The following is a 57,274-nucleotide window of genomic DNA, read 5'->3' on the forward strand; positions in this document are numbered from 1 at the left end:
CAGACTTCAATGAACGTAATGAAATCACGCTCAACTTACGCAAGCCGAGTTTCACGACGGCGAAAAATATTGCCCGTGAAATCAACAACGCCTTTGGCCCTAAGGTCGCGGTGGCTGTTAACAAAGCAAGAGTGAATATGCGTGCTCCAATGGATACTCAGCAACGGGTCGTAATGATGTCGATGTTGGAAGAAATGAGTGTCACCGAAGGTAGAAAACCAGCGCGAATCGTATTTAACTCCCGTACTGGCACGGTGGTGATCGGCAAGAATGTTAAGGTCAGCGAGGCCGCGGTTAGTCACGGTAATCTGACGGTGAGCATTTCAGAATCGCAACAAGTCAGCCAGCCGAATGCATTTGCGAAAGGCGAGACCACAGTCACCGATCAAACCCGCATTGATGTTGAAGAAGAGCAAGCTAAGATGGTGATTTGGCCTCCGGGTACAGAGCTCAATACGATCGTCAATGCCGTGAACAGCTTAGGGGCAACGCCTACAGATTTAATCTCAATTTTGCAGGCTCTGAATGAAGCTGGTGCGCTTAATGCGGAATTGGTAGTGATTTAAGGAGACAAGCATGAATGTCGATAATGTGAATGATCACGCACAGTTTAATTCAATGCTTTATCACGACAACAGTGCGCTGGCGACGATCAAAAACAGCCATGATCAGCAAGGTGCGCTGGAAGCAGTAGCGGGCCAGTTTGAGGCCATGTTTTTGCAGATGGTGCTGCGTCAGATGCGCAGTAGCAGTGATGTAATGGCGGCAGAAGACAGCCCATTTTCCAGCCAGCAGCAAGGTGTTTTCCGCGATATGTATGATGGCCAATTGGCTATCGAATTGGCCAAAAAGCAGAATTCAGGCATTGCCGATATGTTGGTTCAACAGCTCTCGCCATCAATGAGAGAAGTTGCGTTTGAATCAACTCGGCACGTCGCCCCTGCCAATGATGTACAACCTACGTCAGTCCAACTTGAGGGAAAGTTGGAAGAAGCCTCACACTCCGCTGCTAGTAAAACCTTAACATCTGAGACTTCAGTTAATCCTGCAGCACCTGAGGTCGCCTTAGTAAGACAAGCACTCGGTGGGGCCGGTTTGACAACCGCGTTTTCTCAGCCGTTGATTAGGAAAATGGAGCTGTAAATGAACCTTGTTAATATCGCCCTTTCAGGGATGAATTCAAGTCGCGTCGCCTTAGATGTCACTGCCCAAAATGTCGCGAACGTTAACACGCCCGGCTATAGTCGTCAGCAGGCGATGATGGCGTCAGTTGGCGGCAGTAAGTACGATCACTTAAGCGCGGGAATGGGTGTGGAAGTCACCAGTATTCGCCGTGTGACGGACCAATTCTTAGTTAAGCAAGTGTGGTCAACTAACAGCCTACAATCGTATGCCTCCGGATATATGGGGGCAATAAGCCAGTTAGAAAACACGCTAGGGGCCGATGGGTTCAATCTTTCAGCAGGTTTGGACACCTTGTATGCCGCGCTGAATGACGCGACGGTTAAGCCTGAATCGATACCTTATCGACAGCAAATCATCAATGAATCAGAAGCATTGGCTCGCCGCTTCAACACCTTGACGGAGTCTTTGCACAACCAGCACAAAGACATGAATGATCAGCGCAATGCCGCGATCTCACATGCCAATGGTGTGATGAGTAATATTGCTCAGGTAAACAAACAGATTGTTGAAATGCAGGGAACGGGCGGTAACCCCGCTCAACTGATGGATACCCGCGATGCGTTGATTGGAGAGCTATCGAAGTTAGTGGAAGTGAAAACGACCGATCAAGCAGACGGTAGTATTCAGGTGACACTGACGTCGGGTCAGCCACTGGTGATGGGCGGTGATTTCAGTCAACTTAAAGCCATTCCGGATCCGACCGATGCGTATATGGCGAGTCTGCATGTTGAGTTCGGCAAACAGACTTTTGCCGTTTCAGGATCAGTCGGTGGCAATGTGGGGGCGATTTCTGATTATCAGACGGAAGTATTGAAGCCTTATAAGAATGCCATAGACGACATGGCAAAAGCGCTGGCAGATGAATTTAACAGTGTGCTTGCTTCAGGGATCGATTTGCAGGGTAATCCAGGGACTGCTTTGTTTAGTTATGATCCTGCCAATCCAGCGGCCAGTTTGGATATCACCGATATCACGCCAGAGCAGTTAGCCTTGTCGAGCGACGGCGCACCAGGTAATGCGGATGTGTTGCAAGGTCTTATCGCCCTTGGCAATAAACCTGTCACAGTCTCTGGTTTTGGTTCACTAAGCCTTAATGATGCGTTTACTGCGATGGTCGGAGAATTGGCGATAAAAACACGCCAGGCGGATTCTGACTACCAAGCTAAGTCTGCTATGAATCAACAAGCAATAGCAGCGCGCGATAATGTGAGTGCCGTCAATAGTGATGAAGAAGCGGCGAATTTGATGACGTTTGCCAATGCCCATAACGCCAATATGAAAGTGATCAGTACCGCGAACCAGTTGTTCGACTCTGTGTTGCAGCTGTTTTGATAAGGAGTGAAACATGAGAATCAGTGATACTCAATTTAGCCAAATGATGCTGCAAAGTTTGCAAACCAATAATGCTGGCCTTGGTCACGTATTGCAGCAGATGGCGACAGGCGATCGTCTGACCAAACTTTCTGATGATCCGATGGCTTCGATTAAGTTGCTTAACTTGGATCGAGAAGGCAGCGCGATTGATCAATACCAGAACAATATTGCGAACGTAAAAACCACGTTATCTAGCCAAGAAGTGTATTTGGACTCCATTAGCGAAAGCCTTAAAAACATGCGTGATTTGGTACTTTGGGGCTCAAATGGATCGCTCACGGACGTGGATCGCGATGGCATGATAACCGAACTCAAGAGCCTGAGAGACTCTATCGCATCGTCTTTCAACGCACAGGACGAAGAAGGCCATTACCTGTTTTCTGGTACATTGACGAATACCGCCGCAGTGAATAGCGCCAGTGGCAGTTATGTCGTTGAAGGGAATAGCGACAAACGCGTTGTCACGGTAGCTAAAGGTGTGACGATGGAATCGAACATGACCGCGCAGGAAATTTTAAATTTAGGCGGCGGTCAAAACGTGTTAAACCAAATAGACGTACTTATTGCAGAATTTGATAATCCGAGTCCAAATTTTTATACCGAAGTAGACAATAGCTTAGTAGCTATCGATGATACGTTGGCAAACGTATTGGGTTCGATGACAGAAATTGGTGGTCGCCACAACAACCTTGATTTGATGGGCAGCGCGCACGGTGAAAATAAGCTGTTTGTTGACAAAGTAACCAGCGACCTTTCTGCATTAGATTATGGAGAGGCATCGGTACGTTTGAGCAACTTCATGGCTGCGCTAGAAGCAACTCAAGCTAGCTACGTCAAAATTAATGATCTCAACCTTTTTGACCGTATTTAAGTCTAGGAAAATTGACTATGGTAATGAGCACAGTAGAGGTTAGACCGCACAGTATTCGTCTGACAGGACAGGAACAAACCTCTATCATGCCTACACGCTCTGCGGACTCCAGCAGAGTGGTGACGCCACGCTCGACGGCGGTTCAAGCTGATTCTGTTCAAACCTATTCTGTATCAGGCGTGATGTTGGCTCAAGGTCAGCAACACGCTACATCGGTACAAATCGCAGCGAAATCACTGCAAACAGTAGGCAAAGAGCTGACAGATATAAAACGCGGGTTAACGCAAGCTCTTGGTAAAGGGGCTAATAACGTTCCTGGCTTACAGGAGAAGCTATCTCGTGCAAAACAGACGATTGGTCAAGTTGTTGAACAAGCACGCTTTGATGGCAAAAAAGTCATCGACAATGAGTTGAACCTCAAGTTTGATAAAGCGGATATCCGCCGTTTTTCGATCCCTGGGCTAAACGTACAGAGACTGAATGAGAAAGCGGAGCAAATACGTTTGGACTTCCCTCAAGGGCAATCAGTGATGATTCAGTTTGACGGCCAGTCTGATGGGCAACGCACGGTAAAAATGCTCGACAGAAGCTTGATAGCGATGGGCATGCGTGCCAGTTTGGCTGAAGATGGCAATATCCTGTTTGAAGCACGCGAAGGCGCTTATCAGCAGATGCAAGAGAAAGTGTTCGTCACGGGCGAGGGGCACCGTTTTCCGGCTGGGCAAGCCAATGCGCTTAATTTAAAAGCGGAGCCGGATGGAATTGCCGAGCTTCGCTTTGATTTGGGATCTCGCGAAGGGATAAAACAGAGTATTGCGAAAGTGAATCATCACCTCAGACAAGTGCAAACCAGTCTGGAAAAGGTGAAAGAATTCCATGGTCAGTTGAATACTCAAATGCGCGTGATTGAAAGTAACACGAACGTACTTTCTGTGACGGAAGTAAATAGCAAATTGGACGCGTTCCAGTCAGCTTCAAATCAGTTTACCTCGGCATTTCAAGCTTTGAATGCACAAGCCAATGTCCGACGACACACCGTTGTAGCTCTTCTTAAATAGCTTGCGCTGCTTAAATAGTTGCACTGTTTAATTAAATAGCTACTTTGCTCAAATAGAATACAAGGCTTCTTAATATGAAGCCTTTTTTACGTTCACTTCCTTTAAGATACGGGTTCCCTATATCTCTCCCCGATAGAAATGCTATTTCCATTGTTTCGTATCAACGAACGAGGGGAAAAATAGTTTTCTAACTCTGGCAGTGTATTCAAACCAAAAAGAAAAAATACAGAAAACAGATAAAGGCCAATAACGTCGCAGAAAGCGTGGGATAGATGATATAAGAATCCCGATTATTGGTGCGCTGGAAGCAGAGAAACGTCAGCAGAATATTGTAAAGCAGCAGCAATAGGCTGATGATAGTGCCACTATTGAGCGTTAGGTGGGAAAGCTGAAGTAGAAAAAAGGCCAGCAGCAGATAATCAAAGATAATCAGCCACAGAAATGCTTTTTTGAGTATGTCTTTGTTTGGTGTGTCGCTGAATTGTTGTTCCATAAGCAGCTCAAACAGAATCAATAAATGGGTACTTTTAAGATGGGTCTCCTCCTTGAGGAAAGAGACCCATATGTTGAGTTATAGGTCTTGCAGAGCTTGCTTAGAAGAGCTTTGTTCAACCGGAAGGTTTATTAATTTCTGACGAATAACAGGCTGATTGAACTCGGCCTTTTCTTTCGCTTTCTGTAGTTCGCTATCTGCGCCGTTACCAAAAAAGGTTTGTAGGACTTGTGTGGCGGGAGTAGTGAGTACAAACAGTTCAATACGGCGGTTCTCGCTTGAGTCTGGCTCGTCTACGTTCAACAGTGCACGGTCAGACATGCCAGTGACTTGCAGAACGCGTTCGTCTGGCATGCCGCCTTCAATGAGCGTTTGACGCGCAACGTTCGCTCGCGACGTTGACAAATCCCAGTTTGACCGATTTGACGTACTGCGGCTAAACGGAGTTGAGTCTGTATGTCCGCTAATGATGATTGGGTTAGCAATGCGCTCAAAAATGGGGGCAAGTTCTAACAAGAGATCTTCGAAAAACGGAGTCAGGCGCGAACCACCACGGCTAAACATATGTTGCTTGTAGTCATCTTGTAAAACGATACGCAGACCTTGAGGTGTCACCGTAACATGAACATTACCCTGAGCACTGCTCTGCCCCATGACTTGGTCAATGATTTTTGCGAGCATAGCGAGCTGTTCTTGCGTATCGAAATTACCTGGGATCAAAGAATCCATTTCTGGACCATCGCCGTCACCCCTGAAAAATGAAGTGACGATATGATTGGAATCATGGCGACTTGGCACCGAGGAATCCTGTGCCAAGTCGATAGGGGAGATACTTTGCGATATGTCAAAAGGGTTCCCTAAATTTTGGTCGAACATGCTCATGCTATTCAAGTGAGCGACAATCGCTTTACGCTCTTCTTTGTCGGCAACTTGTAGCATCCACATCACTAGAAACAGTGCCATAAGTGCAATCATAAAATCGGCAAACGCGACTTTCCATGCTCCGCCATGAACTTCATCATGTGCACGGCTTTTCGAACGTTTTACCACTACATGTTCGTGCTTTTGCATTAACCCTCCTGGTCAGCCAGCCATTTCTCCATTTCGTTAAACGTTGGCTTTATGTCTAGCTGAATGTGTTTACGGCCAGCATCAATCGCGAGAAGTGTTGGTTTTTTAGCAATATAAGCAACCAGTGTTGCTCGAACGCATTCAAAAGCCGACATATCGCGTTTAACACGCTGTGCCATGGCGTTACTCAATGGATCCAACAAACAGTAACACCCGAAAATTCCAATGAATGTTCCTACTAGGGCAGAGGCGACATGGTAGCCAATCAATGCAATTGAACCATCAATGGCTTGCATAGTGATGATAATACCGCCGACCGCCGCTAAGATACCGAAGCCTGGTAACGCTTCTGCCGTTCGTTGCATTGAACGCGCTGGCAAAAGTAGATTAGTTTGAATGGCTTCGATCTCTTCTTCTAACATTCCCTCTAACTCATGAGGCGACATTTGTCCCATTGCCATTAAACGCAAATTGTCCGTTATGAAAGAAACGAGGCGAAAATCAGCGGAAACTAGCGGATATTTGGCAAAAATTGGACTTTGCTCTGGATTTTCGATGTGGCTATCAAGAGATTTGAAGCCAGAGCTGCGAACGGTTTCTAATAACACTTGCAGTAATGCCATCAGCTCCATGTAGTACTCAGTTTCATTTTTGGGCGCAGACATCACCATACGGAATTGACGTCGCATTTCCTTCAATACCTGTGGTGGGTTACCGACAATGGTGGCACCAAGCGCTGCGCCTACAATGATGAGAATTTCCGCTGGTTGCCAAATAGCAAGCATGCTACCGCCTGCCCACATATATCCGCCAAAAACACTCATAAGGATGACGAGTGCGCCAAGCAATTTTTGCATTGTTAACTCCTAAGAAGTCATAAAAAGGTTGAGTTGTTCTAACGCTTGCTTGTGAAGCTGACAAATACGGGGAGGTGTCAGGTCTAAAACAAGTGCAATTTCATGTAAATTGAGCTCGTGTTGGTAAAACAGTGTCAGCAGAAGTTGATCACGTTTGGAGAGCTTGTTGAGAGCCGTGCCTAAACTTCGGCGTATGTGCTCGTGTTCCATCCCGTCGTAATGGCTACTTAGGCTGCTGTCCATTCCTCCTTCAAGCAGTTGGTCCAAACTCTGAAGTTCACCGGCTAGCGCGGCATTTTGTCGCGCGTAGTAATCTTGCTCGTCGGTTCCCAGCGCTTTAATGATTTCAGCGTCGGTAGGTTGTCGCCCGAGTTGACGAGTGAGGTCACGGGTCACATCATTAAGTTCGTGTGCTTGCTGGCGGGTTTTACGTGAACGCCAATCCAAACGTCTTAGTTCGTCGAGAATAGCGCCGCGAACTCTGCATACCGCAAACGCAGGGAAGTTCGGGTCTTCTACGTTACCGTAACGTCGGCCGGCTTCAATAAGCGCAATCAGGCCAATTTGTTGCATGTCTTCAATACTGCAATGGGAAGTAGCGTGTGCTCTGAGCTGATTGACGACCCGTTTAACCATAAGCTGATGACGCTGCAACAGTTTGCTCTCGTCGATGTTTACCGATGGAACGTCAAACTCTTCTGTTGCTGAGTAGCTGTCCTGTAAGTTCATCTCCAGCATAGCTGTATTCCTTACTGCACAACGTATTTGGTGAGTAGCACATCCTCGATATCGTGCACGAGGTTGGTTTTTTCAAAGGCTTTAAGTAAGGTTTCCTTTACTTCACCTTGCAAAACGTCGATTGCACCAGTTTGCTGTAGCTCGTCAAACGTTTTGTCACTAAAGAGCTTTAGCATTTCGTTTTGTATCATTGGCATGTAGCTATCGATTTGTTGGATACGTTCCAGGCGACGAGTTTCGATAGCCAGTTCTAACATCACAAAATGCGTTTGTTTCTTACCTTTGACGGTTAACACGAGTTTATCTAAAGGGTGGAAGCTCGGACCTTTATATTCTTCTTCTGGTTGATTCTCGGAGAGAAACGCTAGGGGAGAGCTTGTTAAACTCAGCCCTTCGCCAGATTTTGTCAGCCACCAAATACCGCCAGCCAGTGTCCCTGCCGACACGAGGGCGCTGGTGATGATCATAGCGAAAAACATGGAGATCATTTGTGGTTTGGTCATTACCTTTTCCTCGATGATTAACTAGGCTTGTGTGTTGAGCCAGTGTTCTGAATAGTCTGTTGTTGATTGTGTTTGTCGTGCGGCAAATTCGCGGTTTGCGAAAATGATGACGTCTTCATCCGCCTGCTGGGGAGATTGATGCCGTTGCCCTTGATCCGAGCCAACATTCACATCTACATGCACGAAGTTTTGTTGTTGCAGTTCCGCACGTAAGCGTTCCGATACTTGCATGAGCGCTTCTCGGGTTGCAGTGGCACTGGCGTTGATTTGGACGCTCAAGCGGTCACCTTCTACTCGTACCATGAGGTCCAGTTTCCCCAGTTCTGGAGGGTCAAGGCGAATCTTGGCTTCTTGCAAGTTTTGTTGTGCTTGAAGGGTCACGCGATCATGCAGAACTTGCATCATTTGCTCTCCCCATTTTCCAGCCTGAGTGTCGATTCGAACTGAAGCCCATTCTGAGCTTTGAGCTTGGCTAGGTGCTGGCAGATTAGGTGCGGGCGACTGAGTAACCGTTGCTGGGGTGATATTGAGCTGAAAGGCTCCATTCGCGCTTTGGGTCGTGCCTTGGGGTAACGTTTGCTGAATCACCGCTGAGATATCGGACTGACTCTGCTTAGAACCCGTGTAGCTCGCCAGTTCTTGCGGTGACCTATTTAGCTGCGTAGTTAACGACGCAGTGAGTTGGTGCTCTGACGTTGAAACCGAAACAGGTGATCGGTTCGTGAACTCCAACATATGCTTGTTCATTGCTTGGGCTTGTAGAGTCAACAAGTTCGCTGGCTGCTCCGTATTGTCGAGCAACGAGAGAGCGCCCTCTAGAGAGACATCTTGTTGGGCATCCAGATCAGACGCTGATGGTGTTTGAGCAGTCCCATTGGTGGAGAGTTCCGGCAATTGAAAGATAAGCGCAGAAGTCGCTTGTTGCTGCGCAGCCTCGGAAGCTGCGTTATCAAGCGATGGCGTTGCTGAGTCTACTCGTGCACCTGCAATTTTTGTTTCAGTTTTGCCCAGTTTACTGGTTGAGTCGGCTGCGTTAGCGTGAGTCGCAAGCGTAATCATTCTGACGTCTCCATGGTCATAGCAAATTGGTAAGCCACGGCGCGTTCTTGCTGTGCGCTGACTAACTCCATTTCTTGCTTTAACTCGCTGGTTGCCTTTGCTAGCGCTTTTAATGCGTTATCGTGTACTTGCCTTGCGCGTTGGATTTCCGGTGCGAGTTTTGGATCATTAAGAAACGGCTTATGGCTGACAAGCAGCTCCCGGAGCTGCAAGTCATGGCGTTCTAGCGCCTGCCAATCGGCCATTTTGGTTGCGATTAGGATCAACTGAGACAGATGACGAAATCGCTCAGGAGAAACTTTATGCATTCTGTCCAAAATTCACCCAACCTTCTCGAATGTTGCCCATGACGCGTTCTACATTGGTCAAGCGGTCTGCATCGTTCTGAGTACTGGCGTAGTAAAGCTCTACCTGGCAGAAGTCGTACAGTTGCTGTAGATTGGTCGCAATTTCACCGCCATTCTCATCATCCAAAGCACTGCTCAGGCCGATTAAAATGTTCATGCATTTGTTAATGCTGGCACCTTTTTCAGCCAGACGACCAGCTGCCAAATGGCCACGAATGCGTTCGATTTCATCGAGCAGGCCATCAATCAGCATGACCACTAATTGATGAGGGTTGGCAGAGGCTGCCTGGGCATCGAGGTCGACTTGTTGATACGAGTCATAGCCGGAATCCATGAGCATAAGAGTTTCTCCTAAAAAGCGTTAACCAAACATCGACATGGTTTGGTTCATTTGAGTCATGAGGGAATTCATGTGTGTGAACTGCTTGAGATAGCGGTTGTAAGACATCTCATATTTGCGTTCTAACTTGGCTTGCTTGTCGTCTAAGCGATCAAGGCCTGCTTGCAAAGCGTCCTTGCGTGAACTAAACAAGCCGGAAGAAAATTTAAGGAATGGTTCAGCCATTGAATCGAGCGTGCTGAGGAGCGCACCTTCACCGTTAAACATGGCTTCCAGTGCTGCGCCATTGGTTTGTTGAGCCTCATCGAATTTCTCGCTATCAATGCTCATTTTACCTTCGCGACTGATAGTGATACCGACATCGCTAAGACGCATTCCATTGAATTCATTACGGACGATGCTGGTCAATTGGCTTTCAATCGAACGCAGGGTGGGATCACTGGCCAGTACGCCACGTTTTTCGTCTTCACCGCCGATCTTAGTGTATGTGTCTAAAGTCGCGATCAGCGAGTTGTATGCCTCGACAAACTGATTGACTTGCTCTTTGGTTGCCTCAGCGTCGGCACCCACGTTTAAGCTAAGTGGTGCTTCACCTGCTGTTTGGGCTTTGGATACAGTAATGTCGACACCGTAAATGAAGCCTTGGAAGGTATTGCTGGAGTTGGTGAGCTGCAGACCACTGCCTTCTTCACCAAGCCATATCACTGCGTCTTTTGGTGCACTAATCTCATTTAAATTGGTAAATGCATCTTCAAACCACGCTTGACCAGTACCAGATGCGCTTACGCTGATGCGGTTGGCAACGCCAGTTTCTGAGCTGGAGAGCATGAAATGGGTTTGACCATTGGAACGTACTAGTGTCGCGTTGACGCCCGGATTAGCGCTGTCGTTATTGATCGCGCTGACCAAGTCGGCCATAGTCGCGATACCATCGCCATCTGTATCAACCGTAGCGAGATCCAAAGACATTGTTTCACCGTTGATGGTGAGATCCAATGTCCCAACGGTTGGGATTTCAGTCGTTGAATCTAAGTCTACTGGCATATCTGCGGAGACTTGATGTGCGGATGCGATTTGTTCGACAAAAATTTGGTAGCTGCCAGCCAGTGCAGTCGCATCAGCGTTGGCCGTAAAATAGCCATCCTGTGACACGGTCGCGCTGTTTTTGATGATGCTGCTGGTCGTGCTGTTCATTTCATTCATGGCAGTACGGAACTCGCGTAATGCGCTTTCTACTTTGCTCAGTGCCGTCAGCTGTGACTGATAGCGATCAGCTTGCATTTGGTCGCGCTGCTGAAAAGGCTGAACATCGAATGTGGCCAGCTGGGTTGCCATGCTAATTGGATCTAACGAACTCATGAGGTCGTTCCCTCTGTTAAAGTGTGTTATGCATCATCAAGTCGAATATGTTTTCACTATCGCAAGATGTGTGCCCAAAATGAAAAGTCACCAATATCAATAAGTTAGATTGACTTTTCATGGCGAGGAGGAAGTGGAAGTTCCACCTTGGGAGTTTCCCCTTTTCCTCTATGAGAAACCTGTATTTCTCAAATAAATAGGGCGACCAGATCGGCAAAAAAATTAAGTCGGCGTGGAGGAGTCCATCTATTGTTGTGACTGACATTGTTCGAACGCATCGTTAAAAGTGGAGCGCGATAATTGCGTTTTTGATTATGGAAGTAGGGGGGAGTATTTCTCTACGAGCAAAAAAAAACCTCCCGAGGGAGGCTTTTACAAGGATGAATAGAAATGTAGTGCTTACTTCGCGAAAAGATTAGCGAAGCAGTGACATTGCCATGCCAGGAAGTTGGTTTGTTTGAGACAGAACCGTAGTGCCTGCTTGCATCAACATTTGGTTCTTCGTCATGTTTGAAGACTCTACTGCGAAGTCTGCATCAGTGATACGGCCTTTCGCTGCCGATGTGTTCTCAACCATGTTGCCTAAGTTAGCGATAGTGTGCTCTAGACGGTTGATGTTTGCACCGAAGTTTGAACGTACTGTACCGATATCAGCCAAAAGACCTGCATCACCATTCGCACCTTTCAGTGTTGTAAGTGCCGTTTGTGCACCTGCTTCAGTAGAGATGTCGCCAAGTGCGAAAGCACCCGCTGCGCCGATTGCTGTATTTAGCGTGGTGATATCGCCAGAAACATCGATTTCTAGCAGGTCACCTTCGTTAGTGCCGATTTGGATGTTTACCGGACCTGCTGCGAAACCTGTAGTATTAAACAGTTTCTGACCACCGAAGTTAGTAGAAGACATGATGTTAACCAGTTCTTCATTAAGTTGCTGGTATTCTGCGTTCATTGCCGTTTTATCTGCTGCAGATGCAGTACCGTTTGACGCCTGAGTTGCTAGGTCGTTCATGCGGTATACGATGTTTGTCATTTCATCCATCGCACCTTCAGCAGTTTGCATCATAGAGATACCGTCTTGTGCGTTACGCATTGCAACGCTCATGCCGCGAGTTTGAGACTCTAGACGAGTTGAAATTTGTAGACCAGCAGCATCATCAGCAGCTGAGTTGATGCGGTAACCCGTGCTCAAACGCTCCATTGCTGTGTTTAGTAGGTTACTAGTGTTGTTAAGAGTGTTCTGAGTAACAAGTGAAGCGTAGTTAGTATGCATTGATAAAGCCATCGTAGTCTCCTTGGTTTCTAACTGTCTATCAGGCCTTGGGATATTCCCTAGTCACTAATAAGAGGCGGACGGTTGTTGGAGATAATTAATCTAAAAAATAGAAAAAATGGCATTTGGGGTAATTTTGATGTTTTTTAGTGATGCCCATTCCAGAAAGTGCCCATTTTGATGAGGGAAAATAAGAGTAAGCACACCGCAGCATCAAAAAACGGGTTCTTCTCACCATAGTATTTTAGGGATAAGGAACCCGCTGATTGGTACATGTACTAACGCAGTCTTGGAAGACTTAATCGAAACTTTCAGTCTCCTCGAATAATTTGAAGGATAGTGAGGTTGGAATATCACTGAAATAGCCAAAATAAAAGCTCGCGCCAAGCAACATATAGCGATTGAGCTCATTTTGACTGGCCACACGCCCCGCTACCCAAGGGAAACGATGGCGACGCAAAAAGCGTGCAATTGGAAGAAAAGCTTGTTTGTCTTGTTTACTTTCTAGCGTGACTGCCAACTTGATCATGTCAGGCGAAAATTGAGCGATATGCTCATAGTGTTTTTGTTTGGAGGTGATTTCAAACCACAGCCCGTAGGCGTTGTCTTGCAGCAATGTTACCAGTGGCGTGATCCGTTGCTTATCGCATAACGCCTCATCGCCCTGTAAAGATGGGATTACGTGCATAAACGCGTGTGCGTGGTGAGTAATGATTTGTTGTAAAAAATGCTCCCCTGCTGGCCACAACAAGGTATTTAGGTCGATAGGCACAACGACGTTGCTGATGAAATTGGGGTGAAATGTTTCTAATTGAAAGTGAGTCTGACGCAGAGCTAAGTAAAGACTATAGAGATCCAAGCACATTCTCATATGCTTGGAGAGTTCAAACTGATATACGCTCTGTTCGCAACGAGCACCGAAACGAAGTGTCAGGTGTTGGAACTTTACGTCACTGGTTCTGGCATCGCGGATCGCCTGGCATACATGGCGAATGTCATTTTGGCAAAATGCGTCAAAAATCAGTTGATCATCATCTGTAACGACGTGTTGCTCAATCAGATCGCGCAAATACTGGAACATAGCTTGCGTTGTAATGAGATTAGCCAAGGTTTCCTACCACGTTGATTTGTTTATTTTCTGGAATTTCATTGTATGACAAAACCGCCAACCCTTGGGTGAAGGTTCGAGCATAACGAGCGATCAACGGCCTTAACTGAGGCATCACTAACAGAATGGGTGCCAATCCTTGCTGTTTCAGCTGCTGTCTAATCAAGGGTAAGTTTTGCTGGAACTGGCTCAAAATATTGGGCTCAATCGGAAAACTGTCGAGCATAACGGGTCCGCTGCTCTGAGCCTGTTGCAGTGAAGACAGAAGCATTTGTTCCAATTCGTTTGACAGCGCGTAGACGTTGAGCTCATTTTTCTGGCCAGCAATCAGGTTGACCAAAGTACGACGTAACGTACAACGAACGTCAGCTGCGAGCAGAATCGGATCCTTGGTGTTTTCTGACGATTCCAGCATGGTATTGGCTATGGAGCGAATGTCTTTTAACGGCACTTGATCAAGCAGAAGTTGTCGGTACACCTTAAGTTGCTGTGAAGGGTTAAGGGCGGCACTTAGCGCCTCTGCCAATTTCGGTGCCTGTTGAGTTAATCTCTGATTCATGGCCTCCACATCGTCGTGGGTAAAAAGCTCTGCCAGGCTGGTTTTCATAATTTTGCTGATGTGCGTTGCGATAACGGTACCGTCATCAACCACTTGATATCCCATATTGAGAGCTTTGGCTTTATCTTGGTGTTCGATCCAAACTGCAGGTAGCTGATAGGCAGGATCGCTGCCCAGAATGCCATCCACTTCTCCGTAAGTTTCACCCACAGCAATGGCCATCAAGCGCTCCGGCTCGATAAACCCTTGCTCAATGACTTCGCCATTAAGTGAAATCGTATATTGATTGGGTTTGAGGCTAAGATTGTCCCTAATACGGACTTCCGGTAATAAGAAGCCCACTTGCTCTGATAAGTTTCTGCGCACACCGCGAATACGCTGGGTCAACGGAGCCCCTTGCTCCTTGTTGACCAGATGAACTAAACGGTAGCCAAGAGCCAGCGATAAAGTATGTACGTGAGGAATGTCGTCCCAGGTTAAAGGCGTATCTTCCTCTTGCATCGCTTTAGAAATCGCTTCTACCTGTTCAATTTGACCATCCTGAACGGGTTGTTTAGCTTGTTTCCATCCTGCAAACGCTAACACCGCAGCGAAGCTAAAGAAGGCAAGGTGTGGCATGCCAGGCACAATACCGATGATCACCATGATACCTGAAACCGTGTACAAGGTTGCAGGGGTGGCCAGCAGCTGTTTGTGCATGGTTTGCGTCATATCGTTATCGCTGTCATTGATGCGAGTCACGATAATTGCCGCCGCAGTAGCCAGAAGCAGAGAAGGGATCTGCGCGACCAAACCATCACCGATAGTGAGTAGGGCATACGTCTTAAATGCGTCAGATGCCGCCAGACCGTGTTCAAACACACCAATGCTAATACCACCAATGATGTTGATGAACAGGATAAGAAGACCAGCAACCGCATCACCGCGGACAAATTTCGACGCACCATCCATGGAACCGTGAAAATCGGCTTCGTTTGCGACTTCTCGACGGCGAAGGCGCGCGGCTTCTTGGTCTATCAGGCCTGCGTTAAGATCTGCATCGATGGCCATCTGTTTACCGGGTAGGGCATCAAGAGTGAATCGCGCTGAAACCTCAGATATACGTTCGCCACCTTTGGTGATCACCACAAAGTTAATGATCATCAAGATCACGAACACCACCATACCGACAACATAGTTACCGCCAATCACCACTTCACCAAAGGCTTGGATGACTTTACCCGCCGCGTCACTACCGTTATGGCCTTCGAGCAATACGATACGTGTCGAAGCCACATTCAACGTCAAACGTAATAAGGTCGCGACCAGCAATATGGTTGGGAAAATGGAAAAGTCGAGCGGCCTTTTGGCTGTGGTACTTACCAGTAACACCAAAATGGCTAGAACGATATTGAAGGTAAACAAAGCATCCAGTAGCAAGGGTGGCAAAGGCAAAATAACCATTGCCAGTACCATCAGCAAGACAATGGGAATACCGACATAGCTTTTGCTGGAGGATTGAAGTTGTTTTAGCCGGTTAAGCATACTTTCGTGTCCTTAAGTAAACGCGGATTGATCAGTGCTGCAAGTGTTTTGGAATTGAAAAGTGAGGCAGCGGAAGTGGGCGCTCACCATTACCTCGACGGAAGGCTTTCAATTGCAGAACGTAAGTTAATATATGGGCCACTGCGATGTAGAGTTGGCTAGGAATCGCTTGCTCAAGAGCAGTGGTGTAGTAAATCGAACGCGTCAAAGGAGGTGAGTTGATGATCTCGACCTGATTTTCGCGTGCGATGCGTTGAATGTGCATAGCGGTTTCGTCTACACCTTTTGCCACGACAAAAGGCGCATCCGATAGTGATGTGTCGTACTTTAGCGCGACCGCGTAGTGTGTTGGGTTGGTGATCACGACATCGGCTGTTGGCACCATTTTGTCGATTTTTCGCCTTGCGAACTGTTGTTGGATCTGACGAATCCGTTGTTTGACTTCAGGGCGACCTTCATTGTTTTTAAACTCTTCTTTCTGTTCTTGTTTGGTCATACGAAGCTCTTTCATATGTTCCCATCGCTGGTAGGGAATATCGATTACACCAAATAGAAGCAGGGCAAATCCCATCAGTAGCAGACCTTCGAATAAAATCGTCATGATCATGGTTAACCCTTGGTTCAGGGGCAGTCTTTGCATGCCGATTAAGGGTTGAAGGTGGTTATCCAGATAGCCATACAGCAACGCGAATATCATCGAAACTTTAAGCGTAGATTTAACCAGCTCGACCAGAGAGCGAGTAGAGAACATACGCTTGATGCCACTAATCGGGTTAAGTTTGCTTAACTTGGGTTGGATGTTCGCAGGACGAAACATCCAACCACCTAGCACCATGGTGCTGCTAACGGTAAAAATGACGATGACTATAAACAGCGGAAGCAGCAGTTCAATAATGATGGCGAGGCTTTGCCCAATGTGATCAATGAGCCGATTAGGGTCTGCCAAATCTTGTTTTGTGAGTTGCATGTTGAAGCGAAAAACGCCGCTAATGCTTTGCCAAAAGGTATCGAGCTGACTGTAGAAAAATAATGCGACAGCTAAAAAGATCACTGCCGTGGTGAACTCTTTGGCTCGTGGAATTTGCCCTTCGTTACGGGCTTTCTTAATTTTTTGTGCGGAAGCCTGTTCGGTTTTGTCTTGAGATGACGCTTGATCGCTCATACGCCCCCCAACATAAAGTTATTGAGATATCTGAGTGTATCGTGCACTAATGCGGTGTAACGGCTAGGTACGCCGGATACGGAGATCAAAACACTGAATAAGCCCAGCAGCATGGTCATGGGGAAACCCAGCGCGTACACGTTTAAAGCCGGAGCCGCTCGGTTCATTACACCGAAACTGATGTTAGCCAATAGCATAGAGACGATTGCTGGAAGTGCCAACGCTAGGGACGAAGCGAACATCCAAGCAAAAAGATTCACGATGCCTTGCAGTGATAGCGCGCTAATACCTGACCCCACAGGCCAAACAACGAAGCTTTGGATCAAGATATCGAGAACCAGCAGGTGTCCTTCCAAAGCCAAAAACAGCAACGTAGAAAACAGTAGGAATATACGACCCAGTATCGCTACGGAAAGTCCGTTGACTGGGTCGTTCATCATCGCCATACCAAGCCCCATCTGTAGCGAAACGATTTGACCTAGCATGGTAAAAATATTGAACAGCAAATGGAGTATCAAGCCAAACATGATGCCCCAAATCGCCTGCTCAAAAGCCAAAAACAGCGAGGTGAGGGAAAATAGATCGACCGCAGGCATAGAAGGCATCAAAGGCGCGGTGATCACCACAATGGAGAGTGCCAACAAGCTACGTACCCATACCGGGATCAGAGAATCGCCGAAAAACGGCATGGAAATAAATACGGCACCAATGCGAAAAAACGGCCACCATAGTTGACCGAGTATCGAAGAGAGATCTGCAAAGGTGATTGCCATCAGCCGATCATCCCAGGAATGTTGTTGAATAAGTAATCAAACAATTCCATGATTTTTCGCAGCATCCAATGACCAGCAAAAATGACCATCAGTAACGTGGTAATTAGGCGAGGCAGAAAGCTCAGGGTCTGTTCGTTGATCTGTGTTGCGGCTTGAAAAATCGCAATTCCCAGCCCGACAACCAAACTGGGAACGACGATCACACCAACCATTAGGATCACCATCCAGACGGCATCTGAAAAGAGGGTAACAGTCATTTCAGGAGTCATTGCTTTACCCTCTTAGCCGAAACTCGCCGACAAGGTGCCGACCGTCATTGCCCATCCGTCAACCAACACAAACACCACCAATTTGAAAGGCAGTGAAATGATCAGAGGGGACAGCATCATCATACCCATAGCCATTAATACACTGGCGACCACTAAGTCGATGATTAAAAATGGGATAAACAGCATGAAACCAATCTGGAAGGCGGTTTTAAGCTCACTGATCACAAACGCTGGCAGAACAACAGCAAAAGAAATGTCTTCAACGTTTTGGTCCAGTGGTTCATTGGCGATACGAAGCATTTGTTCAAGTGAACTTTGATGGGTTTGAGCCAACATAAAGTTCCGCACCGGTTGCTCTGCGATAGAAAACGCCTGCATTAAGGTAATTTCGCCCTTATCGTATGGTTGAAATGCGTTTTCGTAAATGTCACTCCAGACAGGGCGCATGATAAGCAGAGACAAAGCAAGGGCAATGCCCACTAGCACGCGGTTTGGTGGGCTTTGTTGCAGACCAAGAGCCTGGCGCAAAATGGCGAGTACAACAATAATGCGGGTGAAGCTGGTGGCCATTAATATAAAGGCAGGCAAAAAGCTCAGCGCTGTCATCAGCAGCAGGATTTGCAGTTTTACACTGTACTCCTGCTGAGAATCACCATCAGAAACAGAAAGTATGGTTAAGCCGTTATCAGCGGCAATGCTCGGAAAGGAGACTAGACCGACTATCAGCAGTAGAGCCGTTAGCCACGCTGATAGAGAGCGCTGGTTTATCATTGCTTTTACCATCGACAATTAATGGCCTACACCAGTAAGCGCTGAGTCAAGTACGTCTACTAGACGAAGACCATACTTTTCATTCACGACGACGACTTCTGCATGGCCCATCAAAGAACCGTTAACTTTGACATCTAAAGGTTCGCCATTCAGCTTATCGAGCTCAATAACCGTTCCTTCACCGGCTTTCATCAAATCACCCAGAGCAATTTCTTTACTGGCCACTTCCAATGTTACGGTAACCGGAATGCTCTTGAAAAAGCTTAAGTCACGCTGCACTTCAGGCGCTGGTTGGAAAGGGGCTTCATACTTGAAATCCTCCAACTGAAAGTCGTCAAAGTTTAGGTCTTCGCTATCGAAAGTTGTGTTGTCTGTAGAGTCGCTCATCGTTGCGATTCCTTATCATGGTTAAAGATCAAAACGAGTTGGCCATCTTGCTCTGCAACGCGGCCGGAAAATAGGGTTTGATTACCAATGCTGACGGGCACGGTGTTTAACAGATCAATGGGCAAAATGTCGTTCGGCTGAAGGTTAAGTACGTCGCTCAGTGCCATTTGCTTCTTGCTCAGGACGGCATTTAAACGTACAGGCGTTGACTCAAGCGAGCGACAAAAAGGTTGATATAAGTTCTCTGGGCACGGCAACTCCAGCTGTTCAATCAATGTCTGAACTAAGTGGCTATCAAGTTTAAGATGAAGCGTACTTTGGAATTCATCGATTTTAATCGTCAATTCAGCATGAATACCTATGCCCATTGCAGATTCGAAATCAACGGTGCTCCACATATTTTGGGGAGCCAACCACTGACTAATGTGCTTACTGATACGCTCTTGAAGGCGTAAATCACTGCTGGTCAGCGTATGTGAATCACGTTCGATACTTGCACCGTAAAAGCGGTCTGCCAGCTTAATCAACAAGGTGTTGTCGATGTGCGCGAAAGCGGTACCACCATTTTGATGCCGCAATACCGACGTCGATGACTTGTCCATTTCTGAAGACGAAAAGGTGTGTAACTCAACCGTAGTGAGCTGCGCTTCCACCTGATTGGTTTTGAGCCAATTCTGTAATTCGTTCGTTAAACTTCCACATGAATCAGAAATCAAACTCGCCAGTTTCTCGCGAATAATATGAATTGGTTTACCTAGTAGCTCTACATCCAGCAGTTTGAAATCTGTAGAAATAGGTTCGTTAACTCTTTTTTCCATTTATATTTTACCGTGCGTTGACAATGGAATCTGTTTTAACTTAGTGGACGCTAGTCTACACATGATTTTCTATTAATATTTAGTTTCGTTTATTAATAATGTGAGGTTAGTTCATATGTTGTTTAGAACCAGTTACCACACACTTTTAATGGAAATTAAAACGAGTTATTTTCATGTTATCTATAAAATAATTAATAGTATGAAACTAGTTTCTTTTTATGTGTTTCTTTTTTATTCAGGTGTTTGAGTTTCTATAAGATGATGTAATTTTTAAAATAAAAACTCTATGAATATCGTCATTAATTCTTGTTTTATAAAAAATTTTTGGTTTCTATTAAATCGTTTAAAACGTATTCAGAATAGGTAGTTAACATGATTGGCCATGCCAGTTATCGTAAGTTTGTGGTTTTTTTAATTGATTTTTCTAAGTCATGGAAATGTCATATATATGATGTGAAGTTTGGTTTTTTAGCGGGTTTTAAAACGATTTTTCCCATTTTATTGATATTTCCTAATCTTGTTTATTCAAGTGATTTATTAACTATTCCCATGGATCTTTCTCATTGGGTATATAAAGGGAGCAAATTTGAATGCAACTTGATGCATTCTAATTCGCCGGTGGGGAAGTTTTATTTCCGCTCAAAAAATAAAGGAAGTATTTATTTTATTTCGGAAGTGAAAAGTCAAAGTAATAAATGGCAAAGTGCTACATTAAGCAGCGTGAATGCACCGTGGGAGCAGACAGCAACTAGCACGTTGGTGTCGTCGTTTACTTCTCAACGCCCGACCAACCGATTTGAATTTCGTAATGATGCCGAAGTATTGCTGGGTGAAGTAGGCAATGGGCGTTGGATTATGCTGTCCCTGGGAGGAAGTAATGCTTCCGCTTTGTCGGGGGTGACGATCCCAACGATTCAAATGCAAAAAGCACTCTCAGCGTTTAACGCATGCCGAGAGCGATTACCAAAACTGTCATTCTCACAAGCTCGTGACATTGTTGTGCCGTTTCAGTTTGGACAAAAAGTGTTGAACAGAACACAGCAACACACGCTGGACGCTCTCTACAGCTACGCATCAGTTGATAACCGCGTGAAAAAAATTCTCATCGATGGCCATACCGATAACATTGGCTCTGAGGTGGCAAATCTTTCTGTTTCGCGTATGCGTGCCCAGCAAGTTGCGGATGCACTCATCGCTCGTGGCTTACATTCGGACATGATTGAAGTGAGAGCACATGGCTCCCGCTATCCGGTTGCGAGTAACAGTACTGCCAAAGGGCAAGCTAAAAACCGCCGAGTGACAATACGTTTAGTGAGAGATGACGAACGTGTAATCGCTAAAAAAGACATTCACGAACAACCAAACCAGCAGCAAAAGGTCGAGGTTCAATGATGACGAAAACGAATATTTTGTTGGTGGAGCCAAATGACAACCTAGCTCAACCATTATTGGATGTATTGGAAAATGCAGGTTATGTAGCCAAGCATGTGCGAACAGGGCGTAGTGCATTGTTGGAAGAAAGAGCAAACATCACATTAGTTAGCTCTACCTTGCCAGATATGTGCGTGCGTGAGTTTGTCGCCTGTCACCAGAAACAGCCCAATTCGGGTGTTGCGATCGCAATCGTTGATCAAGAGCAGGGGATCTTGGCGGCTGAAACCATGAAGTCAGGGGCAACAGATTACCTATTGCGTCCATTTGAAGGGAGCCAAGTGATCAACTTACTCAAGCGTGTTGAAGCTTTGGGTAAGCCTATGGCGAATATTGTCGCAGAGTCTTGGCGAAGCAAGCAGGTTCTTCAACTGGCACATCGCGCTGCGTGTACCAGTGCCAGCGTTTTAATTACTGGTGAGTCTGGTACGGGTAAAGAAGTGCTTGCTCGCTATGTGCATGAACACTCCCCACGCATCCATGGTCCATTCGTTGCGGTGAATTGTGCTGCAATTCCAGAATCCATGCTGGAAGCGGTGTTGTTTGGTCATGTTAAAGGCGCATTTACCGGAGCTATGAATTCTCAAAGCGGTAAGTTCGAAGAGGCGAACGGAGGCACGATTCTTCTTGATGAAATTGGTGAAATGTCTCCTGCGGTACAGGCCAAGCTTTTGCGTGTTTTGCAGGAAAGAGAAGTAGAGCGCGTTGGCAGCCATAAGTCGATTCAACTTGATATCCGCGTGATTGCTGCCACCAATAAAGATTTACGTGAAGAAGTACAAAAAGGAACGTTTCGAGAAGATCTCTACTATCGCCTAGATGTGTTGCCATTGCATTGGCCACCTCTGCGCGAGCGAAAAGAAGATATTTTGCCGATTAGTCAGTTCTTTATTGAAAAATACCAAGGTGGCAGTCGTTGTCATTTATCTCAGGATGCAAGGAGTGCGCTCAGTCAGTATCACTGGCCAGGGAACATCCGCGAACTTGAAAACGTGATTCAGCGTGCTTTAGTCATGCGCCATGGTGATTACATCACCGCCCATGATTTGATGTTACCGGTTGAACTGGTGGCACCTGTGCAGTCTGCAGAGCCGACGTCGAGCTTCGGTCACATTGAAGCGAAGAAGCAGGCTGAATTTCAATTTATTCTGGACAAGTTACGTCAGTTTGGTGGTAACCGAACGAAAACCGCAAATGCTTTGGGTGTGTCTACCCGAGCATTGCGTTACAAGCTCGCAGCCATGCGAGAACACGGTATTGATATACAGTCGACACTAGGATCGGCGGCTTAATAGGAGATAAGTTAGTGGCAAGTCAACCTACTCATGCGGTCTCGGCAGAGCAACTCATGTTGACAAAAATGGAGGCGATGCGAGCGCAAGTGCAGCCACCAGAATTTGTTGTGAGTGCTAACCCCTTGGATCAACAAATGCTGAACACGCCGCTGTCATTTTCAGAAGCGATGACAAATGTGCTGAATACGGTAAACCAACATCAATCGTTAGCGAGCCAAAAGATGACAGCAGTAGAAACAGGAAAGAGTGACGATTTGGTTGGGGCGATGGTCGCAAGCCAGAAAGCCAGCTTATCGTTTAACGCTTTGATGCAAGTGCGCAACAAAGTAGTGGGCTCTTTTGATGATATTATGAAAATGCCGGTGTAAAACATGTCAGAACTCTCCACACAGATAGCCGGAAATACAGCAATACAATCTGGCACAAGTCAAACTTCTTCTTCTGGAATGGAAGATGTTACCCATAGGCTTAAGCAGATTTGGTCAAGCAGTCAGCGCAATTTGGTGCTATCCGCTGTTTTGGCCGCGATCGTGGCAGCATTGATCGTTGTGGCTTTATGGAGCTCTTCTCAAAGCTTTCGTCCTTTATACAGCCAGCAAGAGCGCTTCGATATTGGTGAAATCGTATCCGTGTTGGAGAGTGAAGGCATTGCTTACCGTATGCAAGAGCAAAATGGTCAGGTATTGGTCCAGGAAGGCGAAGTCGCGCGAATTCGCATGTTACTCGCGGCAAAGGGCGTGAAAGCAAAACTGCCAACAGGCTTGGACTCTCTTAAAGAAGACAGCTCACTAGGCACCAGCCAGTTTATGGAGACGGCGCGTTACCGCCATGGCTTAGAAGGGGAGTTAGTACGCACTATCATGTCTCTTAATGCCGTGGCCAATGCTCGCGTACACTTAGCTATTCCACGTCAAACACTGTTTGTGCGTCAAAATCGCGAGAACCCTTCCGCTTCGGTGATGCTTGAGTTGAAACCCGGCGAAGATCTGAAAACCGATCAGGTTGAGGCAATCATCAATCTTGTCGTTGGCAGCGTTACTGCGATGAAGCCGGAATTTGTCTCGGTAATCGATCAGTACGGACGTTTGCTCAGTGCGGATGTGGCCTCACAGGAAACGGGTAAAGTAAACGCAAAATACCTCGAGTATCAGAAGAACCTTGAGAAGCAGATTATTCAGCGTGCAGCCGATATGCTGACTCCAATTGTTGGTCCGAGTAACTTCCGCGTTCAGGTCGCGGCGGATATGAACTTCAGCCAGGTTGAAGAGACGCAAGAGATCTTAGATAGCTCCCCAGTCGTGCGTAATGAACATACGATCCACAACAATTCTGTAGATGAAATCGCGCTTGGCGTGCCGGGCTCGTTAAGCAATCAACCCCCGGTGACAGGCGAAGTGCTAACCAACGATAGCCAGAATACCAATGCGCGTTCAGAAGTGAATCGACAGTACGCGGTGGGCAGTAGCGTTCGCCGTACTCAGTACCAGCAAGGGCAGATCGAAAAACTCAGCGTATCGATATTGCTCAACACCCAAGCGGCACCGGATGGTATTGCATGGACAGATCAAGATAAGTCACAAATCTCAACCATGATCATGGATGCAGTCGGGATTTCTAAAGATCGTGGCGACAGTCTGAGTCTGATGAGCTTCAATTTCACTCCTATTGAGATTCAAGCCACACCCGACATCCCATGGTGGCAAGATCCTACAGTACAGCAACCGCTTCGTTATGTGATTGGTGGTTTACTGGGTATGGCGATGATTTTCTTTGTATTACGTCCGCTGGTTATCCATCTCACTGGGGCAGATCGCAATGATAAAGAGCTGGAGTTTGCTGAGCCACAGGAAGAGCCGGTTTACGACAACCTACAAACCCGTGAAGAGCGCGAACGTGAAGAAGCACTTAACCGCCGCTTGCTGGAGAAGGGCATTCAGGTTTCAACGGGTCTAGACGTAAACAGCGAAATGTTACCACCACCGGGTTCGCCATTAGAAATTCAATTAAAACACCTACAGCTTATTGCGACTGAAGAGCCTGAGCGTGTAGCCGAAGTACTGAAACAATGGGTAAACGTAAATGAAAACAGCACAGTCAAAGCAAAAGCAGAAGCTTAGCCATGTAGAACAGACCGCATTGGTACTGCTCGGCATGGGGGAAGATGCAGCAGCCAAAGTGCTTCAGCACTTCAACCGCGATGAAACACAGCGTGTGACCAAAGCAATGGCTCGTTTAAGTGGCATTAAAAGTGACGCAGCCAAAAGCGTCATTCAGGATTTTTTTGAAGATTTTCGTCAACACAGTGGTATTCGCGGTGCATCTAAAGAGTACCTTTCGAATACCCTGCGTAAAGCGCTGGGCAATGACTTAGCGAAGGGCTTATTGAATAACCTGTATGGTGACGAAATACGTAACAACATGCAGTGTTTGCAGTGGGTAGAAGCGGAAATCCTAGCGCGTTTCATCACTAAAGAGCACCCGCAGATGCAAGCGATTTTCTTGGCCTATCTGCCACCGGAAAGTTCTTCGGCTGTGTTGATGCACTTACCTGATGAATACCATGATGAAGTCTTGTACCGTATTGCACGTCTACAAGATATTGATCACCAGGTTGCTAGTGATCTTAATGAACTGATCGAGCGCTGCATTGAACAAGTGTCCGTCAGACAAAGTGCACCGCTTTCTGGCGTTAAGCAGGTTGCAGATATCATCAACCGCTTTGAAGGTGATCGTGCGGCGCTGATGGAAATGCTCAAGCTGCACGACGAAAATGTTGTAGGTGAGATTGAGCAGAACATGTTCGACTTTATGGTGTTGGGCCGTCAGCCTGAGGAAACCATGGACCGTCTTGTGCAGGAAGTTCAGACAGAGCTATGGGCGGTTGCACTTAAAGGGGCGGAAATCACCTTGCAGCAGGCCATCAAGCGTTCTATGCCTCAACGAATGGTGAAAGCCTTGGAAGAGGACATGAGACTGCGTGGCGCTGTTGCTTTAAGCCGGGTGGAAAATGCGCGCCAAGAGATTATGCGGATTGTGCGCGAGCTGAGTGAGAATGGTGAGATTGATTTAGTGCTTTACCAAGAAGCAACGGTGGAGTAACAGAATGTCAGCGCGAAAAACGACACATCCATTTCAAAAAATGCAATTACCGCCTTCTGGGTATCGCTTACACCGTTTTCCTCCTTTGGCTCAGCCAGTGGGCTCAGATGATGAGATGGGCTTTGACAATGAGGATTGGCAAGACAATCAGGTGGATATGCAGCAGCGTCTTGAAGCTGGGTTCCAGCAAGGCTTGCAGCAGGGTCATGAAGAAGGTATTCGTCAAGGCCTAGGACAAGGTAAACAGCAAGGTCTGCTTGAAGGCCAGAAAGAAGGTTTTCAAAAAGGTTACGTCTCCGGTGAGCAGACGGGTAAGCAAGCGTTTATGGACGCTGTTGAACCCGTTAATGAACTCTATCGGTCGTTGTCTCGTTGGCAAAATGAAAAAGAGCAGCAGCAGCGTCATATCATTTGTGAACTGGTACAGAAAGTCGCGCAGCAGGTGATACGTGCAGAGCTTACGTTGATGCCTCAGCAAATTTTAGCACTGGTGGATGAAACGTTAGGCGCGATGCCAAGCAAGACCGAAAAAGTCATTGTTCACCTTAATCCACAAGACCTTGAGCGAATCACCCAAGTGAATGCCAATCTGCCAGAAGAATGGCAATTGGTTGCGAATCCTGAATTGCCGATTGGCGGATGTCATTTGGTCACTGATGATGCTGAGGCGGATGCAAGCTGTGATTCACGTTTGCAAGCGTGTATGGATAACGTTAAGCAGCATCTATTAGATGAAGTTGCAGCACCAAAATCAAAAGAAACAGATGACTAGTCAATTGGATCACGATTTATTGAACACAAGGTTGAGCGAAGCGTTAGCATCGCTCGACTCCATCCCAGTTGCACGAGTAACAGGACGTTTAATTAAAGTGAATGGCCTAATGCTTCAGGCTGTCGGGTGTCGGTTCAAGCTTGAACAACGCTGCTTAGTAGAAACAGCTGAAGGTGACATGATCGAAGCTCAAGTGGTCGGTTTTGAACATGCGGTTGCGTACCTGATGCCGATTCGCCGTTTAGGTGGCTTGTTTGCCGGTGCGAAAGTTGTGCCGCTTGACGGAGACAGCACAGTACAAGTGAGTGAGCAGTGGCTGGGGCGAGTGGTAAATGGGCTTGGCGAGCCCTTGGATGATGGCCCGATGCTTAAGGGGGGAGATCGTGTTTCACTTGAACCTAAACCTATCAACCCACTTAAGCGTCGGCCTGTCGACACACCTTTGAATGTAGGCGTGCGTGCAATCAATGGTTTATTGACTGTGGGTAAAGGCCAACGTATCGGTTTGATGGCAGGCAGTGGTGTCGGTAAAAGTGTTCTGATGGGGATGATCACCAAAAATACTGAGGCCGATGTGATTGTCGTTGGTCTGATTGGTGAGCGTGGTCGAGAGGTACGAGAGTTCGTCGAGCGCAACTTAACCCCTGAAGCAAGAACGAAAGCCATTATTATCGCCGCACCTGCGGATGAGTCGCCACTAATGCGATTGCGGGCAACATTGCTGTGCCATCGCGTGGCGGAATACTTTCGTGACCAAGGTAAAGATGTGTTACTGCTTATGGACTCGTTAACCCGCTATGCAATGGCGCAACGAGAAATCGCCCTTTCTTTAGGAGAGCCTCCTGCTTCACGGGGCTATCCACCGTCGGTATTCAGTATTTTGCCTCAGCTATTGGAACGCGCTGGTAACAGCGAAAATCCACATGGTAGCCTAACAGCGATATACACCGTATTAGCGGAAGGGGACGACCAGCAAGATCCAGTGGTGGATTCCGCTCGCGCCATTCTTGATGGCCATGTCGTTTTATCGCGTCAGTTGGCGGAGCAAGGGCACTATCCAGCGATCGACCTTAACGCATCAATAAGCCGTTGTATGTCTGCCTGTACCCATGAGGCGCACAGTACCATTGCCAACCAGTTCCGTCAGTTGTACTCCAACTATCTACAAGTCAAAGAATTACTGCCGTTGGGGGGCTATCAACCGGGGCAAGATCCGGAATTGGATCGCTCTGTTGCTATGTATCCTCAGCTTAGGGCCTATTTACTGCAAGCGGCTGACGAGTCAGTTGACTATTCAGCCAGCTTAACCGCATTAGCAGAAATTTTTCAGTCTCCACATTAAAGGTGGAACGGGTTAAGAGGAAGGGAAATGGAAGCCAAGCTGAAAGCGGTAGGAAAGCTCCAGCAAGTTGAAGAGCAGCAGCGGGATAGAGTCGGGCAGCAGCTTGAGTCGATGCGTCAGCGCCACCATCATTTGAAGTTGCAGTTAGAACAGCTTTCAGCGTTAAAACAGCATGCGGGTCAGTCGGCACAATCGTCCGGGACTTTGAATAGCGCCACACTGATGAACTTTAATCGCGTTGATAAAATGCTACAAAAAATGCTGATTCACCACGAGCAAGAACAAGCCCTTATGGCCGCCCATTGCTCGTCGGTACAAAAAGAGCTGGAGCATAAACACGCCCGCGTTAAGGGACTAGAAAGTGTACTCGAGCGATGGAGAAAAAAACAGCGCTACGAACAAGCGCGAAAAGAACAAAAGCTGATTGAAGACATCATCAACTCCCGCCATAAAAAGAAAGTGCTCTGACTTTCTCACCATCTTGATGCAGCTGTGATGTTATCCAAAGAAGCCGAGTGCCAATATTGGTGCCTAATTCTCGTATAAGTTTGTGTAGATATCTTAATCTTTATAGACATACGTAATTTGGAGGGAGCTGTTATGCGTCTTGAACGTCACGGAATATCAGTAGGGCTAGAGCGTTTTGGTTCAGAATTTTTCCTTGTCTTCAAAGCAATAGGGAAACTTACTCATGACGATTATCAAACAATAACACCGGTATTAGATTCTGCTCTAGCTGGAGTAAAGGGTAAGCATGTCAAAGTACTGGTCGATATTTCAGAGTTTTCAGGTTGGGAACTTCGCGCAGCTTGGGATGATTTCCAATTGGGTCTAAAAATCGGTTTTAACGTCGATAAAGTCGCTATTTACGGTGATAAGAACTGGCAAGAATTAGCGTCAAAAGTCGGCAGCTGGTTTATATCAGGGGAAATGCAGTCGTTTCATGATTACGACTCCGCAATCAAGTGGCTACAGGGTTAACATCACAAGGCGTAATAGGGGCGTTTGGCTTTCATGGAAGAGGCTTGGCAATGACAAACGAAGTGATTTTGTTAAGAGGATTATTCCGTGGTTGCTACCATTGGGGTGATTTCCCGACGCTTTTACAAAGCGAGATTCCAGAAAAAACCATTACTTGTATAGATGTTCCAGGTAATGGGGAGCTTTCATCGCAAGTCTCTCCGAATACAATTGATGGAATGGTTGAAAGTATTAGATCTCAGCGAAACCAAAACAGCAAAGTAGACCTATTGGCGATTTCGATGGGAGGAATGATTGGACTGAAATGGGCAGAACTGTATCCAGGTGAAGTCGAGTCGTTGATTTGCATTAATACGAGTGTAAAGGGTTTCAGTCCATTCTATGAGCGCTTACTGCCTCAGAATTACTTAAAGATAGCGCTGGCTTTGGCTTCAGGTTCTTATCGAAGAGAAAAGATAATATACAGCATGGTCTCGAACCAAAAATTGAATATTGGCCTTGTCAAAAAATGGGCAAGGTATGACGATTTACATCCAATGAAAGTTGGCAATTTTTGGCGACAGCTCTCAGCAGCGAACAAGTTTCAGGTATCTCGCCCGAGTTGCCGTTTATATTTTATAGCATCTGAAAAAGATAAATTGGTTAGCCATAAAGCCACACTGGCAATGGCTGAGGCGTGGGGAGCACCTGTGATCATCAATGAAGTAGGTGGTCATGATATCGCGATAGACAACCCTAATTGGCTTTCGCAGAGAGTTGTGAACATTTTAAACGTGACCTAATAACATCACGAAGGAACTACACAATATTATTGCGTACAAGCCCTCTTTTGACGTTGGTACAGAGTTTTCCAAACCGACGAATATCATCAAAATTTGGGGCGACTCCTCGTGAGATTGTGTGTTCCCAATAGGAAAGTTCTGAGTCTACAAGTTCCATCAATTTTTTCGGGCAGCCAATGCAGTTACCTTCCGTACCGCACACAAAAGTATCGCTTTCGTAGAGAGGAAGCTCCCGCTTAGCCTGTTCAATGATGAGCTTCATAGCTGAGATTCTGTTGGGTTTTATACTCATAGATTGGGTCCCTCTTTTAGATACATGCAGTCATTATGTGGCGCAACGTCACTTTGCTTTAAGCCGTTATTGCTCATTCATCGTTATCCAGCGTTCATTTGACATAGTTTAATAGCGACTGAACACCAATAATTGGGCTGGAAAGCACTGGGATGATTGGATGGTTAAATGTGGCAGCAGGAGTCATGGATGCCTGCGCGAGGAGAATGACGCCGTTCGAGGGCATGTTTTCCAGTGTTGTTTTAATCGTTTTGGATATGGCTTGAATATAGGCCGCATGATCCCCGTTGTTGAGGTGTTGCCAGGCATCGGGCACGATCGTTACTTCAATATTTTGACAGATGGATAGTGGGTTCTCCATGGCACTTTGGTTCACCAGTTTATAGGTCGGTGATACGGTGCTTTCTGCCGTCGCCAAAATCTGTATATTCTGAAATCTGATGGCTTTTTCTGCCATGGGTCTATCAATACGCACGACTTTTGCCGATATCTCTGGCGTTGATTCTGCGTACTCACCAATACTTGAGCAAGTGCAGACGATGAGATCAAAGCCTTGTTTGGCGATGTTTTGGATATACGAATGGACGAGATTCTCTACTTCGTGCGATGAAGCGTTTCCCATTGCTTGTTCAAGTAAGGATTCATCAACGAAGTGAGAGGTTTGAATGTTGGAGTCAGACAAAAACTCGTCAATGTAAGGTTGGAAAAGGGTGATATTGGCGCGAACCGTGTATAGAAAAGCGATTTTCATAAGCCCTCTTTTGTTGCAAAAAACTGCCTATATAAGGAAGCGTTGAGGAGAGTGGGGTTAACTATGACTTCGTGCCTACTTAGCTTTTCTATCCAAGCCGTTTTAAGTTACTTGGGCTATTGAAGTCAGGCTCGACATCAGTAGCGATCATTATAAGTTTAAATGAATATTGGTCAACCAATTATGCGTGGGTGTTTGACGTCGCTAGGTTGAAGTATTGAGGTTCACTACACCCATGGAAAAGGAATATTAGGCTATTTAACTTTTTCAAATAGGTCCCTTTTATCTGCCTGTCTATTCCATACCCGCTCAACGTGAACGGGTATGGGAGTAATATCCCGAACAAAAGTTAAATTAATCAACACGCGTTGTCTGAACAAGTAAAGTTATCTTCAGAAACATGGATATCACCACTAAGTTTATTTGTACCATTAAAGTCATAATCTAATGCTGCGGCTGAAGAGCCAAAATTGCCATCATCGTTAATATTGTGAGCATCAAAGTCCACGGTAATTATAGGGTAGTTGCTAATGTTTATTTTAAGGGAATGGTCTAAGTCCCCTTCACTAGAATACGAGATGCGCAAGTTGCCTGGTGCATATTCAAAGTATTTACCAGAGTCGTCCGAGGTAAGCATGATCACATTACTACTCGTTGTAAGCTGCAAGTCTGCTTCATTGTCAAAAAAATCAGTGAGAGCAGAAGGGTCATAGCTTTGATTACACACGCTCGTACTTACTGTGATATTACATTTGGATAAAATGTCAGCGACTAATAGACTGGTTGCTTCTAAAATATGCTCGGCGGCATTTTGAGCTTCAGAAGTAGATAGTTTTGTGGAAAGCGCATCTTCCACATCATCAGAACCACAGCCAACTAACAGTCCGGCAACGGCGCCCGCGAGAATTAAACTTTTCATATTGATTGTTTCCTTTATCACTTGTGATTTTTAATAAGGTACTGATTTCAAATGTTTTGTTTGCTAAGCCTAGTAGTTTCCGAAACATAGACAGAAGAACCATGCCATCTAACATATAGAATCGTGCCTACACCAGGTCAATTTTTAAAAGGGACGACTGTTAATAATGTTCACATTCTTATCAATAATGAGATTGCTAACCGAGTTATTACGAGTACATGTCTATGCGTCAAGATTGATCAGAGATCTTTCATGAAGCACTAGGTCTGAATTTACTTCTGAGATACGGTTGGACAATAGGGTTGAACTTTCATTGTAGTGGTGAATGGCGTCTGCATTTTGTCGATAAACTCGAGCAATACGTAGCCACAATCACGCCTGAAATGATGAATAACACTAGAAATGATTAATTCACAATTTAGTTTTATTCTATATAGTGCAATGGGTTACGTTTTGAGTGCATTGTCTAAACCTTTACGCCACACTTTAAGATTTGCTCCAAATGAGGAACTCCAATGTTCGAGCCTTTGATAGATAATAATGATGAACTTAAGCTGGGTATTTCAGCACCTGAACCTGACTTCCAAGCGTTAGATTATTTCGTGCCTTTGGTTGAACTTTCTGACGCCCTCATTGTGGAACGCTCTTTTGATATTCTGTTTGTCTCTGGTGCTTCTGAAAAGCAAACTCAAAGTATTGCAGAGTCATGTGAAAAAGTGGGTACGGTGGTTGTATTTATTGAAAACCCATCGAATGATAGACAGGCTATTGGGGATGTCATCAATAACCTCTCGGGTAAGCTTCTATCTAAAGAAATGCCAAATAACCTTGATGTCGCTGACGTTCGAAACATCGATCGAGATTCCGATGTTCTGTTTGCATTTAATCGTAAACAAACGGCGTTGGATTTTTTAGAGAGTGCTGGGTTTGGTGAAGTCGTGTCTGGTATCTATCTTTCCCATAATGGTGCGGATCTTTCTGAATATGAATCAACGAGCAAACAGCTTTTGAGTCATATTTCAGATGGCGGATATTTGTGCTCAAGCTTTTATAGCAGTGGCCGTTCGGAAGTGACGATTTTGCTGGGCATTCGAACGGGGCTCAGCCTCTAGTGTTAGTCCGCATACCCACTACCAATAGCGCGAAACGGCAGACTTAGTTCTAGCTCAGGTATTTGCTTACCCACCCATGCGGGGAAAGTGTTGCTGTTTGGGCCGGGAAACAGGGTGTACTCGTTCGCCCATGGGTAGCTTTCCACGACGCTCTGGATTTTTGGTATTAACAGAGAGGCTCTTTCTCCCCGTATAGAGAGCACTTTCTCAGGGCGCGCACCATACCAATAGCGATCTGGTGTGACTGTTTTGTATTCGTACAATGCCGGTTGGCCACGGTTAACACGCCAGCCGAGCACTTCATACACTGTGTATTCGTCTGCATTGTGAGGTTTTATCGCAACCCAGGTGTGTACTGCAAACCAGCCTCGCCAGCCAAAGGCGTCCGCAGCATAAAATTCGATGACGGCTTGTTTAAAGTCTAATGGATTCGGAGCAATGCCAGCAGGTTCTCGGCTAGCGGTTCGCCAATCACTTTGTGTGCAACCGCTAAGGAGTGCACTGGCAGCAAGCAATCCATATTTCATCAAGCGGGTAACATTGAGCACTTTCTTCATCGCGAAACTCCAAATGACGTGGTTCTATATCCTAATAGTGAATTTAGACAAATTGTGTCTAACGCTCTCTTAGTTTGACTCAGATTACGCATACTTGTTCAAGTTTGGAAATGCCATGACGAACAATCCACGCTAATCAACGTAGTACACATGTGAAGGTTTTTTTAGATTGGATGACAACCCTCCGAACGAATGTACCGCTTACTTTCATTTTAGAACTCTTCTCAAGCCTGAGAAAGTGCCTCAGAAAGCGCCTAATTAAACGGCATATTATAAATATTTATAAAGATAACTAAGTGAATCTTCTGAAGTTACGGAAAAGCAGTATTATTATGTTATTAAAACATGACTAAATGTGATGATGACCAGTCAGCCTACTCAAAATCAACTCATTGCGTGCGAAGAGTGTGGTCTCATAGTTCATATCCCTGAACTTGAGCCCGGACATAAAGCTCAATGCCCGCGATGCGCACATTCGTTAACGAAAGTGAACGCGAAACCCTATCAGAGCGTGATAGCCATCGCGATTACATCTCTGATTATGTTGGTACTCAGTGTGTCATTCCCGTTTATGTCGTTTAGTGTACAAGGGCTGTCTCAGGAAATTACCTTGCTTCATGCGGCAAAAATGCTGGCTGAATTTCAAAATGTCCTGTTGGCCGCATTGCTGCTTGCAACGGTACTGATACTCCCTGCGATCTATATCAGCTTTATCCTCTATTTACAGATCAAGGCCGCCCAGTCAATCTCCAAACCACTGCCAGAAAATGAGCGTCAATTGGCTAAGTTGCTATGCCGCATATTATTCAAAGTTGAACCTTGGCTGATGGTGGATGTGTTCCTGATTGGAATATTGGTTAGCTTAGTCAAAATCGCGTCGCTGGCGGATGTCGGTATGGGCCACTCGTTTTGGGCGTTTTGTATCTACACAGTCCTCGTCGTTAAGTGTATTTCCATGGTTGATCGCAGTTGGTTATGGGGGCATTTTATTCCCCTTGTCGAGGTCAAAGGTATCAAAGAAGGGGATACCCACCATGACCACAATCACATTAGCTGCCACACTTGCCACCAGCTCAATCCTATCGAGGATGTAAAGCGTCAGTACTGCATTCGCTGCGGCAGCACTATTCATCAATATAACCCTGACGAGAACCTACAAAAAGCGTGGGCGTGGTTGCTCGCTGCCGTCGTTTTTTACATTCCAGCCAACTTATACCCAATGATGTATACCGTAAGCCTAGGTCACGCCGAAGGCTCCACCATTATGGAAGGCGTGGTGTTGCTATGGAATTTAGGATCTTACCCCATTGCCGCCGTCATCTTTTTTGCCAGTATATTTATTCCTATCGCAAAAATGCTCGCATTGTCGTGGTTGTATTACCATGCCGCCAAGCAGCGAGAATTACCGCATGAAGAAAGTGCGTCACGTTTGAAAATTTACCGTTTGACAGAATTCATTGGCCGATGGTCGATGATCGATATTTTTGTTGTCGCAATTTTGGTTGCTCTGGTGCAACTACAAAACTTGATGGCGATTTATCCCGGCCCTGCCGCGTTGTTTTTTGCTGCGGTGGTCATTTTTACTATGCTCTCCGCCATGATATTTGACTCGCGTATTTTGTGGCAGCCACCAAAAAACGAAGTGCGAGAGCCAATGATTAACCCAACTGAGAAAGCCAAATATGAGTGAAAATAACAAGGCAACGGCTCAAATTAAGTCGCAAAAGCAGATATCCCCAATTTGGGTTGTTCCGCTACTTGCGCTTGCGATGGGGGCATGGATGTTGTTCGAGTATTTTGAGAACACCGGCCCAGAAATCAGGTTGAAGTTGCCAACCGCAGAAGGCATTGAGGTGGGAAAGACCGAGATTAAGTCGCTCAACGTGAAAGTGGGCGTGATCACCGACGTGAAGCTGAGCGAAAATTATGATTACATCACCGCGACGGCGAGAATGAACAAAGATGCTGCGCGCATGCTCCGTGAAGATACGCTGTTTTGGGTCGTTAAGCCGAGAATAGGTAAAGAAGGCATCTCAGGGTTAGAAACACTGCTCTCTGGTTCTTACATCCAATTGCAACCTGGCTCATCTGGCAAAGCCAAAAAGAATTTTACGGTGTTGGATATTCCTCCTGTCGCCTCTCCCGATGAAAAAGGGTTGCGAGTCGTACTCAGACACAATGAAGCTGGAAAACTGGGAGTAGGCGATCCTGTGCTTTACCGAGGCTTCACTGTGGGTCGAGTTGAAAAGACAAGTCTTGATGTCGATTCACAACAAGCGCTTTACCAGCTGTTTATTTTTGAACCGTATGACAGCCTTGTTCGCACAAAAACGCACTTTTGGTTAAGTTCGGGCGTCGAATTGCGGCTGAATTCAGAAGGCTTTGAAGTAAAGGTCAGCTCAATGGAGGCGATGCTCTCTGGTGGGGTAACGTTTGATAATATTTTGGGCAGAAATTCTGGAAAGGTTCTGGATAAGCAAATGAGGAAGTTCCGCTTATTTGATGACGTGAAACAGGCGCGTGAAGGCATGTACAGCGACTATATCGAATTCGCAATGCTGTTTGATGAATCCGTCCGCGGTTTAAAGCCTGATGCACCCGTAGAGTACAAGGGTTTACGTATCGGTACTGTTTTACAAGTGCCAATGCGCCTTCCTTCGCCTGAAGATGAAGGGTTCTCGGTGAAGCAGGTGCCCGTACTCGTTCGTATCGAATTGGGTCGTCTCTACGAGAACTTCCAATCTGAGTCGATGGACGTCTTTAAAGATAAGGTGATGAATGATTTCTCCACAGGGTTACGCGCCTCTTTAAAAACAGGCAGTCTACTGACAGGGGCGTTGTTTATTGATTTGGATTTCGCCCCAAGCGACGAACCGTATGTCCCTAGTCAATATGAAGGGTACGACGTGTTTCCTACCGTTCAGGGGGGCTTTGCCCATGTTCAGAAACAAGTGAATGACCTATTGACGAAGCTCAATGGCTTGCCATTGGAAGATACGCTTACTTCGCTTAACTCGACGTTGAAGCAATCTGAGAGTGCTCTCACATCTGCGGAACAGGTGGCAACCAGTATCGATAGCTTATTGAAAAATAGTGATACGAAAGCGATTCCGGCGGACATTCGTAAAAGTCTGATGCAAATCCAAAAAACGTTGGATGGCTATGGCCCAGACTCAACCATGTACCATGAAATGCAGAGCACGCTTAACGAGATGGAACAAATGATGTCTGAATTTAAGCCAGTACTGCGTCAGTTGAACGAGAAACCAAACTCTCTCGTGTTTGGTGAAGATCAGACAAGTGATCCGATTCCAGTAAAAGGAAAACAATAATGAAAAAATGGGGACTATTGATTCTCGCAGCACTGGCTGGTTGCAGCACTACAGAATCAAGCACACAACTGTATATGCTACCTAAAGGCGACGCTGTTCAAACCAACGTTGTTCAAACTGCAGGCGCTCAGCCTAACCAATCGCTATTGGTGGTTAGAAACATCGACGTCGCTGACTATCTGAATGGCTCAGGCCTAGTGTACAGAACATCAGAAACTCAGGTTATTCAAGCGAAGAACAACCAATGGGCAGAAAATCTATCTAATCAACTTAGCCAGCGTATCGTTAATGATTTACGCCATAAGCAAACCACGTACTGGCCTGTAAAAATGACGGCAGCGATGGACCAAACCCAACAAATGAAACTGCAGCTTAGTGTGCAGCGTTTTAATGGGGCGTATACGGGAAACGCAGAAATCGCAGGTATATGGAACTTGATTGATGGGCAGGGAAAAATCGTCAGCAGTGCGCCATTTAATCTCAACGTTCCTCTGAAAGAAGAGGGGTATTCAGCGCTAGTCGAAGCATTGGATCAAGGTGTTGATCAATTAACAACGACGATTGCGCAGAACCTATAAATAACGAGCTGGACGTTTTGTAATCAGAACATGGCTTTCAGAGTTATTTGAACGGCACCCAACTTCAAATATTCTTGGGCTTAAGATCAAATTTATCCGAACTGTATGGAATGTAATTTTCATACAGTTTTTTTTCGTCTCAATCTACAAACTGTCATTTTACTCACTATTTATTACAGCAAGAGAAAGATAACTACGCGCCTCACACTTCAATCTGTGATTTCCATTCTAACTCTGTTTTCTCCTCCTAACTCTCTACGCCCTTTATCAAGCACCAATAGGGTGAGGCAATGAGATGTCCGACAAAGATAAGGTTAACTTGTGGTGATGTTTGCTTATCGCGTCCACACAGGGTGAAGACTTGAGGAAGTTCTTCAATGGAGAGAACGAAAATGGATGTAACAATGAACATCAAGTTAACGAGAATGACATTGGCTTTTGCATCACTCGGTATGTTGGCGGGTTGTAATGACTCGCTGGATGTCAGGGTGATGGATGGCTATTTAGAAAACGCAGCTGTTTGGTTAGACGTAGACGGTAATTTTGAACAAGGGGAAACGGAGCCCCAGTCAACGACGGATAAAAATGGTTACGCCAGCCTAGACGTTGCTGGCATAGAGCAAGACCAGCTCAGAAGCTTCATTACGGCGAAAGTTAAGCGCGGGATCACCATTGACCAAGATATTCCAGGTGTGACGGCGACACGTGATTATTTACTGTTGGCACCTGCCAACTACTCGCATGTGAGTCCGTTGACGACATACATTAGCTTGCAAATGGCGCAGGGCGTGAGTGAAGAAAAAGCGCTGAAGAGACTGCGCAAGCAATTACGCCAGCCAGATTTGATCGCGGATAGTGATTATGTCGCGAATGAATCCCTGATCATCGCTCGCGCAGCTAAGGCATTAGTACAGCTATTACCTGCGACGCTAGCGGAGGACGAACTTAAACCGCTTTCTAAGACTCTGGAAAAAGGCGCGAAAGAGTTAGGCAAGGCGATCAAAAAAGGCGATGACCTACAATCCAAAACTCTGATGCTTGATGCCAGTGGCAAACCGATCGTGGCACTTGATAGCGATAGTGACGGTGTGGCAGATGCATTGGATCTGTTCCCTTATGACAAACGTGAAACCGCCGATGCCGATCTGGATGGTGTTGGTGACCACGCGGATCTGGATGATGACAACGACGGCTTCAGCGATCGCGACGAGTTACAAGTTGGCACTGACCCATATGACTCAGGAAGCCAACCAGCGGATCTCGATGGAGATAAGATCCCTGACCAGCTAGATGAGGATATCGACGGTGATGGCTGGAGCAACCTAGATGAAGAGCGTCTCGGTAGCGATGCGTACGAGGCACAAAGTCAGCCAGCAGATTTCGATGGCGATAAGATTGCTGACGTAGACGATACGGACATCGACAATGATGGTGCAGATAACAGCGTTGATGCCTTCCCGAAAGATCGCTTTGAAAGCCTTGATACCAATGGGGACGGTTTAGGTGACTTTGCATCAAGTGATGATGATGGCGATGGTATCCCAGACAGTATCGACCCAAACCCGAAAAGTCCTGATAACAGTACCGCTGTTGTGACGCCAACTTATCAAGAAGCTGTGGTTTACTACAAACGTGATGACGGCAATTATGACGATTGGGGCCTGCACTTATGGAATAACTCAACTTGTGATGCGGTCAGTGACGATGCATTAACGGGTGTGGATTGGGGCAACCCATTTAGCTGGAGTGAAATTGATCCAGAATATGGAGCGAAATTCACCGTTTCGCTGAAAGCAGAACATGGCGATTGTGTAAATTTCATTCTCCACAAAGGCGATGAAAAGGCCCTTGGAAGTGATGATCTGCAAATTGATTTTTCCAAAGGAAACACGTTATACACCACACATGGCAGCACAGTTCTCAAATACTCGCCAGATGAGCAAATCACGATAGAAGTGGCGAATGCCGCCGCTCATTGGTTGGATGTGAATTCGATTGCTTGGTTCGATCACAGCGAAGCCGCCAGTTACCAGCTTTGGAGCAGAGTCGCAGGCAATGGTGACATCAATCAGCCGGAACAGTTTGAAAAATACCCATTATCGCTCGCTGGCTTGACTGATAACCCAGAGTTTCCACATCTGAACGGTCGTACTGAGTTCTTCCTTGATGTCGACGCCGATAGCGCGAAATCACTGCTGAAAACTCAGCTCATTGCTGTTGCATTAGATAGCGATGGTCAACCGTTAGTCGCGACACAGGTACAAATTCCGGGTGTGACAGACGTGTTGTATACATCGGGTGTAAACGACGCGGACGAAGCGAAATTAGGCAGTTGGATGGATGGCGGTGTTGCCAACTTTGCTCTTTGGGCTCCGACCGCACAAGAAGTAGAGCTGTACTTGTACGCGCAAGACAAGTCGCTTATTCAAGCATCACCTATTGCGATGACACTCGATCCGAAAACCGGTATTTGGCGTTACCAAGGTGGCGCTGAGTTAGAAAACGTCTTCTATCGTTATCGAGTCAAAGCGTATCATCCGAAAACTCAACACGTAGAGTGGATGATGACGACGGATCCGTACTCACTCTCTTTGAGCACATCCAGCTTACATTCGCAGTTGGTTGACCTTACATCGCCGCAGTCCAAACCCGATGGTTGGGATTCGCAGGTGATCCCAGTGCTCGATAATCCAGAAGACAACATCGTTTACGAGCTGCATATTCGTGATTTCAGTATCAGCGATAGTAAAGGTTCACCCGAGCGTGACGGCAAGTATTCAGCATTCTTGGAAGATGAGCGAGACAGTGTGGCTCAACTTGAGTCGCTGAAGAATTCAGGGCTGACGACGATTCACTTACTGCCGAGCTATGATTTGGCGTCGATCCCAGAAAACCCAGCCAAACGCGTCGACTTAAATGACACGGTCGCGAAGCTGTGTGAAATCAACCCAGACGCTCACTTATGCATCGACGGTACTTCTCGTAGTGCGACGATTCTTTCTCTCCTTGAGCAAACTGATCCAAATACAGGGGAAGCACAAGCACTGTTGGCGGACATTCGCCCATTAGATGGATTCAACTGGGGTTACGATCCGTTCCACTACAGCGCACCAGAAGGCAGCTATGCGGTTGAAAGTGATGGCGTTTCGCGAATTCGTGAATACCGTCAAATGGTACAAAAGCTTCATGATATGGGCTTTAGAGTGGTTCAGGATGTGGTCTACAACCATACGTATTCATCCGGGCTTTACGACAAATCGGTGCTGGATAAATCGGTTCCGGGCTATTACCACCGACTGAACCCAATCACGGGTGCGGTTGAAAACTCAACCTGTTGTGACAATACCGCGTCTGAAAACCGTATGTTCGAGAAGCTGGTGGCTGACAGTGTGGTGATGTGGGCGCAAGACTACAAGATTGATGGTTTCCGCTTTGACTTAATGGGACACCTGATGAAGTCGAGCATGCTGCACATCTACGAAGAGACACAGAAAGTCGATCAAGACACTTGGTTCTACGGCGAAGGCTGGAACTTTGGTGAAGTCGTCAACGGACAGCGTGGCGAGAACGCGACACAGTGGCCGATGGCGGGAACAGGTATTGGCACTTACAACGATCGTTTGCGTGACGGCGTGCGTGGTGGTGGTCCGTTTGACAGTGGCGACGCGTTGCTCCAGACCCCAGGGTTTGCAAATGCGGGTAACCGTTTTGACGATGAGCTTAAGTCCCGTATGGATCTGATTCGCTACGGTATGGCGGGTAACTTGCAGAACTATCCATTGCAGACTTTCAGCGGCACAACGGTTTATGGCCGAGACTTCCTATATGGAAACCAAGGGGCGGCGTATACACTCGATCCGCAAGAGTCGATCAACTATGTCTCTAAGCACGACAACCAAACGTTATGGGACTTCAACCAGTATAAGGCACAAGCGGATGTTTCATCTGCTGATCGTGCCCGTATGCAGATTGTTGGATTGTCGACCGTGTTACTAGGACAGGGCGTACCGTTCTTGCACATGGGATCAGAATTGCTGCGTTCTAAGTCAATGGCACGCGACAGTTACGACAGTGGTGATTGGTACAACAAAGTCGATTTTAGCAAGCAAACCAACAACTGGAATGTCGGCTTACCAAGAGCGGATAAAGATCAGGCGAACTGGAGCGCAATCCAGTCTGTGATCAGCAATCCGAACACGGTGGCTACGGCTGAGGATATTCGCTGGACAGATGAAGCGTTTAAAGCGCTATTGTCGGTTCGCTCCTCCACGCCACTACTGAAGCTGGTTTCCGAGCGGGAAGTATTGGAACGCGTTCGTTTCCACAATACGGGAGCCAATACCTTACCGGGGCTCATTGCTATGTCGGTCAACGATGGTGTCTCTTCTGGTGCGGATTTAGATGGTAACTACGACGCAATCATTGTATTGATCAACGCGAATACCTCGCCGCAGAGCTTACATGTTGCTGGTGCGCAAGGATTTGAGTTACATCCTACGTTGTCAGCTTCTTCAGACTCAATCGTGAAGCACTCTACCTTTGTTGATGGAACCTTCTCGATTCCTGCGTTAACTGCGGCGGTGTTTGTTCTTCCGCAAGAGGGTGTGCAGGGTGAAGGGCTAGTCGCGGATACACCGCAGGTCGATGTACCGCCTTACGGTTCAACGGAGGTCTATCTACGTGGTTCAATGAATGACTGGGGCGCACAAGACCAACTGACCTATCAAGGCAAGGGGATCTATGCGTTTGAGGGTTACTTAACGCCTGGTGTGTATGAGTTTAAAGTCGCTTCAAGCGATTGGAGCAGCATTAACTTAGGCTATGGCTCGTTCACCTCAGGATCTGGCTCGGTAACGCTGGAAGACGCTGGCAATGGCAACGTCAAAGTGACCATCACTGAGCAAGGTGTCTATCAGTTTGCGTTGGATGCGTCCGATAAATCTTCGCTGGTGGTTTCCGTTATTGACCAGAACTTAGATTACGCGTGCTATCAAGACGAAAACCCGGCCTGTGATCTTCGCATCTATCAGGTAATGATGGAGTCGTTTGTTGACGGTGATCCTTCGGCAGATTACGGCGTCGGTTATGGTACGTCTCATCACAATGGCGATTTACAAGGTGTCATTGATAGTCTTGATTATATTGCCAGCCTGAACGTTAACGCGATTTGGTTAACGCCAGTCTTTGATTCCTGCGCTGGTCAAGGTGGTGACGACAAGCTAGATGCAACAGGTTACTTTGCTTGTGACTTCTTCAATGTTGATCCGAACTTTGGCAGCAATGAAAAGCTCAGAGAGTTGATCGATACGGCGCATAGTAAAGGGTTGTACGTTTTCCTTGATGGGGTGTTTGGTCATACCCACATTAACGGTGTTAAGCCATCCCCAAGCGGAAAACTACCAACGCTATACGGCGAAAGCGGTTATCCGGGTATGTACGTGAGCTACCCAGATCAAGCGAGCGAAGAGTTCTTTACCGAAGTGGCGACCTACTGGGTGAAAGAGTTTGGCATTGATGGTTGGCGTTTGGATCAAGCGTATCAGTTGCCACTTGATAGCTGGCGACGTATCCGCGCTGCGGTCGAACAAGCTGCCGAAGAGAACAAACTTGCTGGCAATAGCTGGGGCACATTAGGCTATATGGTTGGTGAAGTGTGGCAAGGCGCGGATGACATCAACCGAACGGCTTATGGTAGTGATGAAGATCCTGCGCTTTCGTCGGCCTTTAACTTCCCACTGCGTTATGGGTTAGTGCAAGCGTTGGCCGTTGAAGAATCAGGCGCAAGCAGCAATGCACGAGCACTGGATGCAGAGTGGAACAGTCGTAGCAAATCGCCTTACCACGCAATGCCAAACTTAATGTTAGGCAACCACGACTTAGTGCGCTTTGGTGATCTTATCCAGCGTGGCGGTTTGGCAGATGGCAACTTGCGCCATAAAGCGGCGTTTAGTTTCCTGGCCGCGTACTCAGGGCCAATCACGCTTTACTACGGTGAAGAGATTGGCGATGAAGTGGAAAACTTTGCTGAAAAGGTAACAGCAGATTGTGTCTCGCAGGGGCTGTGTGATGATCATGTTGCGCGCTCAAGTGGCAAAGTAGAAGGCGTGACTTCAACATTGACGTCAGAACAGCAGCAGCTCAAATCTTATCTAGCGCAACTGATGCAGGTTCGTAGCCAACATCCAGCACTATACGCAGGTGAACGTCGTAACCTTTGGATTGATGACCAGCTCTATGTTGACTTGAAAGTCTACCAAGATGAACAAGTGGTTTACGCGTTGAACACGAGCAACGTTGAGCAAAGCTTGCCTCTTGATAACACGAAGCTGAAAACGGCAACTCGTTTGGTGGATTTAATGACGGGAGAATCTATCCCACTTCAATTGCCTACAACGAACGTTTCCGTACCTGCCTTAACCGGAAGACTTTTACTCGTTGAGTAAACACCAAAAAGCCCGCGAGCTCCGCGGGCTTTGTTTTTGTACGATAAGGCGTCACTGAGACTCTGTGTGATTACTTTTGGGAACGCATTGCATAACTGGTGCGTTGTATCCCCAAACAACATCGATCGACTGATCATTTTGATAGATAATCGACTCATTCCGTCCAACGTATTGGCTTTGTTGCGCCGAGTACAACATAAAAGAAACGCTATCCCCAAATTCTGCAATAACCGATATAGGGTCGGTTTCAAACCGCGTTACCACCACTTCTTTTGCTTGATTGCCATCGCAAGCGAAAAATATGGGATCTGAGTGTTCGACCAATCTGTAGCGGGCTTGCAACGTGGCAATGCGATGTTGGTATTGCTCGCGTATACACTCGTTTGTTGTATCACTTTTCCAACACTCATTGCGTCCTTTTAACCAACCACGCTGTTCGCTTCGAATGCTGTGTGTGGCTTGGTTCGCTTTATCTATTGCCTTCGCTTTCTTATAGATATGATCAAGCAAAACATCTTGCTGACTAAGCTCAACATCGGCGCAAATCGCTTTTTCTACTGAATTCAACGAACGTTGAGTGCAATCATAAGACGGTGAAAAAGCCCCAACACTTGTACTGACTCCAAATAGCAATACAGAACTGAACAGTAATTTAGACATCAATAACCAATGCTCCTATTGGCGAATTTATGGGGGCAGTGTATCTGCTCTGACTGGTGAATGTCAGCGTTTGTTAAACAACGGTCAATATACCGCGTATTCAACGGTTGCATATTGAGACCCTAACGTTTGGGTAAGTATAGTTTACCGGCGTTATTAATTTACATAATGATTATTAGCTGTTCTATTCATCTGGCTGCTTACCTATTGATGGTCAGACATAAGGAAATGAACACATTATTTGATATTTTAGGGTTAGGTTTATGATGAAAGTTGTACCATTTTTCATGTTGTCTACGTTGATTCTTGCGGGGTGTGGGGGGGCAGATGGTGGCTCGTCAGATTCTTCTTCGGTAGGAAAGTCGGCAGAATCTGTATCAGGCACATCCAATAGCAATGCGAATGTTGACGAGAGTAATTCCGCTAGTGGCGGTAACAGCTACGGTAGTAATGCTGGTAATAGCTCTGAACCTGATGCCGATAATACTGATGAATCGGCGGATTGGAATACAGGATCTGATACAACGACTGATCAAAATGACACCCCAATCGTGCCGGATTCCAGTGACAATGACAACTTTGTGGAACCAGAGTCGCCAGTTGAACCAGCAGAACCCGTCACGCCTCCTCAATCTAATGAATTTGCAGATCTCATGTTACATGCGGTGAACCAAGCGCGTTCTCAGCAACAAGATTGTGGCGGTACGATGATGCCAGCAGTACCTGCATTAACTTGGGACTTTGATTTGGAATCGGCTGCTTTTACGCACTCTAGCGACATGGCAAATGCGAACTTTATGGGGCATACAGGCTCTAATGGTAGTGACCCTGGTGATCGTATTTCGGCCACTGGATACGAGTTTAACGCATGGGCTGAAAACGTGGCTGCGGGTCAGAAGAATATTGACGCTGTGATGTCAGCTTGGATGGAAAGTCCTGGCCATTGCAAAAACATTATGAATGCCACGGTAACTCAGTTGGGCGCGTCTTTTGTTGAAAATCCAGACTCTCGATATGGTATTTACTGGACACAGGTTTTTGCCCGTCCACGTTAATCAGAGCATCTAACCAATAAAGTGCCAAGCAAATGCCGAAGTATGGAAATCTCCTTACTTCGGCATTTGCTTTTATACGCGATAGTGGCATAAGCTGGGTCAGAAAATAAGCAACCGCGAGAATATACGCTTGGCACATAACCAAAAGGATTTGATATGGATATAGCGATCGTTACCTTTGAAGGCTTTAACGAATTAGACTCATTTGTTGCATCGGGAATCATCAACCGTATGCGCCACCTAGGCTGGAATGCCCAGATTACCTCGCCGACAGAATATGTAACGTCGATGAATGGTGTAACGATCAAAGCGCAGCAACCACTCGAATTTGCCAACCATGCAGACGCGGTATTGTTTGGCAGTGGAGTGCTCACTCGTGATATTGCTAAAGACACAAAGATCTTATCACGCCTTTCCCTCAACCCAGAGAAACAACTGATTGGCAGTCAATGTTCCGGTGCATTGATTTTGGCCCAACTTGGTTTACTCGATAGCGTGCCTGCGTGCACCGATTTAACCACCACGCCTTGGCTTCTAGATGTCGGTGTGAAAGTGCTCGATCAACCTTTTTTCGCCAGTGGCAATATCGCTAGCGCTGGCGGCTGTTTGTCATCTCAATACCTTGCAACTTGGGTGATCAGCAAGCTTGGCGACAAAGAGCACGCCGCTTCTGCGATCCACTATGTTGCACCTGTAGGTGAAAAAGATAAGTGGGTCGATCAATGCCTGAATGTTGTCACGCCTTATGTGTAATTGAGGAAATTAAGGTATGTCTACAGAACTAAAAGGCTCATCAGCTCGCGTTCAAGCATTTTTGTCTCAATATGGTCAAGATTTCTTGGTTCAGCAAATGCCAGCTTCAACACGTACGGCGGTTGAGGCGGCAGATGCGATAGGTTGCAGCGTATCGCAAATCGCGAAATCTCTGATTTTTAAAAACGGAGAAACGGGCGACCCCATTTTGGTCGTTGCATCAGGAACGAACATGGTTTGCACCAAAAAGGTGAAAGCGGCGACAGGGTTAAACTTGAAAAAAGCCGACGCTGACTTTGTCCGTGAACGCATTGGCTATGCGATTGGTGGGGTGCCTCCTGTGGCGCACAACCAAAACGTCACAACAATTCTAGACGTCGACCTACAGCAATATGATGCGATTTGGGCGGCGGCGGGTACACCGAATACGGTATTTAAACTGCACGCGCAAGACTTGCCAGTCCTGACAAATGGTGAGTGGAGAGAACTCTCTAAGTAGTTCAGTAAAGTATTAATAACTAATAAAATAAATGGAGAAATTCCTCATGGATTTGAATTCACTATTGTTGTTTGTCGTTGCCTGTTTATCGATAAACTTAATCCCCGGACCTGATGTGATTTACATCGTTTCTAATACCATGAAAGGTAAAATGGCGAGTGGCATGAAAGCTGCTTTGGGCTTGGGTGCGGGCTACTTTCTTCATACCTTAGCTGCGTGTTTAGGGCTTTCTGCGATCATCCTTAGCTCGGCGTTAGCGTTTAGCATTATCAAATGGTTAGGTGCAGCTTACCTGGTTTATCTAGGAATTAAGGCTCTGATCTCAATGTGGAAGGGAAGTAGTCAGTTAGTCGTGGATGAAACGGCACCTGCGACCAACAATGTGTTTATGCAAGGTGTGGTGGTGAGCGTATTGAATCCAAAAGTTGCGCTGTTTTTCTTGTCGTTTCTTCCGCAGTTTATCGACCTGACACAAGGTTCGGTGAGCGCTCAATTGTTGGCTTATGGCGTGATTTTCAGTGTCTTGGCGACACTATGTAATCTGGTCTACGCTGTGGCGGGCAGTTGGTTACTGAGTGGTGCAAAGTCTCAGCGCTTTTCAAGAAGCTTGGAAGGGGTATCTGGCGTACTACTGATTGGTCTTGCGGGTAAAATTGCCTTAAGTGATACCAAGTAATCGATTCTCGCTATGAAAGAAGCATGAGCGCGAGCCAGCATGGATAGTGAATTTAGATGGAAATAAAAATAGACGATTTACAAGGTGGGCAAGTGATAAGGCTTCTCGAAGAACATTTAAAGGACATGTACGCGACTTCTCCAGCAGAGAGCGTACATGCCTTAGATGTTGACGCGCTCAAAGCCCCGGAGATCACTTTCTTCAGTGGTTGGAAACACGGCAAGTTGCTTGGTTGTGCAGCGCTTAAAGAGTTGGACTGCGATCAGGTAGAGCTCAAGTCAATGCGCACAGCGTCGGATGCGCGTAATTTGGGCGTCGCGTCTAGCCTGCTGCAACATGTGCTGAAGATTGCCACTGAGCGAGGTTATCGCTGCGTGAATCTGGAAACTGGCTCTCAGGCGTTCTTCACGCCAGCACACCGCTTGTATGAGAAGTTTGGTTTTAGTTACTGTGGGCCTTTTGGCAATTATCGAGAAGACCCAAACAGCAAGTTTATGACCCGCCTTTTGTAATTTTTTGGGTAACAACAAAAAAGCGATTCTTTTAGGAGAATCGCTTTTTTACTTTATGGGTAAGTAGTTACAGTTTTAGCTTCAATACCGCATCGATATCTTCTGCGCTATGCCTTTCAGCTAACTGTTCCCATTCTTCTCCTGACGTGCGATTCACGATGCGTCCGCGTTGGACGGCTTCACGTGCATCGATCATTTCGGCCCAGCGTTTCACATTCTTGTAGCTATCGACATCCAAGAACTCAGCCGCATCGTAAGCGCGACCTAATACCAAGTTACCGTACCATGCCCAGGTGGCAATATCGGCAATGCTGTATTCTTCACCAGCCAGGTAAGTGTGCTTCGCAAGTTGCTTGTCTAAAACATCCAGTTGACGTTTTGCTTCCATAGAGAATCGGTTGATAGGGTATTCGAATTTCTCAGGTGCGTACGCATAGAAATGGCCAAAGCCACCGCCCAAGTAAGGTGCAGAACCTTGTAGCCAGAACAGCCAGTTCATCACTTGCGCTCGTTCAGCAGCGTTTGTTGGAAGGAAGTGACCAAATTTTTCCGCCAAATAAAACAGAATATTACCAGACTCAAACACATTAATCGGCTCATCACCTGAGCGATCAACCATTGCTGGGATCTTAGAGTTTGGGTTGACCTCCACAAAACCGGAACCGAATTGATCACCTTCACCAATTTGGATTAAATAAGCGTCGTATTCCGCTTCTTTTACGCCCAGTGCGAGTAGCTCCTCTAGCATGATCGTTACTTTTTGGCCGTTAGGAGTGGCCAAAGAGTAGAGCTGGATTGGGTGTTTACCAACGGGAAGCGCTTGTTCATGGCGCGCGCCAGAATCAGGACGATTAATACTCGCCCACTGTCCGCCATTTTCTTCGTTCATCGTCCAAACTTTAGGTGGCACATATTGGTTGGTCATTGTCGTTCCTTCTTCAATTTAGTGGATGCTTCTACTCATAATTGGGATGTGAGATGCAAATACAAACCCCTAGAGAAAAATTGATTTAGATTTGCTAACGATGGTTTAGCACTGAAAAGTATAAAGAAGCCCATGGCGCATAGGCTTCTATAGAGAATACCTTACTTAAGAGGATAGCTTATTGCTGCTTAAGATAATGAAGTGCATCGTGAAGCGAAGGCAGAATCAGGTGATCGAGGGCCTTGATTTCTTCACACGGTTCGACTAAGTCGGGTATCTGGAACGTGGTCATGTTTGCCGCTACTGCACTACGGACGCCATTGTTTGAATCTTCAAACGCAATGCACTGTTTCGCGTCAACGTTCAAACGACTTGCAGCTAGCAGATAGATTTCAGGGTCAGGCTTACCATGAGTGACTTCACAGCCACAGCTAAGATCGTCGAAGTATTGATCTAATCCAGCGAGTTTGAGTTTAATCGTCGCGACTTCTTTACGTGTAGAGGTCGCTACTGCCGTTGGAATCTGGTTTGCGTTCAACCACTCGAGCAGTTCAACCACGCCTTGTTTCACGGGAATCGCTTGATGTTTGACGATGGCATCATAGCGCCTGCGCCACTCTTCATGCAGTTCATCTAGGTAGTGGCCATAAACCTTGCGAAACACAGCATCAATCCCCGCTGCGTTGCGGCCTATGATAGACAGGTAAACATCTTCGTAAAAAGGTTGGCTTACAGTTTCACAAGCCTGTTTAAACATTTGCATGCAGACACGTTCAGTGTCGAGTAATAGGCCATCCATATCAAAGATGGCAGCTTGAAATTTCATGGATAAACGAATTCATACAACATAACGACGTGATTGCATTCTGTCATAGTTGGTGGCGCGAGTAAAAGCGAGGACGGTAAACTCAATAATTAAATAAAGTTTGAATTGATTAGTGAATTGCCATGGGGTTGTTTAGTACACTGATTTGCAAAGTTATAAAAAAGATCAGCGGAGAGAGTAATGAGTAACAAGAAAGTTGCGTTTATCGGTTTAGGTGTAATGGGTTATCCGATGGCTGGATACCTCAGCAAAGCTGGTCACGAGACGAAAGTGTACAACCGTACTAAGGCTAAAGCAGAAGCTTGGGCAAATGAATATCAAGGTCAAGCCTGTGACACGCCTAAACAAGCGGCTGAAGGCGCTGATTTCGTGTTCGTCTGTGTTGGCAATGATGACGATGTGCGTAGCGTGGTTTACGGTGAGGAAGGCATTCTTGTCGGGCTAAAACCGGGGGCAGTACTGGTCGATCATACGACGACTTCGGCTGAATTAGCGATTGAAATGGCGAAAGCCGCGAAAGAATATGGCAACAGCTTTATTGATGCGCCAGTTTCCGGTGGTCAAGCTGGTGCGGAAAATGGTGTACTCACCATTATGTGTGGTGGTGAGCAAGCAATTTTTGACCAAGTTGTGCCAGTGATGGACGTGTACGCTAAACAAATCACTTTATTGGGTGAAAATGGCCAAGGTCAGCGTTGTAAAATGGTGAATCAAATCTGTATTGGAGGCATCTTGCAAGGGCTGAGCGAAGCACTGTTGTTGGCGCAAAAATCAGGCTTAGATATCGAGCAAGTGGTCGAGACACTGAAGCACGGAGCTGCTGGGTCATGGCAAATGGAAAACCGTGCCGTGACAATGTCACAAGATAAGTTTGATTTTGGCTTTGCTATTGACTGGATGCGTAAAGATTTAGGTTTCTGTTTGAAAGAAGCCGAGCGAGTAGGTATTGAGCTGCCGTTAACAAAAAATGTCGATGAACAATACGCACAGCTACAGAAAGAAGGGCTAGGGCGGATGGATACATCGGTCTTGTTCAAATCGGTAGCAAAGAATCGCTAATACATTACCTTGTCACGCCTAGCCTCTGAGTATTTCGAAGCCGCCCCGTAAAGTGGGGCGGCTTTGTATTTAAACCAGCTCGTAAGTGATCATGAACAAGGTGTCAGTGTTTGGGTAAACTTCTCGAATCAGTTCTTTCAGTTTCGGCAGTTCAATGTACTCCTGCTCGGCGTGAAACTCGTTGATATCGTCGAAATGAAGCGGCTCAACTGAGAGAATTTTAATCTCACAGACCTTTTTATCCGTCTCAAGGGTGAACACTTCAACAGTTGTGCCAGGTACGTAGTGAGATTCTGACTCATCACGGATCGTAATGGTCTTCTTGCCTGAAGCAACAAGCGGCGTCAGAAACTCGAAGAAGGTAATTTTAGTTGGTGCGTTTGACATTAGCTTTCCTTTTGCTGCTGTTGGCGCTTACTTTTAGGCACGTAGTTTAGGATTGAGATCGGTACGGGTTTACGTGGCTCAAACCCTTCCACTTCGCGGCGTTCGATCAAGTGGCCTAATCGGCTTTCAATCATGCACAAATTCTTGAAGTTGTCTTTTGAAACAAACGAGATGGCTTCGCCTTGCGCGTCTGCACGACCAGTACGCCCAATGCGGTGAACATACTCATCCGCAGGGAACGGTAGATCGTAGTTAATCACTCGCTCTAAGCCTTCAATATCAATACCACGAGCCCCAACGCCAGTAGCGATCATGTATTTGATCTTGCCTGCTTTAAAGTCTTCTAATAAACGCAAACGAATCGCTTGGCTACGACCACTATGGAACGCTTCGGCTTCGATACCGCGCTTTTCCAATTGCTGAGCCAATTTAGCCGCGCCATGTTTGGTTTCGATAAAGATCAGCGCTTGGTTCCAGTTATTCTCTGTAATTAGATGGCTGAGTAGCGCAGATTTTTTATCTTTGTCGACGGTGATCAGCCACTGCTCGATGTTTTTCTTAGACGCTTGGTTTGCCGCAATAGAGATCTCAAACGGGTCATGTACTGCTGTTTTCGCCAAATCACGCACTTTGTTGGAAAGGGTGGCAGAGAAAAGCAGGTGCTGAATGTCTGTTGGTAGACGGTCTAAGATTTTGTTGATGTCTTCGATAAAGCCCATGTCTAACATGCGGTCGGCTTCATCGAGCACCAGCATTTCGACTTCTTCAAAGTACACCGCGCGTTTACCATACATATCGAGTAAGCGACCTGGCGTGGCGACGAGGATATCGACACCTTCGATCAATGCTTGTTTCTGCGGTTGCTCATCGACGCCACCGTACATCGCAAGGGAAGTCAGATTTAAGTGTTTGCCGTAATCACGAACTTTTTGCTCTACCTGCTCGGCCAATTCGCGTGTTGGTGTCAGGATAAGCGCTCGAATACGCTTTTTACGCTGAGTTTCACCTTGAGCGAGTTTTTCTAAAATTGGAAGCACAAAACTCGCGGTTTTACCTGTTCCCGTTTGCGCTGCGGCAAGAAGGTCTTCACCTTTTAAAATCGCAGGAATGGCTTTGGATTGGATGGTCGTTGGCTTGTCGTATCCGAGTTCGCGAATTGCATCTGTAATTGGCTGGCTTAAACCAAGTTTTGAAAAAGGCATGGTGGTACTCTGAAGTTTAAATAAGGATAGGCAAATGGCCTAATTGTACTGGCACAGAGTGTAGCACAATCTATACAAGTAGAAGCATTGTAAACGAGGAACATTAGTGTCAGTCGTTGGTATGGGCAGTGCTTGGCAAAAATAAGGGCTGCCTGTATAGACAACCCTTCGAGTAGATTCGAGTTCCGTTTAGACTTTCTAGTGATTAGCTTTTTACAACTAGAATTCCGGCTCTGCTTGAAAAACCATTTGCTCTTTGCTGTACGGGTGCTCAAGTTCGAGCCTTTCAGCGTGTAGGTGCAATCGGTTGTCCTTTTCGCCATAAAGACCGTCACCGACCATCGGCATATTTAACCCCAAGTGGTGAGCACAGTGAACGCGTAACTGGTGCGTACGTCCCGTTTTAGGGTAAAGGTAGAGCTTAGAGCGACCATCTTTGACGTCGATTTGTTGCCAATAAGTTTCCGCAGGCTTACCGTGCTCGAAGCAGACCAATTGGCGTGGGCGATCGTCTGGATCACCACGCATTGGCAGCGTGATTTCACCACTCTGAGTTTCAAGTTCACCCTCAATAAGCGCGACATAACGCTTCTGTACGCTACGGGAGATAAACTGTTTCTGTAGGCTCTTATTAGCCCGTTTAGTCAGTGCAAATACCAGCAAGCCAGATGTCGCCATGTCGAGTCGATGAATTACGAATGGTCCTTCAACATCCGGATACTTCTCCTGCAAGCGTGTATACGCAGAATCTTTGATCGTTTTACCAGGAACAGAAAGTAAACCAGACGGTTTGTTCACGATAACCATCGCATCATCTTCAAACAGTATTTCCAGCTTTTTATCTTTCGCCCAGCTTTCTGCTAGCGGGTTTTCATCGACGCTCATGCCAGTTAGCATATGACCTAGAATAGGTTGGCATTTGCTGTTGCACGAAGGGTAGAACTTTGTGTGTTGGCGAATCTCGGACTTTGGCGATACGCCCCACCAAAACTCGGCTAAAGCGATTGGGGTGTAGCCGTGTTTGAACGCGAAATGGAGCAGTTTTGGTGCTGCGCACTCTCCTGCACCTGCTGGTGGAGTAGGGCTAGTCGTGTTGGCGAAAATGGCTCGTAATGACTCTTCTTCGCCGCGGATGTTAAGGAAACGATATTGTTCAAACAGCTTGTTTTGGAGTGCATTAGACAGCTGTTTGCGTTCTTCTTTCAGTGAGTCGAGTTGTGTTGTTAGTTGCACTAATTCGGCTTGCACATTGGCAATTTTTCCATCCCACTCCAACTTTAAGTATTTCAGTACGTTCTTCTCAGCCACACTCTCTTTGCTGAGTTGAGCTAATAGCGCATCCAGTTCTTGAGCATAAAGTTCTTGCTCTGCCTGTTTTCGCTTTGATTTACGCGCTGCACGACCTTGAATCATTTTCTCACGCTGCGTCTGCTCGGCCTGTACGTAGGCAGTCTGATACTGGCTTAACGTCTGCTTAAGTTGCAAAAGTTTTGGGTTTGCCTGGAGTTGACTGACCTGTTCATTCAGCTCAGTAATTTCGGCTAACTCGCCACGGAAGAAGCTTTGCTCAGCAAGCATATCAAACACAGGAGGAACAAAGCCTGGTAGCAAGTTTTGGTCTGCGATCTTTCCAGAAAACGCACTAAAGAATCCCAGTTCACCTTGTGGTGATCTTACCAACAAGACGCCAAACATTTTGCCTGTTCCTTGGTCAACCCCGTCGGTGCCAAAGTCGTGTTGCCAATCTGTCTGAGTGAGCAAGTGTTGCTGCAATTGCTCGGCAGCCATGACACACAGTGGATGCGGCTCGTAGTAAAACGGAAAAGTGAACTTTTCGGGTAGTGAATAGGGGCTGGTATCTGAGTTAAAGCGGGTAAACAAGTTTTCAGGTTGGTGCATCTTTCTATTCACTACAGGCAAAATCTTAGGGGCGTGATTTTACCTGTTTGTGTCGGGATTGCCAGTCGCGCGCGGTGCTTAACGGACAAATCTGATATTAGCGCTTATCAGCCAATGTTCAACTTTCCCATCGGCTTTTTCTACCCACAGATCGTTGTCAAAGTGTTTGACTCGTCCTTTGACGCTTAAAGTGAGTTTGTTGTCCTTGATTTCGATGATCTTGATAAAGGGATCTGAGCTGATGAGAAACGGTTCGTTACCTTCAGTCGTTTGGTTCGTAGACAAAAGGAAGTAATGATTCAACTTGCCGTCTTTGGGCTCAGTAGAGATCGCTTTGTAGCCGACAAGGCGATATTGGTCATTGATCGGTTTATTGATGATTTCGCTTCCAAGGCGAACATGGGTGGGAATAAACACGTACGCAAATAACGCGCAAACCGCAATAATCAACAGTGCAATGGACAATTTTAATTTAGACATGGTGTTGAGAGATATAGCCAATGAAAGAGGCGATTTTAGCATAAATATCATGTCCACTTGGCAGTTTGTTATCCGTCTAATACCTTTGTTATTTCATATATGCAAAAATATCGAAACTGATACTCATATTATTAGAGAAAATGTAATGGCAACTTGGGAAGGCGTGAGCGAATTTGTCGCAGTAGCAGAACATAACTCATTCACCGCTGCAGCGAAAAAGCTGGATACTTCAGTCGCACAAATTAGCCGTAGAGTCGCCGCGTTGGAAGAACGTTTGGCTGTTAAGTTGTTTCATCGCACCACACGGAAAGTGACGCTAACAGAAGCCGGGCAACTCTATTATCAGCAGTGCAAACACTTGGTGGAAGGGCTCGCGGTGGCTGAATTGGCAGTGACACAAATGCAAACAACGCCAAAAGGATTGCTCCGCGTCACCGCGCCAGTCACTTATGGGGAGCAGCGTATAGCGCCGTTACTGTATCAGTTTTTGGAGATGTACCCACAAGTTGATTTGGACTTAATGCTCACCAACCAAAAGCTGGACCTATTGGAGCTTGGTGTCGATGTCGCGATTCGTTTAGGTCGGCTGCAAGACTCAAGTTTTGTCGCGAAAAAACTGTCCAGTCGCCAGCTCTATGTTTGTGCCAGCCCGCAATATCTTGAGCGATACGGCGAGCCACACACGCTGTCTGAACTCGCAAGTCATCAATGCCTAGTGGGCTCCGTTGAGTACTGGCGCTTTAATGATCTCAAGAGAGAAAAGTCGCTACGAGTACATGGCCGAATTCATTGCAATTCAGGATTGGCGTTGCTAGATGCGGCTAAACGCGGGTTAGGTCTAGCACAGCTGCCGGATTATTACGTGCAAGAGTCACTCGATAACGGAGAGCTGGTCGAAGTACTGAGCGATTATCGAGACGAACGAGAAGGCATATGGGCGTTGTATCCACAAAATCGGAATCTGTCACCCAAAGTACGCCTTTTGATTGATTTTCTTGCTGAGAATCTCGATTAGTCCATCTGTTCTTTTGCGTCTTGTTGTTTGATCACTTTATGGCCGTCTTCAGTGACGCCTTGCTTCCAATAGCTGCTAATGTAGATGTTTTGACGCTCGACTTGTTTCTCATTGCGGAAGTATTGGCGTAGCGCGCGCATAGAATCGAACTCACATGCAGACCAAACACTCACATCGCCAGTTAGCCAAGGCAGTGCTTTAACCTGTTCTGCGAGATCCTCATTGCCGACAATCCACTTTACTTCGATACCTTTTGGTGAGTTAAGTGGCTGTCTATCTTCTTGACTGGCCACTTTGATCACCGCGTAACCTTTCGCGTTTTCCGGTAGTTGTTCAATTTTTGCCGACAATGCAGGCAGCGCGGTCATGTCTGCCGCCATTAAAAACCAGTCCGCTTCGATATTCATATCTTGAATTGAACCAGGGCCAACGATAGAGATAGGGTCTCCTACTTGGGCGGATACTGCCCATCGAGCGGCAAACCCACAACTCAGATCATTCGTGGTATGGCGTACAAAGTCGACTTCGATTTGTTTGCGTTGAGGAGAAAATCGGCGAATGGTGTAAGTACGCATAACCGGACGTTCTTCTCTGTTTAACGCCGAAATGTCTGTCCCGCCCTCTTGGTTGAAGAGCAGCTTAATGTAGCTGCCTTCACAGTTTATAGGGAATTGCGCTAGTTCATCGCCTTCTAAAACGATGCGCTGCATGTTTGGTGTGATGGTTTGAGTAGAGACGACTGTAACGCGCTTTTTTACTGGCTTCTTCATTGTTGCACTCGATAATCATTCGTATTTATGTTTTAGATTACCAGCTTCATTTCAGATGGAAAGCGTCTTTAAGTAAATTTACGTTTTAGCAAAACTCATCTGTGATAACTAAAGCATCGGCAGTGTCGAACCCACAAGCAGTAGTGCCATGCTGACATTAAACACTCTGACTCTAAGTGAAGAGGTCAACCATTTTTGCAACTGCTGGCCCGCGATAACCCAAAAACTGCATGACGGTAGGTTAGTGAGCATGAACATGACCGCTATGAGGGAAAGCTCTTTCCAGCTACCGTTACTGCTGTAGATAGCCACGGCGCTTAATGCCATCGACCAACCTTTTGGGTTGACCCATTGAAAAGAAGCCGCACCAAGAAAAGTCATCGGCTTATAGTCTGATTTGGACTCTGCTTTACCAGATAGCGCGATTTTAAACGCCAAATAACCTAGGTATGCCAAACTAAGCCACTTTAAGATCGTGTGTGTCATCGGATAGCTGTTAAAAACACCGAACAACCCAAAGCCAACGACTAGCACCATAAAGCCAAAACCAAATGTAATACCTAGCATGTGAGGAAGCGTGCGGTTGAATCCGACATTTGCGCCAGATGTCATTAACATCAAGTTGTTAGGGCCTGGGGTAAAAGTCGAGACAAACGCAAACAACGCCAGTGCGCTGAGTTGTTGAAATTCCATATTTCTCTCCTGAAATTGATGACTGCGAATAAGTGAATGTTGTCTGACCGGTTTGTGTAGATAATAAGTGGAATTACACACAATTATGTGTTTTTATTCGACAAAGTAACGATTGTTTTGCAACAAGGATGCGTGATGGACAGGTTTGACGAAAGAATATTGCATGAGCTGAAAATAGACGGAAGAATCTCTAACGTAGAGTTAGCAGAAAGAATCGGGCTGTCTCCCTCAGCGACGTTAAGACGTGTGCAAGAGCTAGAAAAGAAAAGTGTCATTAAAGG

At 46.4% G+C, this 57,274-nt stretch carries 59 protein-coding genes (2 of these 59 running past the window's edge); 28 read left to right on the forward strand and 31 right to left on the reverse strand.

Annotated features, from left to right (window positions below; all coding sequences use genetic code 11):
* The 5 genes in view from NP165_RS18590 to NP165_RS18610 are tightly spaced (at most 17 nt apart) and all read left to right on the forward strand, a layout consistent with a single transcriptional unit that may run on beyond the window.
* Positions 1-566: the 3' portion of a flagellar basal body P-ring protein FlgI gene (locus tag NP165_RS18590; protein ID WP_257085955.1), read on the forward strand. 556 nt of this gene lie to the left of the window's left edge; 566 of the gene's 1,122 nt are visible here — the last part of the coding sequence; its start codon lies off the left edge, out of view; its stop codon occupies positions 564-566.
* Positions 567-576: 10 nt separating this feature from the next.
* Complete coding sequence (locus NP165_RS18595) at positions 577-1,143, forward strand: rod-binding protein (protein WP_257085956.1); 567 nt, start codon at positions 577-579, stop codon at positions 1,141-1,143.
* Complete coding sequence (gene flgK, locus NP165_RS18600) at positions 1,144-2,517, forward strand: flagellar hook-associated protein FlgK (protein WP_257085957.1); 1,374 nt, start codon at positions 1,144-1,146, stop codon at positions 2,515-2,517. It abuts the gene before it with no gap.
* Positions 2,518-2,530: 13 nt separating this feature from the next.
* Complete coding sequence (gene flgL, locus NP165_RS18605; protein ID WP_257085958.1) at positions 2,531-3,430, forward strand: flagellar hook-associated protein FlgL; 900 nt, start codon at positions 2,531-2,533, stop codon at positions 3,428-3,430.
* Positions 3,431-3,447: 17 nt separating this feature from the next.
* Complete coding sequence (locus tag NP165_RS18610; protein WP_257085959.1) at positions 3,448-4,488, forward strand: flagellin; 1,041 nt, start codon at positions 3,448-3,450, stop codon at positions 4,486-4,488.
* Positions 4,489-4,693: 205 nt separating this feature from the next.
* Here the strand turns inward: NP165_RS18610 and NP165_RS18615 are convergent, their stop codons facing one another.
* The 18 genes from NP165_RS18615 to NP165_RS18700 all read right to left on the reverse strand — a co-directional run bounded on the left by NP165_RS18615 (position 4,694) and on the right by NP165_RS18700 (position 19,896).
* Positions 4,694-4,981 (reverse strand): hypothetical protein, encoded by a 288-nt coding sequence (locus NP165_RS18615; protein ID WP_257085960.1) that lies wholly within the window; start codon positions 4,979-4,981, stop codon positions 4,694-4,696.
* A 78-nt stretch (positions 4,982-5,059) separates the two neighbouring features.
* Entirely contained in the window at positions 5,060-6,052 is a 993-nt protein-coding gene (locus tag NP165_RS18620) for a flagellar motor protein MotB (RefSeq protein ID WP_257085961.1), read from the reverse strand.
* A complete protein-coding gene (gene motA, locus NP165_RS18625; protein WP_257085962.1) occupies positions 6,052-6,909 on the reverse strand; it encodes a flagellar motor stator protein MotA in 858 nt (285 codons plus the stop codon). Before motA ends, NP165_RS18620 begins: the two co-directional genes overlap by 1 nt.
* A 9-nt stretch (positions 6,910-6,918) precedes the next feature.
* Positions 6,919-7,647 carry a FliA/WhiG family RNA polymerase sigma factor gene (locus tag NP165_RS18630; protein ID WP_257085963.1) on the reverse strand — a complete coding sequence of 243 codons (729 nt, stop codon included), beginning with the start codon at positions 7,645-7,647 and terminating at the stop codon, positions 6,919-6,921.
* 11 nt (positions 7,648-7,658) lie between these two features.
* Positions 7,659-8,150, reverse strand: coding sequence for a flagellar basal body-associated FliL family protein (locus NP165_RS18635; RefSeq protein ID WP_257085964.1), 492 nt, complete (start codon positions 8,148-8,150; stop codon positions 7,659-7,661).
* A gap of 21 nt (positions 8,151-8,171) precedes the next feature.
* Positions 8,172-9,209 (reverse strand): flagellar hook-length control protein FliK, encoded by a 1,038-nt coding sequence (locus NP165_RS18640; RefSeq protein ID WP_257085965.1) that lies wholly within the window; start codon positions 9,207-9,209, stop codon positions 8,172-8,174.
* Complete coding sequence (locus tag NP165_RS18645; protein ID WP_257085966.1) at positions 9,206-9,526, reverse strand: LafD; 321 nt, start codon at positions 9,524-9,526, stop codon at positions 9,206-9,208. The genes NP165_RS18640 and NP165_RS18645 overlap by 4 nt, the downstream gene beginning before the upstream one ends.
* Positions 9,510-9,896, reverse strand: coding sequence for a flagellar export chaperone FliS (gene fliS / locus NP165_RS18650; protein ID WP_257085967.1), 387 nt, complete (start codon positions 9,894-9,896; stop codon positions 9,510-9,512). The genes NP165_RS18645 and fliS overlap by 17 nt, the downstream gene beginning before the upstream one ends.
* A gap of 21 nt (positions 9,897-9,917) precedes the next feature.
* Positions 9,918-11,255, reverse strand: a complete 1,338-nt coding sequence (fliD, locus tag NP165_RS18655) for a flagellar filament capping protein FliD (RefSeq protein ID WP_257085968.1) — start codon at positions 11,253-11,255, stop codon at positions 9,918-9,920.
* Between the two features lie 415 nt (positions 11,256-11,670).
* Positions 11,671-12,537 (reverse strand): lateral flagellin LafA, encoded by an 867-nt coding sequence (gene lafA, locus NP165_RS18660; RefSeq protein ID WP_257085969.1) that lies wholly within the window; start codon positions 12,535-12,537, stop codon positions 11,671-11,673.
* Positions 12,538-12,823: 286 nt separating this feature from the next.
* On the reverse strand, positions 12,824-13,633 hold the full coding sequence (locus NP165_RS18665) for a diguanylate phosphodiesterase (RefSeq protein ID WP_257085970.1): 810 nt from the start codon (positions 13,631-13,633) through the stop codon (positions 12,824-12,826).
* Positions 13,626-15,716: a flagellar biosynthesis protein FlhA gene (gene flhA, locus NP165_RS18670; protein WP_257085971.1), complete on the reverse strand. Its 2,091-nt coding sequence runs from the start codon at positions 15,714-15,716 to the stop codon at positions 13,626-13,628. The genes NP165_RS18665 and flhA overlap by 8 nt, the downstream gene beginning before the upstream one ends.
* A 31-nt stretch (positions 15,717-15,747) precedes the next feature.
* Positions 15,748-16,878 (reverse strand): flagellar biosynthesis protein FlhB, encoded by a 1,131-nt coding sequence (flhB, locus tag NP165_RS18675; protein ID WP_257085972.1) that lies wholly within the window; start codon positions 16,876-16,878, stop codon positions 15,748-15,750.
* Positions 16,875-17,651: a flagellar biosynthetic protein FliR gene (gene fliR, locus NP165_RS18680; RefSeq protein ID WP_257085973.1), complete on the reverse strand. Its 777-nt coding sequence runs from the start codon at positions 17,649-17,651 to the stop codon at positions 16,875-16,877. Before fliR ends, flhB begins: the two co-directional genes overlap by 4 nt.
* Complete coding sequence (gene fliQ / locus NP165_RS18685; RefSeq protein WP_257085974.1) at positions 17,651-17,920, reverse strand: flagellar biosynthesis protein FliQ; 270 nt, start codon at positions 17,918-17,920, stop codon at positions 17,651-17,653. Before fliQ ends, fliR begins: the two co-directional genes overlap by 1 nt.
* Before the next feature lie 12 nt (positions 17,921-17,932).
* Positions 17,933-18,691, reverse strand: coding sequence for a flagellar type III secretion system pore protein FliP (fliP, locus tag NP165_RS18690; RefSeq protein ID WP_257085975.1), 759 nt, complete (start codon positions 18,689-18,691; stop codon positions 17,933-17,935).
* An 18-nt stretch (positions 18,692-18,709) separates the two neighbouring features.
* Entirely contained in the window at positions 18,710-19,078 is a 369-nt protein-coding gene (gene fliN, locus NP165_RS18695) for a flagellar motor switch protein FliN (RefSeq protein WP_257085976.1), read from the reverse strand.
* Positions 19,075-19,896, reverse strand: a complete 822-nt coding sequence (locus NP165_RS18700; RefSeq protein ID WP_257085977.1) for a FliM/FliN family flagellar motor switch protein — start codon at positions 19,894-19,896, stop codon at positions 19,075-19,077. The genes fliN and NP165_RS18700 overlap by 4 nt, the downstream gene beginning before the upstream one ends.
* Positions 19,897-20,268: 372 nt before the next feature.
* On the opposite strand from NP165_RS18700, the gene NP165_RS18705 reads away from it, so the two are divergent.
* The 10 genes from NP165_RS18705 (at position 20,269) to NP165_RS18750 (ending at position 29,598) form a co-directional block, all read left to right on the forward strand.
* Entirely contained in the window at positions 20,269-21,288 is a 1,020-nt protein-coding gene (locus NP165_RS18705; protein WP_257085978.1) for a MotY family protein, read from the forward strand.
* Positions 21,288-22,619, forward strand: a complete 1,332-nt coding sequence (locus NP165_RS18710) for a sigma-54 interaction domain-containing protein (protein WP_257086859.1) — start codon at positions 21,288-21,290, stop codon at positions 22,617-22,619. The genes NP165_RS18705 and NP165_RS18710 overlap by 1 nt, the downstream gene beginning before the upstream one ends.
* A 14-nt stretch (positions 22,620-22,633) precedes the next feature.
* A complete protein-coding gene (gene fliE, locus NP165_RS18715; RefSeq protein WP_257085979.1) occupies positions 22,634-22,990 on the forward strand; it encodes a flagellar hook-basal body complex protein FliE in 357 nt (118 codons plus the stop codon).
* A gap of 3 nt (positions 22,991-22,993) precedes the next feature.
* Positions 22,994-24,739 (forward strand): flagellar basal-body MS-ring/collar protein FliF, encoded by a 1,746-nt coding sequence (gene fliF, locus NP165_RS18720; RefSeq protein ID WP_257085980.1) that lies wholly within the window; start codon positions 22,994-22,996, stop codon positions 24,737-24,739.
* Positions 24,702-25,721, forward strand: a complete 1,020-nt coding sequence (locus NP165_RS18725) for a flagellar motor switch protein FliG (protein WP_257085981.1) — start codon at positions 24,702-24,704, stop codon at positions 25,719-25,721. The genes fliF and NP165_RS18725 overlap by 38 nt, the downstream gene beginning before the upstream one ends.
* Positions 25,722-25,761: 40 nt before the next feature.
* Positions 25,762-26,493 carry a flagellar assembly protein FliH gene (gene fliH, locus NP165_RS18730; RefSeq protein WP_257086860.1) on the forward strand — a complete coding sequence of 244 codons (732 nt, stop codon included), beginning with the start codon at positions 25,762-25,764 and terminating at the stop codon, positions 26,491-26,493.
* Positions 26,486-27,835 (forward strand): flagellar protein export ATPase FliI, encoded by a 1,350-nt coding sequence (fliI, locus tag NP165_RS18735; RefSeq protein ID WP_257085982.1) that lies wholly within the window; start codon positions 26,486-26,488, stop codon positions 27,833-27,835. Before fliH ends, fliI begins: the two co-directional genes overlap by 8 nt.
* 27 nt (positions 27,836-27,862) lie before the next feature.
* Positions 27,863-28,303 (forward strand): flagellar export protein FliJ, encoded by a 441-nt coding sequence (gene fliJ / locus NP165_RS18740; RefSeq protein WP_257085983.1) that lies wholly within the window; start codon positions 27,863-27,865, stop codon positions 28,301-28,303.
* A gap of 132 nt (positions 28,304-28,435) precedes the next feature.
* A complete protein-coding gene (locus NP165_RS18745; RefSeq protein WP_257085984.1) occupies positions 28,436-28,816 on the forward strand; it encodes a SpoIIAA family protein in 381 nt (126 codons plus the stop codon).
* A 50-nt stretch (positions 28,817-28,866) separates the two neighbouring features.
* Entirely contained in the window at positions 28,867-29,598 is a 732-nt protein-coding gene (locus tag NP165_RS18750) for an alpha/beta fold hydrolase (RefSeq protein WP_257085985.1), read from the forward strand.
* 16 nt (positions 29,599-29,614) lie between these two features.
* Here the strand turns inward: NP165_RS18750 and NP165_RS18755 are convergent, their stop codons facing one another.
* The 3 genes from NP165_RS18755 to NP165_RS18765 all read right to left on the reverse strand — a co-directional run bounded on the left by NP165_RS18755 (position 29,615) and on the right by NP165_RS18765 (position 31,560).
* Positions 29,615-29,890, reverse strand: a complete 276-nt coding sequence (locus tag NP165_RS18755) for a hypothetical protein (RefSeq protein WP_257085986.1) — start codon at positions 29,888-29,890, stop codon at positions 29,615-29,617.
* Between the two features lie 94 nt (positions 29,891-29,984).
* Complete coding sequence (locus NP165_RS18760) at positions 29,985-30,641, reverse strand: hypothetical protein (RefSeq protein WP_257085988.1); 657 nt, start codon at positions 30,639-30,641, stop codon at positions 29,985-29,987.
* A gap of 358 nt (positions 30,642-30,999) precedes the next feature.
* Complete coding sequence (locus tag NP165_RS18765) at positions 31,000-31,560, reverse strand: hypothetical protein (protein ID WP_257085989.1); 561 nt, start codon at positions 31,558-31,560, stop codon at positions 31,000-31,002.
* 515 nt (positions 31,561-32,075) lie between these two features.
* On the opposite strand from NP165_RS18765, the gene NP165_RS18770 reads away from it, so the two are divergent.
* Entirely contained in the window at positions 32,076-32,672 is a 597-nt protein-coding gene (locus tag NP165_RS18770; protein ID WP_257085990.1) for a hypothetical protein, read from the forward strand.
* Between the two features lie 2 nt (positions 32,673-32,674).
* Here NP165_RS18770 and NP165_RS18775 read toward each other — a convergent pair whose 3' ends face one another.
* Complete coding sequence (locus NP165_RS18775; RefSeq protein WP_257085991.1) at positions 32,675-33,229, reverse strand: DUF3750 domain-containing protein; 555 nt, start codon at positions 33,227-33,229, stop codon at positions 32,675-32,677.
* Positions 33,230-33,590: 361 nt separating this feature from the next.
* On the opposite strand from NP165_RS18775, the gene NP165_RS18780 reads away from it, so the two are divergent.
* The 4 genes from NP165_RS18780 (at position 33,591) to pulA (ending at position 43,582) form a co-directional block, all read left to right on the forward strand.
* On the forward strand, positions 33,591-34,919 hold the full coding sequence (locus tag NP165_RS18780) for a paraquat-inducible protein A (RefSeq protein WP_257086861.1): 1,329 nt from the start codon (positions 33,591-33,593) through the stop codon (positions 34,917-34,919).
* Positions 34,912-36,561 carry an intermembrane transport protein PqiB gene (gene pqiB, locus NP165_RS18785; RefSeq protein WP_257085992.1) on the forward strand — a complete coding sequence of 550 codons (1,650 nt, stop codon included), beginning with the start codon at positions 34,912-34,914 and terminating at the stop codon, positions 36,559-36,561. The genes NP165_RS18780 and pqiB overlap by 8 nt, the downstream gene beginning before the upstream one ends.
* Positions 36,561-37,139 (forward strand): PqiC family protein, encoded by a 579-nt coding sequence (locus NP165_RS18790; protein WP_257085993.1) that lies wholly within the window; start codon positions 36,561-36,563, stop codon positions 37,137-37,139. Before pqiB ends, NP165_RS18790 begins: the two co-directional genes overlap by 1 nt.
* A 404-nt stretch (positions 37,140-37,543) precedes the next feature.
* Positions 37,544-43,582, forward strand: coding sequence for a pullulanase-type alpha-1,6-glucosidase (gene pulA, locus NP165_RS18795; RefSeq protein ID WP_257086862.1), 6,039 nt, complete (start codon positions 37,544-37,546; stop codon positions 43,580-43,582).
* Between the two features lie 51 nt (positions 43,583-43,633).
* Here pulA and NP165_RS18800 read toward each other — a convergent pair whose 3' ends face one another.
* The gene (locus tag NP165_RS18800) at positions 43,634-44,242 is read right to left on the reverse strand and encodes a lysozyme inhibitor LprI family protein (RefSeq protein ID WP_257085994.1); all 609 of its coding nucleotides are present in this window, start codon (positions 44,240-44,242) and stop codon (positions 43,634-43,636) included.
* A 263-nt stretch (positions 44,243-44,505) separates the two neighbouring features.
* On the opposite strand from NP165_RS18800, the gene NP165_RS18805 reads away from it, so the two are divergent.
* The 5 genes from NP165_RS18805 (at position 44,506) to NP165_RS18825 (ending at position 47,737) form a co-directional block, all read left to right on the forward strand.
* Positions 44,506-45,297 (forward strand): CAP domain-containing protein, encoded by a 792-nt coding sequence (locus tag NP165_RS18805; RefSeq protein ID WP_257085995.1) that lies wholly within the window; start codon positions 44,506-44,508, stop codon positions 45,295-45,297.
* 156 nt (positions 45,298-45,453) lie between these two features.
* Positions 45,454-46,050 (forward strand): DJ-1/PfpI family protein, encoded by a 597-nt coding sequence (locus tag NP165_RS18810; protein WP_257085996.1) that lies wholly within the window; start codon positions 45,454-45,456, stop codon positions 46,048-46,050.
* Positions 46,051-46,066: 16 nt separating this feature from the next.
* A complete protein-coding gene (locus NP165_RS18815; RefSeq protein ID WP_257085997.1) occupies positions 46,067-46,549 on the forward strand; it encodes a YbaK/EbsC family protein in 483 nt (160 codons plus the stop codon).
* A gap of 46 nt (positions 46,550-46,595) precedes the next feature.
* Positions 46,596-47,225 carry a LysE family translocator gene (locus NP165_RS18820; RefSeq protein WP_257085998.1) on the forward strand — a complete coding sequence of 210 codons (630 nt, stop codon included), beginning with the start codon at positions 46,596-46,598 and terminating at the stop codon, positions 47,223-47,225.
* Between the two features lie 56 nt (positions 47,226-47,281).
* Positions 47,282-47,737: a GNAT family N-acetyltransferase gene (locus NP165_RS18825; RefSeq protein ID WP_257085999.1), complete on the forward strand. Its 456-nt coding sequence runs from the start codon at positions 47,282-47,284 to the stop codon at positions 47,735-47,737.
* 67 nt (positions 47,738-47,804) lie between these two features.
* Here NP165_RS18825 and yghU read toward each other — a convergent pair whose 3' ends face one another.
* Positions 47,805-48,662 carry a glutathione-dependent disulfide-bond oxidoreductase gene (gene yghU, locus NP165_RS18830; RefSeq protein WP_257086000.1) on the reverse strand — a complete coding sequence of 286 codons (858 nt, stop codon included), beginning with the start codon at positions 48,660-48,662 and terminating at the stop codon, positions 47,805-47,807.
* A gap of 178 nt (positions 48,663-48,840) precedes the next feature.
* A complete protein-coding gene (locus NP165_RS18835) occupies positions 48,841-49,488 on the reverse strand; it encodes an HAD family hydrolase (protein WP_257086002.1) in 648 nt (215 codons plus the stop codon).
* A 180-nt stretch (positions 49,489-49,668) separates the two neighbouring features.
* Between NP165_RS18835 and NP165_RS18840 the strand changes: the two genes are divergently transcribed.
* Entirely contained in the window at positions 49,669-50,547 is an 879-nt protein-coding gene (locus NP165_RS18840) for an NAD(P)-dependent oxidoreductase (RefSeq protein ID WP_257086003.1), read from the forward strand.
* Positions 50,548-50,616: 69 nt separating this feature from the next.
* Here the strand turns inward: NP165_RS18840 and yqfB are convergent, their stop codons facing one another.
* The 4 genes from yqfB to NP165_RS18860 all read right to left on the reverse strand — a co-directional run bounded on the left by yqfB (position 50,617) and on the right by NP165_RS18860 (position 54,557).
* Positions 50,617-50,934: a N(4)-acetylcytidine aminohydrolase gene (gene yqfB / locus NP165_RS18845; protein WP_257086004.1), complete on the reverse strand. Its 318-nt coding sequence runs from the start codon at positions 50,932-50,934 to the stop codon at positions 50,617-50,619.
* On the reverse strand, positions 50,934-52,136 hold the full coding sequence (locus tag NP165_RS18850; RefSeq protein ID WP_257086005.1) for a DEAD/DEAH box helicase: 1,203 nt from the start codon (positions 52,134-52,136) through the stop codon (positions 50,934-50,936). The genes yqfB and NP165_RS18850 overlap by 1 nt, the downstream gene beginning before the upstream one ends.
* A gap of 219 nt (positions 52,137-52,355) precedes the next feature.
* The gene (locus NP165_RS18855; protein WP_257086006.1) at positions 52,356-54,035 is read right to left on the reverse strand and encodes an RluA family pseudouridine synthase; all 1,680 of its coding nucleotides are present in this window, start codon (positions 54,033-54,035) and stop codon (positions 52,356-52,358) included.
* Positions 54,036-54,113: 78 nt separating this feature from the next.
* On the reverse strand, positions 54,114-54,557 hold the full coding sequence (locus tag NP165_RS18860; protein WP_306439761.1) for a hypothetical protein: 444 nt from the start codon (positions 54,555-54,557) through the stop codon (positions 54,114-54,116).
* Between the two features lie 103 nt (positions 54,558-54,660).
* Between NP165_RS18860 and NP165_RS18865 the strand changes: the two genes are divergently transcribed.
* On the forward strand, positions 54,661-55,530 hold the full coding sequence (locus NP165_RS18865; protein WP_257086007.1) for a LysR family transcriptional regulator: 870 nt from the start codon (positions 54,661-54,663) through the stop codon (positions 55,528-55,530).
* Here NP165_RS18865 and NP165_RS18870 read toward each other — a convergent pair.
* Positions 55,527-56,300, reverse strand: coding sequence for a siderophore-interacting protein (locus NP165_RS18870; RefSeq protein ID WP_257086008.1), 774 nt, complete (start codon positions 56,298-56,300; stop codon positions 55,527-55,529). The two genes, NP165_RS18865 and NP165_RS18870, sit on opposite strands and share 4 nt — an antisense overlap.
* A gap of 108 nt (positions 56,301-56,408) precedes the next feature.
* A complete protein-coding gene (locus tag NP165_RS18875) occupies positions 56,409-56,993 on the reverse strand; it encodes a LysE family translocator (protein WP_257086009.1) in 585 nt (194 codons plus the stop codon).
* A 135-nt stretch (positions 56,994-57,128) separates the two neighbouring features.
* On the opposite strand from NP165_RS18875, the gene NP165_RS18880 reads away from it, so the two are divergent.
* Positions 57,129-57,274: the 5' end (the start) of an Lrp/AsnC family transcriptional regulator gene (locus tag NP165_RS18880; RefSeq protein ID WP_257086010.1), read on the forward strand. Its footprint extends 295 nt past the window's final position; only the first 146 of its 441 coding nucleotides appear in the window; it begins with the start codon at positions 57,129-57,131; its stop codon lies off the right edge, out of view.

Origin of the sequence: Vibrio japonicus (genome assembly GCF_024582835.1) — a bacterium.
Lineage (GTDB): Bacteria > Pseudomonadota > Gammaproteobacteria > Enterobacterales > Vibrionaceae > Vibrio > Vibrio japonicus.

Bases quoted from the DNA above. Each gene is read 5' to 3' on its own strand.
- NP165_RS18595 (WP_257085956.1), top strand. From the start codon at position 577: ATGAATGTCGATAATGTGAATGATCACGCACAGTTTAATTCAATGCTT.
- flgK (WP_257085957.1), top strand. From the start codon at position 1,144: ATGAACCTTGTTAATATCGCCCTTTCAGGGATGAATTCAAGTCGCGTC.
- flgL (WP_257085958.1), top strand. From the start codon at position 2,531: ATGAGAATCAGTGATACTCAATTTAGCCAAATGATGCTGCAAAGTTTG.
- NP165_RS18610 (WP_257085959.1), top strand. From the start codon at position 3,448: ATGGTAATGAGCACAGTAGAGGTTAGACCGCACAGTATTCGTCTGACA.
- NP165_RS18615 (WP_257085960.1), bottom strand. From the start codon at position 4,981: ATGGAACAACAATTCAGCGACACACCAAACAAAGACATACTCAAAAAA.
- NP165_RS18620 (WP_257085961.1), bottom strand. From the start codon at position 6,052: ATGCAAAAGCACGAACATGTAGTGGTAAAACGTTCGAAAAGCCGTGCA.
- motA (WP_257085962.1), bottom strand. From the start codon at position 6,909: ATGCAAAAATTGCTTGGCGCACTCGTCATCCTTATGAGTGTTTTTGGC.
- NP165_RS18630 (WP_257085963.1), bottom strand. From the start codon at position 7,647: ATGCTGGAGATGAACTTACAGGACAGCTACTCAGCAACAGAAGAGTTT.
- NP165_RS18635 (WP_257085964.1), bottom strand. From the start codon at position 8,150: ATGACCAAACCACAAATGATCTCCATGTTTTTCGCTATGATCATCACC.
- NP165_RS18640 (WP_257085965.1), bottom strand. From the start codon at position 9,209: ATGATTACGCTTGCGACTCACGCTAACGCAGCCGACTCAACCAGTAAA.
- fliS (WP_257085967.1), bottom strand. From the start codon at position 9,896: ATGCTCATGGATTCCGGCTATGACTCGTATCAACAAGTCGACCTCGAT.
- fliD (WP_257085968.1), bottom strand. From the start codon at position 11,255: ATGAGTTCGTTAGATCCAATTAGCATGGCAACCCAGCTGGCCACATTC.
- lafA (WP_257085969.1), bottom strand. From the start codon at position 12,537: ATGGCTTTATCAATGCATACTAACTACGCTTCACTTGTTACTCAGAAC.
- flhA (WP_257085971.1), bottom strand. From the start codon at position 15,716: ATGCTTAACCGGCTAAAACAACTTCAATCCTCCAGCAAAAGCTATGTC.
- flhB (WP_257085972.1), bottom strand. From the start codon at position 16,878: ATGAGCGATCAAGCGTCATCTCAAGACAAAACCGAACAGGCTTCCGCA.
- fliR (WP_257085973.1), bottom strand. From the start codon at position 17,651: ATGGCAATCACCTTTGCAGATCTCTCTTCGATACTCGGTCAACTATGG.
- fliQ (WP_257085974.1), bottom strand. From the start codon at position 17,920: ATGACTCCTGAAATGACTGTTACCCTCTTTTCAGATGCCGTCTGGATG.
- fliP (WP_257085975.1), bottom strand. From the start codon at position 18,691: ATGATAAACCAGCGCTCTCTATCAGCGTGGCTAACGGCTCTACTGCTG.
- fliN (WP_257085976.1), bottom strand. From the start codon at position 19,078: ATGAGCGACTCTACAGACAACACAACTTTCGATAGCGAAGACCTAAAC.
- NP165_RS18700 (WP_257085977.1), bottom strand. From the start codon at position 19,896: ATGGAAAAAAGAGTTAACGAACCTATTTCTACAGATTTCAAACTGCTG.
- NP165_RS18705 (WP_257085978.1), top strand. From the start codon at position 20,269: ATGATTGGCCATGCCAGTTATCGTAAGTTTGTGGTTTTTTTAATTGAT.
- NP165_RS18710 (WP_257086859.1), top strand. From the start codon at position 21,288: ATGACGAAAACGAATATTTTGTTGGTGGAGCCAAATGACAACCTAGCT.
- fliF (WP_257085980.1), top strand. From the start codon at position 22,994: ATGTCAGAACTCTCCACACAGATAGCCGGAAATACAGCAATACAATCT.
- NP165_RS18725 (WP_257085981.1), top strand. From the start codon at position 24,702: ATGAAAACAGCACAGTCAAAGCAAAAGCAGAAGCTTAGCCATGTAGAA.
- fliH (WP_257086860.1), top strand. From the start codon at position 25,762: ATGCAATTACCGCCTTCTGGGTATCGCTTACACCGTTTTCCTCCTTTG.
- fliI (WP_257085982.1), top strand. From the start codon at position 26,486: ATGACTAGTCAATTGGATCACGATTTATTGAACACAAGGTTGAGCGAA.
- fliJ (WP_257085983.1), top strand. From the start codon at position 27,863: ATGGAAGCCAAGCTGAAAGCGGTAGGAAAGCTCCAGCAAGTTGAAGAG.
- NP165_RS18745 (WP_257085984.1), top strand. From the start codon at position 28,436: ATGCGTCTTGAACGTCACGGAATATCAGTAGGGCTAGAGCGTTTTGGT.
- NP165_RS18750 (WP_257085985.1), top strand. From the start codon at position 28,867: ATGACAAACGAAGTGATTTTGTTAAGAGGATTATTCCGTGGTTGCTAC.
- NP165_RS18755 (WP_257085986.1), bottom strand. From the start codon at position 29,890: ATGAGTATAAAACCCAACAGAATCTCAGCTATGAAGCTCATCATTGAA.
- NP165_RS18760 (WP_257085988.1), bottom strand. From the start codon at position 30,641: ATGAAAATCGCTTTTCTATACACGGTTCGCGCCAATATCACCCTTTTC.
- NP165_RS18765 (WP_257085989.1), bottom strand. From the start codon at position 31,560: ATGAAAAGTTTAATTCTCGCGGGCGCCGTTGCCGGACTGTTAGTTGGC.
- NP165_RS18770 (WP_257085990.1), top strand. From the start codon at position 32,076: ATGTTCGAGCCTTTGATAGATAATAATGATGAACTTAAGCTGGGTATT.
- NP165_RS18775 (WP_257085991.1), bottom strand. From the start codon at position 33,229: ATGAAGAAAGTGCTCAATGTTACCCGCTTGATGAAATATGGATTGCTT.
- NP165_RS18780 (WP_257086861.1), top strand. From the start codon at position 33,591: ATGACCAGTCAGCCTACTCAAAATCAACTCATTGCGTGCGAAGAGTGT.
- pqiB (WP_257085992.1), top strand. From the start codon at position 34,912: ATGAGTGAAAATAACAAGGCAACGGCTCAAATTAAGTCGCAAAAGCAG.
- NP165_RS18790 (WP_257085993.1), top strand. From the start codon at position 36,561: ATGAAAAAATGGGGACTATTGATTCTCGCAGCACTGGCTGGTTGCAGC.
- pulA (WP_257086862.1), top strand. From the start codon at position 37,544: ATGAACATCAAGTTAACGAGAATGACATTGGCTTTTGCATCACTCGGT.
- NP165_RS18800 (WP_257085994.1), bottom strand. From the start codon at position 44,242: ATGTCTAAATTACTGTTCAGTTCTGTATTGCTATTTGGAGTCAGTACA.
- NP165_RS18805 (WP_257085995.1), top strand. From the start codon at position 44,506: ATGATGAAAGTTGTACCATTTTTCATGTTGTCTACGTTGATTCTTGCG.
- NP165_RS18810 (WP_257085996.1), top strand. From the start codon at position 45,454: ATGGATATAGCGATCGTTACCTTTGAAGGCTTTAACGAATTAGACTCA.
- NP165_RS18815 (WP_257085997.1), top strand. From the start codon at position 46,067: ATGTCTACAGAACTAAAAGGCTCATCAGCTCGCGTTCAAGCATTTTTG.
- NP165_RS18820 (WP_257085998.1), top strand. From the start codon at position 46,596: ATGGATTTGAATTCACTATTGTTGTTTGTCGTTGCCTGTTTATCGATA.
- NP165_RS18825 (WP_257085999.1), top strand. From the start codon at position 47,282: ATGGAAATAAAAATAGACGATTTACAAGGTGGGCAAGTGATAAGGCTT.
- yghU (WP_257086000.1), bottom strand. From the start codon at position 48,662: ATGACCAACCAATATGTGCCACCTAAAGTTTGGACGATGAACGAAGAA.
- NP165_RS18835 (WP_257086002.1), bottom strand. From the start codon at position 49,488: ATGAAATTTCAAGCTGCCATCTTTGATATGGATGGCCTATTACTCGAC.
- NP165_RS18840 (WP_257086003.1), top strand. From the start codon at position 49,669: ATGAGTAACAAGAAAGTTGCGTTTATCGGTTTAGGTGTAATGGGTTAT.
- yqfB (WP_257086004.1), bottom strand. From the start codon at position 50,934: ATGTCAAACGCACCAACTAAAATTACCTTCTTCGAGTTTCTGACGCCG.
- NP165_RS18850 (WP_257086005.1), bottom strand. From the start codon at position 52,136: ATGCCTTTTTCAAAACTTGGTTTAAGCCAGCCAATTACAGATGCAATT.
- NP165_RS18855 (WP_257086006.1), bottom strand. From the start codon at position 54,035: ATGCACCAACCTGAAAACTTGTTTACCCGCTTTAACTCAGATACCAGC.
- NP165_RS18860 (WP_306439761.1), bottom strand. From the start codon at position 54,557: ATGCTAAAATCGCCTCTTTCATTGGCTATATCTCTCAACACCATGTCT.
- NP165_RS18865 (WP_257086007.1), top strand. From the start codon at position 54,661: ATGGCAACTTGGGAAGGCGTGAGCGAATTTGTCGCAGTAGCAGAACAT.
- NP165_RS18870 (WP_257086008.1), bottom strand. From the start codon at position 56,300: ATGAAGAAGCCAGTAAAAAAGCGCGTTACAGTCGTCTCTACTCAAACC.
- NP165_RS18875 (WP_257086009.1), bottom strand. From the start codon at position 56,993: ATGGAATTTCAACAACTCAGCGCACTGGCGTTGTTTGCGTTTGTCTCG.